57 protein-coding genes and 1 tRNA gene (1 of these 58 only partly in view) are annotated in these 55,494 nt (G+C 56.9%); 36 read left to right on the top strand and 22 right to left on the bottom strand.

Annotated elements, in window-relative coordinates; genetic code table 11:
- From accC to GS612_RS13860, 3 genes are all read right to left on the bottom strand, one after another.
- Window positions 1-1,295, bottom strand: the 5' portion of a protein-coding gene (gene accC, locus GS612_RS13870; protein ID WP_152457350.1) for an acetyl-CoA carboxylase biotin carboxylase subunit. 55 nt of this gene lie to the left of the window's left edge; the window shows 1,295 of its 1,350 coding nt (coding positions 1-1,295); its start codon is at window positions 1,293-1,295; the stop codon falls past the left edge of the window.
- A gap of 9 nt (window positions 1,296-1,304) precedes the next feature.
- Window positions 1,305-1,799: an acetyl-CoA carboxylase biotin carboxyl carrier protein gene (gene accB, locus GS612_RS13865; protein ID WP_171641122.1), complete on the bottom strand. Its 495-nt coding sequence runs from the start codon at window positions 1,797-1,799 to the stop codon at window positions 1,305-1,307.
- Between the two features lie 151 nt (window positions 1,800-1,950).
- The gene (locus tag GS612_RS13860; protein ID WP_152457352.1) at window positions 1,951-2,487 is read right to left on the bottom strand and encodes a LuxR C-terminal-related transcriptional regulator; all 537 of its coding nucleotides are present in this window, start codon (window positions 2,485-2,487) and stop codon (window positions 1,951-1,953) included.
- Window positions 2,488-2,676: 189 nt separating this feature from the next.
- Between GS612_RS13860 and GS612_RS13855 the strand changes: the two genes are divergently transcribed.
- The 5 genes from GS612_RS13855 to GS612_RS13835 all read left to right on the top strand — a co-directional run bounded on the left by GS612_RS13855 (window position 2,677) and on the right by GS612_RS13835 (window position 8,593).
- Window positions 2,677-3,969: a helix-turn-helix domain-containing protein gene (locus tag GS612_RS13855; protein ID WP_171641120.1), complete on the top strand. Its 1,293-nt coding sequence runs from the start codon at window positions 2,677-2,679 to the stop codon at window positions 3,967-3,969.
- A gap of 78 nt (window positions 3,970-4,047) precedes the next feature.
- Window positions 4,048-4,428, top strand: a complete 381-nt coding sequence (locus tag GS612_RS13850) for a response regulator transcription factor (RefSeq protein ID WP_152457354.1) — start codon at window positions 4,048-4,050, stop codon at window positions 4,426-4,428.
- Window positions 4,425-4,733 (top strand): hypothetical protein, encoded by a 309-nt coding sequence (locus GS612_RS13845; RefSeq protein WP_253286186.1) that lies wholly within the window; start codon window positions 4,425-4,427, stop codon window positions 4,731-4,733. Before GS612_RS13850 ends, GS612_RS13845 begins: the two co-directional genes overlap by 4 nt.
- Complete coding sequence (locus GS612_RS13840) at window positions 4,733-7,411, top strand: sensor histidine kinase (RefSeq protein WP_171641118.1); 2,679 nt, start codon at window positions 4,733-4,735, stop codon at window positions 7,409-7,411. The genes GS612_RS13845 and GS612_RS13840 overlap by 1 nt, the downstream gene beginning before the upstream one ends.
- A gap of 78 nt (window positions 7,412-7,489) precedes the next feature.
- Entirely contained in the window at window positions 7,490-8,593 is a 1,104-nt protein-coding gene (locus GS612_RS13835; RefSeq protein ID WP_171641117.1) for a FliM/FliN family flagellar motor C-terminal domain-containing protein, read from the top strand.
- Window positions 8,594-8,596: 3 nt separating this feature from the next.
- On the opposite strand, the gene GS612_RS13830 is transcribed toward GS612_RS13835, so the two are convergent.
- From GS612_RS13830 to GS612_RS13815, 4 genes are read right to left on the bottom strand one after another with little or no spacing between them, the layout of a single operon-like run.
- Window positions 8,597-9,028 (bottom strand): TIGR01244 family sulfur transferase, encoded by a 432-nt coding sequence (locus GS612_RS13830; protein ID WP_171641115.1) that lies wholly within the window; start codon window positions 9,026-9,028, stop codon window positions 8,597-8,599.
- Between the two features lie 9 nt (window positions 9,029-9,037).
- Window positions 9,038-9,469, bottom strand: coding sequence for a DUF6691 family protein (locus GS612_RS13825; protein WP_171641112.1), 432 nt, complete (start codon window positions 9,467-9,469; stop codon window positions 9,038-9,040).
- Complete coding sequence (locus GS612_RS13820; RefSeq protein ID WP_152457359.1) at window positions 9,469-9,897, bottom strand: YeeE/YedE family protein; 429 nt, start codon at window positions 9,895-9,897, stop codon at window positions 9,469-9,471. Before GS612_RS13820 ends, GS612_RS13825 begins: the two co-directional genes overlap by 1 nt.
- A 35-nt stretch (window positions 9,898-9,932) precedes the next feature.
- Complete coding sequence (locus tag GS612_RS13815; protein WP_152457360.1) at window positions 9,933-10,796, bottom strand: MBL fold metallo-hydrolase; 864 nt, start codon at window positions 10,794-10,796, stop codon at window positions 9,933-9,935.
- A 243-nt stretch (window positions 10,797-11,039) separates the two neighbouring features.
- Between GS612_RS13815 and GS612_RS13810 the strand changes: the two genes are divergently transcribed.
- Window positions 11,040-11,255 (top strand): hypothetical protein, encoded by a 216-nt coding sequence (locus tag GS612_RS13810; protein WP_152457361.1) that lies wholly within the window; start codon window positions 11,040-11,042, stop codon window positions 11,253-11,255.
- A gap of 9 nt (window positions 11,256-11,264) precedes the next feature.
- On the opposite strand, the gene GS612_RS13805 is transcribed toward GS612_RS13810, so the two are convergent.
- Entirely contained in the window at window positions 11,265-11,483 is a 219-nt protein-coding gene (locus GS612_RS13805) for a hypothetical protein (RefSeq protein WP_152457362.1), read from the bottom strand.
- 428 nt (window positions 11,484-11,911) lie between these two features.
- Here GS612_RS13805 and GS612_RS13800 point away from each other — a divergent pair, with 428 nt between their 5' ends.
- Window positions 11,912-12,175, top strand: a complete 264-nt coding sequence (locus GS612_RS13800) for a DUF2312 domain-containing protein (protein WP_152457363.1) — start codon at window positions 11,912-11,914, stop codon at window positions 12,173-12,175.
- A gap of 579 nt (window positions 12,176-12,754) precedes the next feature.
- Here GS612_RS13800 and GS612_RS13790 read toward each other — a convergent pair.
- From GS612_RS13790 to GS612_RS13780, 3 genes are all read right to left on the bottom strand, one after another.
- Entirely contained in the window at window positions 12,755-13,816 is a 1,062-nt protein-coding gene (locus tag GS612_RS13790; RefSeq protein ID WP_171641108.1) for a YeeE/YedE family protein, read from the bottom strand.
- A 41-nt stretch (window positions 13,817-13,857) separates the two neighbouring features.
- The gene (locus GS612_RS13785; RefSeq protein WP_152459831.1) at window positions 13,858-14,166 is read right to left on the bottom strand and encodes a metalloregulator ArsR/SmtB family transcription factor; all 309 of its coding nucleotides are present in this window, start codon (window positions 14,164-14,166) and stop codon (window positions 13,858-13,860) included.
- A 100-nt stretch (window positions 14,167-14,266) separates the two neighbouring features.
- Window positions 14,267-14,641, bottom strand: a complete 375-nt coding sequence (locus tag GS612_RS13780; RefSeq protein WP_171641106.1) for a hypothetical protein — start codon at window positions 14,639-14,641, stop codon at window positions 14,267-14,269.
- Between the two features lie 80 nt (window positions 14,642-14,721).
- On the opposite strand from GS612_RS13780, the gene GS612_RS13775 reads away from it, so the two are divergent.
- The 14 genes from GS612_RS13775 (at window position 14,722) to GS612_RS13710 (ending at window position 27,645) form a co-directional block, all read left to right on the top strand.
- Complete coding sequence (locus tag GS612_RS13775) at window positions 14,722-15,462, top strand: cytochrome c biogenesis CcdA family protein (RefSeq protein WP_171641104.1); 741 nt, start codon at window positions 14,722-14,724, stop codon at window positions 15,460-15,462.
- A 14-nt stretch (window positions 15,463-15,476) separates the two neighbouring features.
- Entirely contained in the window at window positions 15,477-16,055 is a 579-nt protein-coding gene (locus GS612_RS13770) for a thioredoxin family protein (RefSeq protein WP_171641102.1), read from the top strand.
- Window positions 16,056-16,186: 131 nt separating this feature from the next.
- Window positions 16,187-16,663: a sulfur oxidation c-type cytochrome SoxX gene (gene soxX, locus GS612_RS13765; protein WP_171641100.1), complete on the top strand. Its 477-nt coding sequence runs from the start codon at window positions 16,187-16,189 to the stop codon at window positions 16,661-16,663.
- A 47-nt stretch (window positions 16,664-16,710) separates the two neighbouring features.
- A complete protein-coding gene (gene soxY / locus GS612_RS13760) occupies window positions 16,711-17,127 on the top strand; it encodes a thiosulfate oxidation carrier protein SoxY (RefSeq protein ID WP_152457370.1) in 417 nt (138 codons plus the stop codon).
- A gap of 36 nt (window positions 17,128-17,163) precedes the next feature.
- Window positions 17,164-17,493: a thiosulfate oxidation carrier complex protein SoxZ gene (soxZ, locus tag GS612_RS13755; protein ID WP_152457371.1), complete on the top strand. Its 330-nt coding sequence runs from the start codon at window positions 17,164-17,166 to the stop codon at window positions 17,491-17,493.
- A gap of 70 nt (window positions 17,494-17,563) precedes the next feature.
- Window positions 17,564-18,409, top strand: a complete 846-nt coding sequence (soxA, locus tag GS612_RS13750) for a sulfur oxidation c-type cytochrome SoxA (protein WP_171120744.1) — start codon at window positions 17,564-17,566, stop codon at window positions 18,407-18,409.
- 87 nt (window positions 18,410-18,496) lie between these two features.
- Window positions 18,497-20,194 carry a thiosulfohydrolase SoxB gene (gene soxB, locus GS612_RS13745; protein ID WP_171641099.1) on the top strand — a complete coding sequence of 566 codons (1,698 nt, stop codon included), beginning with the start codon at window positions 18,497-18,499 and terminating at the stop codon, window positions 20,192-20,194.
- A gap of 24 nt (window positions 20,195-20,218) precedes the next feature.
- Window positions 20,219-21,481, top strand: coding sequence for a sulfite dehydrogenase (gene soxC, locus GS612_RS13740; protein ID WP_171641097.1), 1,263 nt, complete (start codon window positions 20,219-20,221; stop codon window positions 21,479-21,481).
- A complete protein-coding gene (locus GS612_RS13735; RefSeq protein WP_171641095.1) occupies window positions 21,465-22,790 on the top strand; it encodes a c-type cytochrome in 1,326 nt (441 codons plus the stop codon). The genes soxC and GS612_RS13735 overlap by 17 nt, the downstream gene beginning before the upstream one ends.
- A gap of 2 nt (window positions 22,791-22,792) precedes the next feature.
- Window positions 22,793-23,500 (top strand): c-type cytochrome, encoded by a 708-nt coding sequence (locus tag GS612_RS13730; RefSeq protein WP_371809349.1) that lies wholly within the window; start codon window positions 22,793-22,795, stop codon window positions 23,498-23,500.
- 24 nt (window positions 23,501-23,524) lie between these two features.
- Window positions 23,525-24,787 (top strand): NAD(P)/FAD-dependent oxidoreductase, encoded by a 1,263-nt coding sequence (locus GS612_RS13725; protein WP_171641093.1) that lies wholly within the window; start codon window positions 23,525-23,527, stop codon window positions 24,785-24,787.
- 81 nt (window positions 24,788-24,868) lie between these two features.
- On the top strand, window positions 24,869-25,303 hold the full coding sequence (locus tag GS612_RS13720) for a DUF302 domain-containing protein (protein ID WP_171641091.1): 435 nt from the start codon (window positions 24,869-24,871) through the stop codon (window positions 25,301-25,303).
- 1 nt (window position 25,304) lies between these two features.
- The gene (hemA, locus tag GS612_RS13715; RefSeq protein WP_171641089.1) at window positions 25,305-26,528 is read left to right on the top strand and encodes a 5-aminolevulinate synthase; all 1,224 of its coding nucleotides are present in this window, start codon (window positions 25,305-25,307) and stop codon (window positions 26,526-26,528) included.
- Between the two features lie 58 nt (window positions 26,529-26,586).
- The gene (locus tag GS612_RS13710) at window positions 26,587-27,645 is read left to right on the top strand and encodes a YeeE/YedE family protein (RefSeq protein WP_171641087.1); all 1,059 of its coding nucleotides are present in this window, start codon (window positions 26,587-26,589) and stop codon (window positions 27,643-27,645) included.
- Between the two features lies 1 nt (window position 27,646).
- On the opposite strand, the gene GS612_RS13705 is transcribed toward GS612_RS13710, so the two are convergent.
- Together GS612_RS13705 and GS612_RS13700 are read right to left on the bottom strand one after the other, a co-directional pair.
- Window positions 27,647-28,591: an MBL fold metallo-hydrolase gene (locus GS612_RS13705; RefSeq protein WP_171641085.1), complete on the bottom strand. Its 945-nt coding sequence runs from the start codon at window positions 28,589-28,591 to the stop codon at window positions 27,647-27,649.
- Window positions 28,588-29,514, bottom strand: coding sequence for an MBL fold metallo-hydrolase (locus GS612_RS13700; RefSeq protein WP_171641082.1), 927 nt, complete (start codon window positions 29,512-29,514; stop codon window positions 28,588-28,590). Before GS612_RS13700 ends, GS612_RS13705 begins: the two co-directional genes overlap by 4 nt.
- Before the next feature lie 386 nt (window positions 29,515-29,900).
- On the opposite strand from GS612_RS13700, the gene GS612_RS13695 reads away from it, so the two are divergent.
- Both GS612_RS13695 and GS612_RS13690 read left to right on the top strand, forming a co-directional pair.
- Window positions 29,901-29,986 (top strand) — tRNA-Leu (locus GS612_RS13695).
- A gap of 350 nt (window positions 29,987-30,336) precedes the next feature.
- A complete protein-coding gene (locus GS612_RS13690; RefSeq protein ID WP_171641080.1) occupies window positions 30,337-31,128 on the top strand; it encodes an inositol monophosphatase family protein in 792 nt (263 codons plus the stop codon).
- Window positions 31,129-31,131: 3 nt separating this feature from the next.
- Here the strand turns inward: GS612_RS13690 and GS612_RS13685 are convergent, their stop codons facing one another.
- Genes GS612_RS13685 through GS612_RS13665 form a run of 5 tightly spaced genes read right to left on the bottom strand, consistent with a single transcriptional unit; the run spans window position 31,132 to window position 36,489 of the window.
- Window positions 31,132-31,698: a histidine phosphatase family protein gene (locus tag GS612_RS13685; protein ID WP_171641078.1), complete on the bottom strand. Its 567-nt coding sequence runs from the start codon at window positions 31,696-31,698 to the stop codon at window positions 31,132-31,134.
- Window positions 31,699-32,769, bottom strand: a complete 1,071-nt coding sequence (locus tag GS612_RS13680; protein ID WP_171641076.1) for an ABC transporter ATP-binding protein — start codon at window positions 32,767-32,769, stop codon at window positions 31,699-31,701.
- Window positions 32,766-34,982: an iron ABC transporter permease gene (locus tag GS612_RS13675; protein ID WP_171636063.1), complete on the bottom strand. Its 2,217-nt coding sequence runs from the start codon at window positions 34,980-34,982 to the stop codon at window positions 32,766-32,768. The genes GS612_RS13680 and GS612_RS13675 overlap by 4 nt, the downstream gene beginning before the upstream one ends.
- Complete coding sequence (locus GS612_RS13670) at window positions 34,983-36,008, bottom strand: ABC transporter substrate-binding protein (RefSeq protein WP_171207080.1); 1,026 nt, start codon at window positions 36,006-36,008, stop codon at window positions 34,983-34,985.
- 58 nt (window positions 36,009-36,066) lie between these two features.
- A complete protein-coding gene (locus tag GS612_RS13665; protein WP_253286185.1) occupies window positions 36,067-36,489 on the bottom strand; it encodes an NUDIX hydrolase in 423 nt (140 codons plus the stop codon).
- Between the two features lie 286 nt (window positions 36,490-36,775).
- Here GS612_RS13665 and GS612_RS13660 point away from each other — a divergent pair, with 286 nt between their 5' ends.
- From GS612_RS13660 to GS612_RS13635, 6 genes are read left to right on the top strand one after another with little or no spacing between them, the layout of a single operon-like run.
- Window positions 36,776-37,585 carry a DeoR/GlpR family DNA-binding transcription regulator gene (locus GS612_RS13660; RefSeq protein ID WP_171641074.1) on the top strand — a complete coding sequence of 270 codons (810 nt, stop codon included), beginning with the start codon at window positions 36,776-36,778 and terminating at the stop codon, window positions 37,583-37,585.
- 58 nt (window positions 37,586-37,643) lie between these two features.
- The gene (phnD, locus tag GS612_RS13655) at window positions 37,644-38,618 is read left to right on the top strand and encodes a phosphate/phosphite/phosphonate ABC transporter substrate-binding protein (RefSeq protein WP_171172652.1); all 975 of its coding nucleotides are present in this window, start codon (window positions 37,644-37,646) and stop codon (window positions 38,616-38,618) included.
- A 60-nt stretch (window positions 38,619-38,678) separates the two neighbouring features.
- Window positions 38,679-39,473, top strand: a complete 795-nt coding sequence (phnC, locus tag GS612_RS13650) for a phosphonate ABC transporter ATP-binding protein (protein ID WP_171641072.1) — start codon at window positions 38,679-38,681, stop codon at window positions 39,471-39,473.
- Entirely contained in the window at window positions 39,470-40,285 is an 816-nt protein-coding gene (gene phnE, locus GS612_RS13645; protein ID WP_171641070.1) for a phosphonate ABC transporter, permease protein PhnE, read from the top strand. The genes phnC and phnE (GS612_RS13645) overlap by 4 nt, the downstream gene beginning before the upstream one ends.
- Window positions 40,285-41,100, top strand: a complete 816-nt coding sequence (gene phnE, locus GS612_RS13640) for a phosphonate ABC transporter, permease protein PhnE (protein ID WP_152457393.1) — start codon at window positions 40,285-40,287, stop codon at window positions 41,098-41,100. Before phnE (GS612_RS13645) ends, phnE (GS612_RS13640) begins: the two co-directional genes overlap by 1 nt.
- The gene (locus tag GS612_RS13635; RefSeq protein ID WP_171641068.1) at window positions 41,064-42,002 is read left to right on the top strand and encodes an HAD family hydrolase; all 939 of its coding nucleotides are present in this window, start codon (window positions 41,064-41,066) and stop codon (window positions 42,000-42,002) included. The genes phnE (GS612_RS13640) and GS612_RS13635 overlap by 37 nt, the downstream gene beginning before the upstream one ends.
- Before the next feature lie 379 nt (window positions 42,003-42,381).
- Here GS612_RS13635 and GS612_RS20705 read toward each other — a convergent pair whose 3' ends face one another.
- From GS612_RS20705 to GS612_RS13620, 3 genes are all read right to left on the bottom strand, one after another.
- Complete coding sequence (locus GS612_RS20705) at window positions 42,382-42,786, bottom strand: hypothetical protein (RefSeq protein ID WP_371809348.1); 405 nt, start codon at window positions 42,784-42,786, stop codon at window positions 42,382-42,384.
- Between the two features lie 549 nt (window positions 42,787-43,335).
- The gene (locus tag GS612_RS13625) at window positions 43,336-43,833 is read right to left on the bottom strand and encodes a hypothetical protein (protein ID WP_152457395.1); all 498 of its coding nucleotides are present in this window, start codon (window positions 43,831-43,833) and stop codon (window positions 43,336-43,338) included.
- Entirely contained in the window at window positions 43,826-44,416 is a 591-nt protein-coding gene (locus GS612_RS13620) for a response regulator transcription factor (RefSeq protein ID WP_171641066.1), read from the bottom strand. Before GS612_RS13620 ends, GS612_RS13625 begins: the two co-directional genes overlap by 8 nt.
- 763 nt (window positions 44,417-45,179) lie before the next feature.
- On the opposite strand from GS612_RS13620, the gene GS612_RS13615 reads away from it, so the two are divergent.
- The 6 genes from GS612_RS13615 to GS612_RS13590 all read left to right on the top strand — a co-directional run bounded on the left by GS612_RS13615 (window position 45,180) and on the right by GS612_RS13590 (window position 53,880).
- Entirely contained in the window at window positions 45,180-47,462 is a 2,283-nt protein-coding gene (locus GS612_RS13615; protein WP_171641063.1) for a hypothetical protein, read from the top strand.
- Between the two features lie 131 nt (window positions 47,463-47,593).
- Window positions 47,594-49,534 carry a type I secretion protein gene (locus tag GS612_RS13610; protein ID WP_171641062.1) on the top strand — a complete coding sequence of 647 codons (1,941 nt, stop codon included), beginning with the start codon at window positions 47,594-47,596 and terminating at the stop codon, window positions 49,532-49,534.
- Window positions 49,535-49,725: 191 nt separating this feature from the next.
- Window positions 49,726-51,789 (top strand): type I secretion system permease/ATPase, encoded by a 2,064-nt coding sequence (locus tag GS612_RS13605; protein ID WP_371809347.1) that lies wholly within the window; start codon window positions 49,726-49,728, stop codon window positions 51,787-51,789.
- Between the two features lie 2 nt (window positions 51,790-51,791).
- Entirely contained in the window at window positions 51,792-53,144 is a 1,353-nt protein-coding gene (locus GS612_RS13600) for an HlyD family type I secretion periplasmic adaptor subunit (RefSeq protein WP_152457399.1), read from the top strand.
- A gap of 79 nt (window positions 53,145-53,223) precedes the next feature.
- Window positions 53,224-53,601, top strand: a complete 378-nt coding sequence (locus tag GS612_RS13595; RefSeq protein ID WP_171641060.1) for a rhodanese-like domain-containing protein — start codon at window positions 53,224-53,226, stop codon at window positions 53,599-53,601.
- A gap of 93 nt (window positions 53,602-53,694) precedes the next feature.
- Window positions 53,695-53,880, top strand: coding sequence for a hypothetical protein (locus GS612_RS13590; RefSeq protein ID WP_152457401.1), 186 nt, complete (start codon window positions 53,695-53,697; stop codon window positions 53,878-53,880).
- On the opposite strand, the gene GS612_RS13585 is transcribed toward GS612_RS13590, so the two are convergent.
- On the bottom strand, window positions 53,881-54,639 hold the full coding sequence (locus GS612_RS13585) for an alpha/beta fold hydrolase (RefSeq protein ID WP_171641058.1): 759 nt from the start codon (window positions 54,637-54,639) through the stop codon (window positions 53,881-53,883).
- Window positions 54,640-54,730: 91 nt separating this feature from the next.
- Between GS612_RS13585 and GS612_RS13580 the strand changes: the two genes are divergently transcribed.
- Window positions 54,731-55,105 (top strand): hypothetical protein, encoded by a 375-nt coding sequence (locus GS612_RS13580; RefSeq protein ID WP_152457403.1) that lies wholly within the window; start codon window positions 54,731-54,733, stop codon window positions 55,103-55,105.
- Window positions 55,106-55,494 lie beyond the last annotated feature (389 nt).

Below are 55,494 nucleotides of genomic sequence, written 5' to 3'. Positions count from 1 at the left end.
CCGCTGCGCAGATCGGGTTCCTGCAACAGTGCGTGGAACAGAGGGACCGTGGTATCGATACCGTCGACAATCAATTCCCCCAGCGCGCGTTCCAGTCGGGCCAGCGCTTCGGCCCGGTCACGGCCCTGCACGATCAGCTTGGCGATCAGAGAGTCATAATAGGGTGGAATCGAATACCCGTCATACAGAGCCGAGTCCATTCGAACGCCAAGGCCCCCCGGCGCGTGGTACGCGGTGATCTTGCCGGGGCAGGGCGAGAAATTTGGCAGCTTTTCGGCGTTGATCCGAACCTCGATGGCGTGGCCGTTGATTTCCAGATCGTCCTGATCGAACGACATCGGTTCACCCGCTGCGACAAGGATTTGTTCGCGCACCAGATCGACGCCAAAGATACCTTCGGTGACTGGGTGTTCCACCTGAAGTCGAGTGTTCATTTCGATGAAATAGAACTCGCCATTTTCGTAGAGGAACTCGATGGTGCCGGCACCGATATAGTTGATTTTCGCGACCGCATCCGCGCAGATCTTGCCGATCCTGGCGCGTTCTTCGGGTGTGATGCAGGGGCCGGGGGCCTCTTCGAACACCTTCTGGTGGCGCCGCTGAAGCGAACAATCCCGTTCGCCCAGATGAACAGCCTTGCCTTTACCGTCGCCAAACACCTGAATTTCGATGTGGCGCGGCGTGGTCAGGTATTTCTCGATATAGACTTCGTCGTTGCCAAAGGCGGCCTTGCCCTCGGCCCGTGCAGTCATGAAGGCGCTTTCCATTTCGTCAGCGTTCATCGCAACCTTCATGCCGCGACCGCCACCGCCTGCGGTAGCCTTGATGATGACCGGATAGCCGAATTCCTCACCGATCTTCTTGGCCGTCGCAAGATCAGGCACGCCGCCGTCTGATCCCGGCACGCAAGGCACGCCCAGAGCCTTCATCGTGTCCTTGGCCGTAATCTTGTCGCCCATGACGCGGATGTGTTCCGCGGTGGGGCCGATGAACGTGATGCCGTGATCTTCGACGATCTGCACGAACTCGGCATTCTCGGACAGGAAGCCATAGCCGGGGTGGATCGCCTGCGCACCGGTGATTTCACAGGCCGAAATGATCGCTGGCACGGACAGGTAACTCTGGGGGCTGGGCGGGGGGCCGATGCAGACCGATTCGTCCGCCATGCGCACATGCATTGCGTCGCTATCCGCGGTGGAGTGGACGGCTACCGTCTTAATCCCCATCTCGCGGGCGGCGCGGATGACGCGCAGGGCGATCTCGCCTCGGTTGGCAATCAGGATCTTGTCGAACATGGGCCCGCCTTACTCGATGATGACCAGAGGTGTGCCGAATTCCACAGCGTCGCCATCGCCGACCAGAACACGCTTGACGGTACCCGACTTGGGCGCGTGGATGTGGTTCATGGTCTTCATCGCTTCGACGATCAGCAGCGTGTCGCCTTCGGAAACGGAAGCGCCGACCGAGATAAATGCGGGCGCGCCGGGCTCGGGCTGCATGTAGACGGTTCCAACCATGGGAGAGGTCACGGCACCAGGGTGGCTGGCCGGATCTTCCTGAGCGGCAGGGGCTTCGGCCACGGCAGCCGCAGCAGCAGCGGCAGGAGCTGGTGCTGCCGCAGGGACGGCAACCTGAACTGGTGCGGCTGCGGCCTGTGTCATGCGGCTTACGCGCACGTTCAGGCTGTCCTCCTCGCCATATTCGCGCTTGACCTGCAATTCGGTCAGGTCATTGTCACGCAGCAACTCGGCCAGAGCCTTGATGAATGCCACATCCGCTTCGTGTTTGGTGTCTGTCATGAGTGTCCTCGACGGTTCCCCTTTGGCCCGTCTGTTTCTTGCGGGCTCTGATCAAATTACGCAGGGTTATAGGCTAAGCGGCGGTGCATGAAAAGCGCCGACTCGCACCATCACAGGCGGGAATCCCGTATAATTTAAAGGGGCGGACAGGTTACAGAGGCATCCCTGACAATTTGGCGACAAGCTCAGACAGTTTGCGGGCGCCGAATTTCTCAAGCAGTCGGGCGCGATAGGCTTCGATTGTGCGGTAACTCAGGCCCAGTTCGGCACCGATTTCCTTGGCGGACAGGCCACGGCAGGACAGGATCGCCACTTCGCGTTCTCGAACGGTCAATTCGACAAGGGGACGTTCTTCCGAGATGTCGGAAAAGCTCCAGATTCCATGGCGGAACGGATCATCGGGCGTCAAAGAGCGGCCACGTGCGCGGCACCAGAACAGATCGCCATTGCGCCGCCGCATGACGCGCTCATCCGTATAATACCCGGTGTCTCGCATCACTTGCAGGCTGCGTTCCCCGATCCTCTCCCAATCCGCGACCGAAGGATAGAGATGCAACAGCGGCATGTTGCGGTAATCGGCCTCTTCCCCGCCGAAAGTGCGGGCGAATTGCAGATTGCAGCGTCTGATGATCCGGTTTTCCAGTTCAACAAGCCCGATCGGTGCGTATTCAAAGGCGGGGTCACTCATCCGCTTATCGTGCCGGGAAACCACGCGGAATTGAAGGGGAGATGCGGTTTCTTGTGGCCAGTGATGCGCATTGGCGGCTGCCACTTTTGTCAAGATTGTAAATATGGTTTGAAAATCCCTCGGTAAACCAAAGAAACACATGATATGTTCTGAAAAAAGAGGCTGAATCCTGGTCAGGAGAATACGATCATGCGTGATATGTTGACGGGAAGCCGTATTCGGGAAAGACGGCAGATTGCCGGGCTTCGGCAGGCAGAACTTGCCCGCCTTGCCGGGATATCCGCGTCCTACTTGAATCTGATCGAACATAACCGCCGCCGGATCGGTGGCAAATTGCTGGTGGATATTGCGTCTGCGCTTTCCGTCGAACCCTCTGTCCTGACACAGGGGATCGAGGCAACCCTTGTGTCGGCCCTGCGAGAGGCGGCGGATGACGCCGTCGGGCAGCAGGCCGAAGTGGACGGGCTGGAGGAATTTGCCGGGCGCTTTCCCGGATGGGCCGGAGTTCTTGCGCAGATGCACCGCCGGGTTGTTTCGCTTGAGCGGAATGTCGAGATATTGTCGGACCGGCTGACTCATGACCCGCATCTTGCGGCATCAATGCACGAAGTGCTGTCAACGGCGGCGGCGATTCGTTCAACAGCGGCAATTCTTGCAGACACAGAGGACATCGAGGCAGAGTGGCGAGAGCGGTTTCACAAAAACCTGCACCAGGATGCAGAGCGGCTGGCCGGCAGTTCAAAGGCACTTGTAACCTTTCTGGACGAAAGCGACTCGTCAATTGATCCGCGCGGTGTTCCGCTTGAAGAGGTCGAAGCGTTCTTCGAAACCCGCAGGTACAGTTTTCCGGAATTGGAACAGGGCGAGGACGTGGATGCCGTTGATCTGAGCGGTCTCAACACGTCGGCTGCCCGAACTGTGGCGCGTGAAGTTCTGAAGATGTATCGCGATGATGCAATCGCTTTGCCGCTGGATGCGCTTCGATCGAGCCTGCAAAAAGGCGACACGGATCCCATCGCGTTGGCTTATCGCTTTTCCGTGGACGTCGCCACCGTTCTGCGTCGATTGGCGTTCATACCCGATGACGTGTTGCCGCAGCCGGTTGGCATGGTGCTGTGCGATGCATCCGGCAGCGTATTGTTCATCAAGCCGATTCCGGGCTTTGCTTTGGCGCGGCATGGTGAGGTTTGCCCGCTGTGGCCGTTGTTCACGGCTTTGAGCCGCCCACTTGTTCCGGTGCGCAAGCAGGTTGTCCAGATGGGGCGGACCCCGGCTGAATTCGAATGTTTCGCCTATGCTTGGCCTTATGCGGTGTTGGGGTATGATCAGGATCCCGTTTATCGCTCGGTTATGCTGGTCCGTTCGGGCAACGAGGCGGCAGATGCCGCTACGGTCACGCAAGTCGGGCCGAACTGCCGCGTCTGTCCCAGCAATGCTTGCAAGGCCCGCCGCGAACCGTCGATTTTGAGCGAAGGCTTTTGACACTTTCCCGACAGAAGGCTTAATCTGGCGGGGACCGATCTGAGGATGGAGGAACGGTCTTGGGGAGGAACTGAAAATATGAGCCGTAAGGTTCTGTTGATCGAGGACGAGCCGAACATTGCCGAAGCAATCCGGTTTCTGCTGACCCGCGAGGGTTGGCAGGTGGACACGCATGGCGATGGCACGGATGCGGTTCAGGTGATTCAGAGGGCACAGCCCGATCTGGTCATTCTGGACGTCATGCTGCCGGGCAAGAGCGGCATGGATATCCTGCGGGACATCCGAGAGATGGAAGAGCTGGCAGGTTTGCCGGTTTTGATGCTGACGGCGCGCGGTCAATCGCGCGACAGGGAAATGGCGGAAAACGCTGGTGTCAGCCGTTTCATGACCAAACCGTTTTCCAATGCCGAAGTTCTGACGGCCGTGCGTGATCTTCACGCGCAGGCGACGCGAATATGATGTCTGGCGAGGGCAAAAAGGGCGCACCACAGGGCGCACGCCCCTCGCTTTTTCTCGAACGTCAAAGCTATCGCCGACGTAGGCTGGCGGATGCGGCGCGGCTGCTGCCGTTCTTGGGGGCGGCTCTGCTGGCGCTTCCGTTGCTGTGGCCCGATCAGCCCGGCAAGGGCGAGGCTGTCCCCTTGTCTTCGGCAATGTATTACATCTTTGTCTGCTGGGGCGCTCTGATCGTGGTTGGGTTGTTTTTTGGAATTGCCGCCCGCCGTTTGGGCGTGCGCGAGGATCAAGACGCGGACGCTGAGTGATGGCAACCATTAACACGCTGATCCTGGTCTGCCTTGGCTATGTCATCTTCTTGTTCGCCGTGGCTTTCGCTGCTGACCGGATGGCTGCGGCAGGGCGGGGCAAGTGGCTGCGCTCGCCCCTGATCTATACCTTGTCGCTGTCGATCTATTGCACGGCATGGACGTTCTATGGTGCGGTGGGCAATGCCGCGCGGTCCGGGTTGGAGTTTGTAACGATTTACCTTGGCCCAACCCTGGTGATGGTCAGTTGGTGGTGGGGACTGCGCAAACTGGTGAGGGTCGGGCGCAGTCAGCGGGTGACCTCGATCGCGGATCTGTTGTCATCGCGCTATGGCAAGTCGAACACGCTTGCCGTGTGTGTGACCGTTCTTGCCGTGCTTGGTGGGACACCCTACATCGCGCTCCAGTTGCAATCGATCACTCTGTCCTTTTCGATTTTCGCCGAAGCCGATCCATCGGGTCTGTATCGCGAAGGGTCCAGCGTATTCTGGATGGCAGCGGGGCTTGCCGTGTTCGCAATTCTTTTCGGCACGCGCAATCTGGACGTAAACGAGCGCCACCACGGTGTGGTCACCGCCATCGCCGTGGAGGCCGTTGTCAAACTGTTTGCTCTTATCGCCGTGGGCGTTTTCGTGGTGTGGGGCATTGCCGGTGGCGTTGGCCCGATGATGGAAAGGATAGATGCCTCGGAAATCGGACAGTGGAACGTCGACGCCGGGCGCTGGACGACTTTCATATTCCTGTCCGCCGCGGCCTTTATCTGCCTGCCGCGCATGTTTCAGGTTATGGTGGTCGAAAATGATGACGAAAGCCATCTGCGAACCGCCGCCTGGGCGTTTCCGCTCTATCTGCTTTTGATGAGCCTTTTTGTCGTGCCAATTGCCGTCGTTGGTCTGGATCTGTTGCCAGAGGGGGCCAATCCCGACCTGTTCGTGCTGACGGTGCCGCTGTCGCAGGGCAATGACTGGTTGGCCATGCTGTCCTTTATCGGCGGGTTTTCGTCCGCAACGTCAATGGTCATCGTCAGCGCAATGGCCTTGTCGACGATGGTTTCGAACCATGTGGTCATGCCCATTTGGTTGAACACGCATGAGGGTACGGGCTCGGTCTCGGGCGATGTGCGCAGCATCGTTCTGGTTGCGCGCCGCGTGTCCATCGCCGTGATCATGGCGTTGGGTTACTTTTATTATCGGTTGTCCGGTGGGGGTGCGGCGCTGGCCTCGATCGGATTGATTGCCTTTGCCGGAATCTCGCAGATTCTGCCTGCTTTGGTCGGGGGCTTGTTCTGGCGCGGAGCAACCCGGACAGGGGCGCTGGTCGGGTTGAGCGTCGGTTTCGCACTTTGGATATATACGCTGTTGTTGCCAGGTATGGGCGCGCCGTGGATGCCGGAGGCCGTCATGCAGAACGGGCTGTTCGGCCTTGCCTGGTTGCGTCCTCATGCCCTGTTCGGGATCGAAGGGATCGATCCGATGGTCCATACCGTGATGTGGTCCCTGTCCCTGAACACCATTGCCTTTTGCATAGCGTCCCTTCTGAGCTTTCCCAGCCCCCTGGAACGTTTGCAGGGGGCGCAGTTCGTCAATGTTTTCGATCACTCGGTTTCACCCGGTGGCTGGTCCGGCTCGGTGGCGCAAAGCGAAGACCTGATGATCATGACACAGCGTATTCTGGGTGCCGCCCCGGCGCAGGAGTTCTTTCAGGCAGAGGCTGAAAAACAGGGCGGCCGGTCGCATATGCCGGAACCGACCCCGGGTTTCCTGAACCGGCTGGAGCGAGAGTTGAGCGGGTCGGTCGGCACTGCCACGGCGCATGCGATGATTGCGCAAATCGTCGGTGGGTCTTCGGTTTCCGTAGAAGATCTGCTGGCGGTGGCGGATGAATCGGCGCAGCTTCTGGAGTATTCGGGGAAGTTGGAAGAGAAGTCGTCGGAATTGTCCCGTACGGCGCGCCAATTGCGCGAAGCAAACACCAAGCTTACGCAGATTTCCGAACAAAAAGACAGCTTCCTGAGCCAGGTCAGTCACGAGTTGCGCACGCCGATGACTTCGATCCGGGCGTTTTCCGAAATCATGCGGGATACAGAGGGTCTGAGCCGCGAGGAACAGACCCGTTATGCCGCAATCATTCACGATGAGGCCTTGCGCCTGACTCGGCTTCTCGACGATCTGCTGGACCTGAGCGTGCTGGAAAACGGGCAGGTCAATCTGAACCTCAGCGATGACAGTCTGCGTTCGGTTCTGGATCGGGCGGTATCCAGCGCGCTGGCCGGGGCCGAGCGTAAAATCACGGTTCGCCGAACTCTTACGGCCGAGCGAATGTCCCTGCATACGGATCTGGACCGGTTGGGGCAGGTGTTCATCAATCTGATCTCGAACGCGCAGAAATACTGTGACGCGGAAGATCCGGTATTGGTCATTTCAGCCCACGACGTCGGCGGCAGGGTCATCATCGATTTCATCGACAACGGCAGCGGCATTCCACCCGGCGCGCGTTCGATGGTGTTCGAGAAATTTGCCCGTGTCGGGGTCGACAAGGCAGGGGGCGCAGGTCTGGGCTTGGCCATTTGCCGTGAGATCATGCAACGGTTGGGCGGTGAGATCACATATTTGCCCGGGCAGGGCGGTGCGGCGTTCCGGGTCAGCTTGCCTTTGGCTTTCCAGCAGGCCGCGCAATGACACGGCCATAAAGAACTTCGTAACGCTCGGCAGGGTAAACCAATAGCCAGTTATTGAAGCAACTGGTGATCGGGCGCCATGTCACAAACCGTCAGCGCCGCTTTGGCGCGCAAACTGTCTGTTGGACGAAAAGATCTGGGCGATCGCCCGCGTTCGGTTCTGCGGGCGCTGCGCTTGGGGTTTGCGCGGGCGGCAAGTGATCGATTGAACCTTCCCTTGGCTGTCATCGGGGCAAAACAGGCCAGCCGCACGCAGGATGACATGGTGGAATCAGTCGCTCAGGATTGGCTTATGCTGGTGTTTGACGGGCCGGAGGCGCGTGCAGGGATTTGCCTGAGCCCGCATGTGGTGACCGCCATTGTGCAAACCCAGACCATCGGTGAAGTACTGCCCGGTGATCCCGACCCAAGGGCCTTTACGGATACGGACGCCGCCATGGTGGCGCCATTTATCGAAACCGCTCTGACCTTGACCGCCGGCTCAATAGACGCCGCGGCCGAGCAGGTCTGCCTGACGGGATACGAATTCGCGGCACGTACGAAAGATTCGCGCGGCTTGTCGTTGGCCATGACTGAAGATGAATACCGCGTCTTCGATCTGACGGTTGATCTGGCCGGCGGGGCGCAGCAGGGACAGATCTCGATCTTTCTTCCAGAGCATCCTGCCACGCCGGAAAAGGCAGAGGAGGTCACGGACCCGGCCGGTCCCCGGCTTGAGCAGGCATCGGGTGTTGTTCGCGCGGAACTGAACGCCGTCTTGTGCCGGATGTCGCTGCCACTGTCCGATCTGTCAGAAATTCAACCTGGATGTGTTTTGCCATTGCGCGGGGCGCGCCTGGACAGAACTGAGATATTGACCATCGATCGCAAGCCAGCGGGCATTGGCCGCCTTGGTCAATGTGGTGGGTCGCGCGCCGTTCGGTTGAACGAACATTCGACCCTGCCCGCCTTGTCGGGGGACGACGCGCAGGAGTTCATCGAAAGCCGAGGGAGAATGCAGCCGCACGATGACCTGGTCGAACCGGTTTCCAGCGCGGTGGATGTCATGCCTCCGGCAATAGAGGACGCGGGTTTGGACCTGACGGACAACGATCTGTCACTGAACGATTCCGAACGCATGGTCGCAGAGATTTCGCAACTGGCTGGCCTTGACGCGGCCGACACGAATCCCAGCGCGGAATAGGGGCTAGTCTGCCTTGCTGCGGAAGTGTTCCAGGGCAGGGCGCAGGTTTTCCAGTTGATACCCGGCATTTGTCGTGGCGGCCAGAATGTCGTCCGTGCTCATGCGGTCGCATTGACCAAGGGCCCAGACCACCGAACACCGAGTGCCCGAGGCGCAATAAGCCAGAACCGGGCCATCGCAGTTTTCTGCCAGGTCACGCTGCTGCTTTGCAATCTCGGGCGTCATGGTCTGGTGGGTCAGCTCCAACACCTCGTATTCCATGCCTGCCGCACGGACGGCTTCACCGATCGCGTCAGATTGCATGATCGCGGGAACCTCAACATCGGGCCGGTTGCAGATCACCTTGACGAAGCCTGCCTCGGCAATTGCCGGGACGTCTTCCACCGTGATCTGCGGTGAGACAGCATAGCGGGGCGTGATCGGTCGAATCTCCATGCCAAATCCTTAGGCCGCGTTTGCGGCTCTGTCCAGTTGCGCCCCCAGCGTTGGCGCGATGAACATGCCTGCAACCATCGCGATCAGGAAGACCAGGCCACCCAAACCACCATATGTCAGCGAGGCCATCGCCGGTCCCGGGCAAAGCCCGGCCAAGCCCCAGCCCATTCCGAACAGGACGGAACCGATGATGAGCCTGCGATCAACCTCGGACCTCGGAGGAGGTGGAAAATCGCCTCCGGTCAAGGCCTTGCGCCCAGAGGTCAGCCTCCAGGCCACAAGCATCGGCAGGATGGCGCCGCCCATCACAAAGGCCAGGGTCGGGTCCCAGTTTCCGAAAACATCCAGCCAACCCTGAACCTTGGTCGTGTCCGTCATGCCCGAAACCAACAATCCGGCACCGAACAGGGATCCTGCGAGCAAAGCAATCAAAAGGCGCATCAGATCAACCCCCAAACATGGCGCAGCAGGACGAGGGTCATTCCGCCGGCAAGGATATAGAATACGGTGGCCACGATGCCGCGCAGAGAAAATCGCGAGATGCCACAGACCCCGTGACCCGACGTGCAGCCATTGGCGATACGCGTTCCCACACCGACCAGAAGCCCGGCCACAACAACAAGGCCCAGATTGCTGGTGAGATGCGTTTGGGCCTCGGGGGCGATCAGTGGCCGCAGCAGAAGCGGCATACCGATCAACCCGGCGATGAAGGCCAGGCGTTCGGCTTTGGTGTCGCGGGCCTCACCGTCGACAAGGCCACCCAAAATGCCGCTTGCCCCCATGATCCTGCCATTTCCAAGCAGGTAAACGGCTCCGCCCAGGCCAATCAGCAGGCCACCGCACAGCCCCCAGATCCACTCGATGTTCATGTGGGATTATCCTTTTTAGAGTGACTTGACTTGCGTCAGATTTTGTTCACCGGCAGCTTCAGGAATACATCGCCTTGCTCATCGGCGGGCGGCATTTGCCCCGCCCGCATATTGACCTGCAAAGAGGGCAGGATCAGGCGCGGCATGGCAAGGGTGGCGTCCCTTGCGTCACGCATTTCCACGAATTCTTCGATGCTGCGTCCTTGTCCGATATGGACGTTCAGCGCTTTCTGTTCACCTACCGTCGTCTCCCAAGCGTATTCATCTCGGCCCGGCGCTTTGTAGTCGTGCCCGACAAAGATGCGCGTTTCGTCCGGCAGCGACAGGATTTTCTGGATCGATTCAAACAATGTGGCTGAGGAGCCTCCGGGAAAATCGCAGCGGGCCGTGCCGAAATCCGGCATGAACAGCGTGTCGCCTACAAAGGCGGCGTCGCCTATTACATAGGTCAAGCAGGCCGGGGTATGGCCCGGGGTATGAAGTACATCGCCGCGCATCTGCCCAATGTGAAAACTGTCCCCCTCCGAGAACAAGGCGTCGAACTGGCTGCCATCGCGCTGGAACTCGGTTCCTTCATTGAAGACTTTGCCGAACGTGTCCTGCACTGTGACGATCTGAGCGCCAATTCCGATTTTGCCACCCAGTTCCTGTTGCAGGTAGGGGGCCGCAGACAGGTGATCGGCGTGAACGTGGCTTTCCAGAATCCATTCGACCTTTAGGTCGTGCGCGCGCACAAAGTCGATGATTGCGTCAGCCGATTTTGTCTCTGTGCGCCCCGAAGCATGATCGAAATCCAGAACACTGTCGATGATGGCGCAGGCACGCCCTTGCGGTTCATGAACAACGTAGGACACCGTGAAGGTTTGATCGTCAAAAAACGCTTTCACTGCGGGTGTCATGATTTCCTCCGTATCGGTTGTCATTATCATATATGTAAAATGGAATGTGATGCAACATCGAACCTGTGTTTGATGCGCGTCAAGGCATTCACGATTAAATCAGCTTAAACTTTAGCCCATCCGCGCCGGATTGCCGAAAACGCGAATGTGTTGGGCAATATCCCGCACAATTTCAGGTTAATATCAGCGGGTCTTATTCCCGTTACCTATATCTGGGATACTGGCGACACTTGGGAGGGTATTATGACATCGACAAGTCTTTATTCCGAAGCAGAACGGCTTGAACAAGAGCTCAGAAATGCGTGCCTTGATACGCGTTTGGCGCTTCAGCCGAGTGTGAGCAAGGTTGTCGACCGTATGCGACAGCAGGGGATGCAGGTGCCGTCCCGCCTGCGGCGTCTGGATGCAGCCCTGTGCGAAGACGCTATGGAAGCGCAGTTCGACAACTTGCCGATTTGAAAAAAGTGGTCATCCAAAGGATATCCCGAGGATGACCAGCATCAATCCAAGGACGGACAGGAACAAAGACGCCAAGTTCCAGGGCAAAACGCCCTGAACGGTCGCGCGCAGTTCGTCGTCTGACAGACCCGCCTTGCGCGCTTTCATCACGCGAAGAATACACCAGATCAGGCCGGCGAGGCCGGTCATAGAAAGGGCTGCGCCGCCCCAAGTGATGAATTCGAACATGGTGCCCTACATCTCTTCGTGAACTACCCCCGCGCTTACCGGATCGGATCACGCCGTACAAGTGTGCTCGGGGATTGGGTGGGATTGGGTGCTTGCGACCCGGGCGGCGGCATTGTATCCGGCTTCCTGCATCAGATTTCAGCCCTTGGGACGGACGCGTATGGAAGGCATATTCAAAGATCAGGCTGCCCCCAACTGTCGCGTGACTGCCGATGAGCGGTGCCAGTTCATCGAACGGTTTGAGGGGCTGGATACGGTGAATACAAGCCGGTGGAACAACGGAAAAAAGCCATGGCTGCGGCTCGGGCACGTCGTTGCTTCTGCCTCTCGAGAACTGTTTTGTGTGTAGCAACCAAAGCTTGAGGCGAATACAGGTGGTATGAACTGTATTCTCTTAGCGGTGACGATCCAGAATTGGGAAGAATTGGATGAGCATGTCGGAAGAAGCAGAAGCAAGTTACAAGGTCACCTCTGGGGAGTTGCGCCAATTTGTTGAGCGTATCGAGCGCTTGGAGTTGGAAAAGAAAGACATCGCGGATCAAATAAAGGAAGTGTACGCAGAGAGTAAATCGCGCGGCTACGACGTGAAGGCTCTTCGCAGCATCATTTCTCTCAGAAAAAGAGATAAGGATGATATTGCCGAGCAAGAGGCTGTCATCGAGATGTACAAAGAAGCCTTGGGCATGAACTAAGGCCGGTTCTTGGCAAAAGCGCTAATTCATTCGGGCTGACGAAAGCTTCAGCCCGAACAGCGTGTCACTGGCCAAGACTGCAACATGTACAGCCAGACAGGGCAGAGATTTCAAAAATCGCAGACTTGGCTGGCTGTCCGGTGATAACTTTTGCCTCAGTTGCCTTGTGGGTTTGCAGGTTCCTTGTCGACGACCAGATCTGTTTTACACAGGCAGATATTCAATGTGTCAGAAAGCCGAAGCTGCGGTTGCTGAAGACCTTGTTGCCTTTTTTGATGGTTTATCCGAGGCAAGACCTGCCTCGTGATTGCCCGAAGGCTTGCGGCTCAAAGGCTGGGTTCTTTTGGCATTGAAGATCGTTGAAGATTCCTGTTCCGCCTTTTGCGGAGTGACGCATGCGATTGGGCTGTGCAGAATTCTCGACCGACCCTGGGACATTGCGGGTGCGAGCGCCGCAAACCATTCTTTAGATCAACCAAAAGACCGGTCATGCACCAACCAACAAAGCCTGACCACTCAAGTGGGGCTGATCAGCGCGACCGACACCTTTTTGGCATAAGGTATGGTGGTGTTAAGAACTCAGCGCTCGGTAATGAAGTACAGTCCGGACACGAGCTGTCTCAGTCCAAGCGCCGCGCCCGCAAAGATCGCGGCGAATGTCACGGGCGCGCTGTATGCCAGAAGTGAGAAGGCAGACATGCCTTGTCCGACGCTGCAACCGACTGCGATGATCGCTCCGGGGCCCATGATCGCCGCGCCCAGCATCTGCCGTTTCAGTTCGCGCGGATCTTCGCAGGCTTCCCAGCGAAAATGACCCTTTGACCAGGACCCCAAAAACGCGCCGATCAGAACGCCCGAGACTGATCCGACGGCAAAAGACAAAGTGTTTCCGGACGCTGTCATCAAGTAGAATATCGTGTCACCCAAGGGTGCCGCGAAGGTATGCGTTTGCACCGGCTCACCGTCAAAGCCGTGGGTTGCTACCCAATTCGTGCCAAGCCAGCCCGAAACGATCGCCAGTCCAACCACAGATCCCCAGAACACCTGCGCTGGCGTACGGCGGAACTGCGGGTTCGCCAAAGCGAAGACCACCAAAACGACACCGACGGCAGTACCGACGAGCCACGCCGGAACAGAGGTCAACCGTTCAGCTAGAAAGCTGACGCTTTGGGGCGCGCTGATATCCATTTCTACTGGAAACAGCCAAACCCGCAGATATGCTAGGGGGCCGGACATTACGACATACGCCGAAAGGCCCATGATCAGGACGATGACGAAGGATCGAAGGTCGCCACCTCCCAGCCTTGCCAGCGCCCCATAGCCGCAGTTCCCGCTGATGGCCATTCCATAACCGAACATGAGGCCGCCCACGATCGAACCGATCGGGTTCCAGGTCTGGGCAAGGTAGCGTGTTCCGACCGGGTCAAGCCACCCGAACGCCATGGCGGCATGGCTTCCAACAATCGCTACGCCAATCGCAACCGCCCACATGCGAAGTCGCCGGTCATCGCCTGCGTAAAGGAAGTCTTCGATGGCACCCAACGTGCAAAAGCGACCGATGCGTGCAGCCAGCCCCAGAGCGATGCCCCCAATCAAACCGATCAGAGCAACGGCATTTGCGTCTCCCAATGCTTCGAACATTGCCAGTCTCCTCCCAAAGCTGGCGGCGTCTTGACCGGCTTCTACGTCTCCCGGCAGAAAAGATCGTAAACGACTTCCAGAATTTGCGTCGAACGATCATCAGCCAATCTGTAATAGATTGTCTTACCCTCGCGCCGTGTTTTGACCAAGCCTTCAAAGCGCAGTCGGGATAATTGTTGGGATACGGCCGCCTGTCTCGCCGACAGCATCTCTTCCATCTGGGTGACGGACTTTTCACCCGATGACAGATAGCACAAGATCATCAGACGCCCCTCGTGGCTGATGGCCTTCAGGAAGTTTGATGCCGTCTGGGCATTCTCCATCATTCGGTCCAGATCTTCTGCACACATGTCCTTTGTGAACACCGGCAGTTTCGATGGTTTGTCCAAAAGGATCGCCTCGCTTTCTCAGCTTCACGCATTCAAAACAGTTTATGTAATTTGCCGCCGATTAGCCAGAGGTCTCAACCTGTACCCCTGCGTCACGCAGCATCACGCCCAACAACCCCCAGAAAAAGTCTTCGCCGGGGTAGCCTTCGATCCGGCCGACTTCTTGGCCGTTGTCCAGCAAAACAAAGGTCGGAGTGTAGTAGAGAGGTCGTTTTAGGGTGATCCCATCCGGCAGGGATTCATGGATGTCGACACGCCGAAGCGGGGCGGCAACTCCTTCTTGTGTTTTCGGGTAGATCCCCGAGATTTCGGAATCCCATCGGGCACACCACATGCACCCATCTTCTTCGGCCATCAAAAGCGTCATTTCCGCCCGTAAAGCCAGGGGCGAAACAAGCAACGTGACCGCAAGCACAAGCAGGAAAAGGTGGCGCATCTCAAGCTCCGATTGACCGCAGCGTTATATCTTTATTACTTTGAATGTATGAATGATAGCGCGCCAGGACGGGTTTGACCATGCTCGACATCACTTTTGCAGGGGCTTTGGTCGCAGGGCTGTTGTCATTTCTGTCCCCGTGCATCCTGCCGATTGTGCCGTTTTACCTCAGCTACCTGGCGGGTGTCGGGATGGAGCAGATTTCTGCCAGTTCAGTCATTTCCGGCAACGTTCGCCGCAGGGCAACGCTGTCTGCAATCGCTTTTGCAGCAGGGATCATAACGATTTTTATGGCCCTTGGAGCCACGGCTTCGATATTCGGTCAAATGATCCGCGAATACTTCGATATCCTTCGATGGATCGCCGCGGCCATCATCATGGCGATGGGCTTGCATTTCCTGGGGCTGATTCGCATCGGGTTCCTGTATCGCCAGTTTCGGGCAGATGTCGGTGAAACATCGAACCAGAGCCTGATTGGTGCGTATGTTCTGGGGCTCGCATTTGCTTTTGGCTGGACGCCCTGTGTCGGGCCCGTGCTTGCTGCAATCCTGTTTACGGCGGCCGGAACCGAGACGGCTTGGCGCGGTGCGATGCTTCTATTCGTTTACGGGGCGGGAATGACTGCCCCCTTTGTTCTGGCGGCCTTTTTGGTGCGCCCCTTCATGCAGTGGATGGCGCGGTTCAGAAAGCATTTGCCCCTGATCGAGAAGGTCATGGGCTGTCTGTTGATTCTGTTCGGCGCTCTGATCGCAACCAACTCGATCAATCGCGTGGCCCAATGGATGCTGGACCATATGCCCTGGCTTGCGGCCATCGGATAATACGGGAGGACAACATGAAGCGAACACTGTCGGTTTTGATGGCGTGCTTGTTGGGCGTGGCGGTTTCCGCCGCCGAGCTTGGCGACGACGGGTTGCATAAAACACCGTGGATGCGCGACACGTTCAAAGACCTTCGCGAGGATCTTGAAGAGGCGTCAGATGAAGGCAAGCGCCTAGTTTTGTTTATCGAGCAACAGGGCTGCATCTATTGCAAGAAAATGCACGAAGAGGTTTTCCCCCAGCCCGACCTGGCGGCGTACATCGAAGAGAACTTCTTTGTCGTCCAACTGGATCTGCACGGAAGCACCATGGCCACCGACTTTGACGGGGAGGAGAGCGAGCAACGAGCGCTGATGCGCAAATGGGGGATTCTGTTTACGCCGACCCTTGTATTTCTGCCGGAAGAGGTTCCCGAGGACGCCACCGCCATCGATGCAGCGGTTGCAGTCATGCCGGGGGCGTTTTCGAAAGGAACAACTTTGGATCTGTTCACCTGGGTCTTCGAAAAGCGGTACGAACTTGAAAATGGTGAAGATTTTCAGCGCTACCACGCACGGCGCATTCAGGAGCGAAACAATGTTTCGCAAGACTGAGGTCGGGGGATATAAATAAAAAAATTCATTGTAATGAATTTAATGTTGCGACAAACCGCCCTCGTCGACTACGGTACACAAATGCTTTGGGTCGCAAAGCGCCGTCGGCGTGTTAGCAAATGGGAGGGATCATGAAGCTGAGACTCTTAACATTGGTCTGCGCAATGACAGGGGGTGCCGCGTTTGCTGCGGATACCGACCCGAAAAACGTAACCTTTGGTGAATATGGTGCCGTAGAGGTTTCGTTGACCGGCGCGGCCGGTGACGCGGCAAATGGCGCGCTGATCGTTGGCGACAAGTCAAAAGGCAATTGCGTGGCGTGCCATGCGGTCTCGGCTTTGGCCGATATTCCGTTCCATGGCGAGGTTGGCCCGGCGCTGGATGGTGCCGGTGATCGTTGGTCCGAGGCCGAGCTTCGCGGATTGGTTGCAAACGCGAAAATGACGTTCGAAGGCACGGTGATGCCGGCATTCTACAAGGATGACGGCTATATCCGCCCGGGCGACGCCTATACCGGCAAAGCCCCGACCGAGCCTCTGACGTCGATCCTGACAGCGCAGGAAATCGAAGACGTGGTCGCGTTTCTTGCAACCCTGAAAGAGGAATAGTCGCGCTTGTCCAGCGTGATTTTTCGAAGATTCAAAGGAGATTGAAAATGGAACTCTCTCGCCGCGAAACTCTGGCCCTTGGGCTGGGCGCCGCGTTCCTGACAATGATGCCGTTTCGTGCAAATGCGGCCGCTGAGGATGCGATTGCCGCGTTTACCGGTGGGGCGGATGTGGCCGACGGCGGTGTTACACTGACGGCACCTGAAATCGCCGAAAACGGAAACACCGTACCGATCGAAGTAAGCGCCCCAGGTGCAGCATCGATTCTGATCGTTGCAGCAGGCAACCCCGAACCGGGCGTCGCAACGTTCAACTTTGGCCCACTGGCCGCTGAACAGGCCGCTTCAACCCGTATCCGCCTTGCCGGAACGCAGGATGTCATTGCCGTGGCGAAGATGGCAGATGGCAGCTTTGCCAAGGCATCCGCGACCGTAAAAGTGACAATCGGCGGCTGCGGCGGCTGATAGCCACGCGCGCCTCGAAGAACAGGAGACTAACCAATGGCATCCGGTGTGAAACCCCGCGTCAAGGTTCCGAAGAAAGCCGCAGCTGGCGAAACCGTCACGATCAAGACATTGATCAGCCACAAGATGGAAAGCGGACAGCGCAAGGACAAAGAAGGCAACGTCATACCTCGGTCGATCATCAACCGTTTCACCTGTGAGTTTAACGGCGAAATGGTGATCGATGTGACGATGGAGCCGGCAATCTCAACCAACCCGTATTTCCAGTTTGAGGCAACCGTGCCCGAGGCAGGTGAGTTCGTGTTCACCTGGTACGATGACGACGGCTCTGTCTACGACGAGAAGAAATCGATCGAGATCGCCTGACGGCTCGACCACTAAGGCAGATCAGCGCCGGGCATGACGTTTGGCGCTGGTCCACCAAGGGAGGAACGTAATGAATACAAAGGCATTAACGGCGATCGCGGCAGTTCTGGTTTTCCCAGTGGCAGCAATGGCCGGACCTGACGAAGACAATCTTGTGATCAATGACGAGCTGGACATGACCTCGGTCACCGAAGCGCCGGCGCATTTGGAAAACCTGGACACGATCTATTCCGGTTGGCATTTCCGTACGGATGAAACCCAGGCCCTTCAGATTGATGATTTCGACAATCCGGCGATGATCTTCGTCGACCAGGCTGCCGACCTTTTTGAGACGGTCGATGGGGCTGCCGGCAAAAGCTGTGCCTCGTGCCACGACGGGGTGGAAAGCTTCAAGGGATTGCAGGCTTCCATGCCGAAAGTTGATGCCGAAACCGGCAAGCTGGTGGTCATGGAAGATTTGATCAACGCGTGCCGGACCGAGCACATGGAGGCCGATGCCTGGAAATGGTCCGGCGGCGACATGCAGGGCATGGTCGCTTTGATCGGACTACAGTCACGCGGGATGCCCATGAACGTTGCCATCGACGGTGATGCCGCCCCGTATTGGGAACAGGGCAAGGAAATGTACTATACGCGCTATGGCCAGCTGGAGCTGAGCTGTGCCAACTGTCATGAAGACAATTGGGGCAACATGATCCGGGCAGATCACCTGAGCCAGGGAATGATCAATGGGTTCCCGACGTATCGCTTGAAACAGGCCAAGCTGATTTCGCGACACAATCGTTTCCGCGGTTGTATTCGTGATACGCGGGCGGAAACCTTTGCCGAAGGTTCAGACGAATTCCGTGCGCTGGAGCTTTATGTTGCCTCGCGTGGCAACGGGCTTTCAGTCGAAACCCCGGCCGTGCGCCAATAACGAACGACCCGCGCCGGCGATGTCCGACGCGGGTTTTTCAAGAATATAACATTCACACATTAATATGTGTAATAGGAAAGCCGAAAGATGATTTCTCGACGTGACTTCTTACAGGTTTCAATGGCGGCATCGGCTCTGTACGGAGCGTCCGGGTTTGGCAATTGGGCCAGGCTTTCCGCGCAGCAAAGTCTGACGCAGGATCAGCTGCTGGAGTTTCAGACCTTTGGCAATATCAGCCTGATCCATGTAACTGACATCCACGCGCAACTCAAACCGATTTACTTCCGTGAACCCGAGATAAACCTGGGTATCGGCGAGGCGAAAGGGCAGATGCCGCACGTCACGGGGGCCGCATTCCGCAAGGCCTACGGGATCGAGGATGGCAGCCCGTCCGCCTATGCGCTGACATACGACGACTTTGCGGCCCTGGCAAAGACCTACGGTCGGGTCGGTGGTTTGGACCGGGTCTCGACGGTGATCAATGCCATCCGTGCGGACCGGCCCGATGCCCTGCTTTTGGATGGCGGCGATACCTGGCACGGGTCTTACACCTGTTACCAGACGGGCGGTCAGGACATGGTCAATGTCATGAACGCGCTGAAACCTGATGCAATGACCTTTCATTGGGAGTTCACGCTGGGCAGCGACAGAGTTAACGAAATCGTCGAAGGGCTGCCCTTTGCCGCTTTGGGTCAGAACATTTTTGATGCCGAATGGGATGAACCTGCGGAATTGTTCAAGCCCTACAAGTTCTTTGACCGAGGCGGTGCAAAGGTTGCCGTGATCGGGCAGGCGTTCCCTTACATGCCAATTGCGAATCCGGGTTGGATGTTCCCTGAATACTCTTTCGGCATTCGGGATGAGAACATGCAGGCAATGGTCGACGAGGTTCGCGATGCCGGTGCCGATGTCGTCGTCGTCCTCAGCCATAACGGCTTTGACGTGGACAAGAAAATGGCCGGCCGGGTGCAGGGGATCGACGTGATCCTCAGTGGCCACACCCACGATGCGCTGCCCGAGCCGGTTCTGGTGGGCAAAACGCATATCATCGCGTCAGGCTCGAACGGCAAATTCGTCAGCCGCGTGGATCTGGATGTGCGGGATGGGCAGTTGATGGGGTTGAAGCACAAGCTGATCCCGATCTTCTCTGATGTTATCGCTCCGGATCCTGCGATCACCGCCCTGATAGATGAGCAGCGCGCGCCCTATGAGGCGACGCTCAGCGAAGTGATCGGCAGAACGGACTCGTTGCTCTATCGTCGCGGCAATTTCAACGGAACCTGGGATGACCTGATCTGTGATGCCCTGCTTAAGGAGCGGGAGGCAGACATTGCCATGTCCCCCGGTGTTCGTTGGGGGCCGTCGATCCTGCCGGGGCAGGAGATCACGCGCGAGGACATCTGGAACGTCACTTCGATGTCATATCCGAATGCCTATCGCACGGAAATGACGGGTGAGTTCATCCATGTGATCCTCGAGGATGTTGGCGACAACCTGTTCAACCCTGATCCCTACTACCAGCAGGGCGGCGACATGGTCCGTGTCGGTGGGCTGGGCTACCGCATCGACGTGACCAAGCCGCAAGGGCAGCGGATCAGCGAGATGACCCTGCTCAAGACGGGTGAAGCGATTGATCCGTCGAAAACCTATGTCGTGGCCGGCTGGGCCAGCGTCAACGAAGGCACCGAGGGTCCGCCGATCTGGGATGTCGTCGAAAACCACATTCGCAACCTTGGAACCGTAACGGTGCAAGAGAACACCAGCGTCGATGTCGTCGGCGCCTAAGAAACAGATGGAGACCTAAGAGATATGGATGACGCGTTCAAACCGTCCCGCCGGGCCTTCCTGAAAGGCAGTGCCGCGGTCGCCGCGGGGTCAGTTGCAGGTGCGGCAGTGGCAGAAACGCCCGACCCCCTGATAACAGAGCTTCAGGATTGGGCATCGTACACGGGTGCAGGCGTTGACGAGACACCCTATGGCATGCCGATCAGCTATGAATCCCATGTCGTGCGCCGCAATGTGGAATGGCTGACCGCCTCTCCGATTTCGTCGATCAACTTCACGCCGATCCACGCGCTTGATGGTACTATCACACCCCAGGGCTGCGCCTTTGAACGGCACCACTCGGGCGCAATCGAGCTGCGCAAGGAAGACTATCGGCTGATGATCAACGGTCTGGTCGATCGCCCGCTTGTCTTTACGTATGATGACATCGAACGTTTCCCGCGCGAAAACCACGTGTATTTCTGCGAATGCGCCGCGAATACCGGGATGGAGTGGGCAGGCGCGCAGCTCAACGGTGTGCAATTCACCCATGGTATGATCCACAACATGGAATACACTGGTGTTCCGCTGCGCACGCTGTTGCAAGAGGCCGGCGCCGATATCTCGCCCGACAAATGGGTCTATGTCGAGGGCGCGGACGCGTCGTCCAATGGCCGCTCCATACCGATGGAAAAAGCGCTGGATGATGTGTTGGTGGCCTTCAAGGCAAATGGCGAGGCCCTGCGGATGGAACATGGCTATCCTGTGCGCCTGGTCGTGCCAGGCTGGGAAGGCAACATGTGGGTCAAATGGCTGCGCCGGATCGAGGTCGTCGACAGGGCGGTCGAAAGCCGCGAAGAAACGTCGAAATACACCGATGTCTATGCCGATGGCACGGCCCAGAAATGGACTTGGGTGATGGATGCGAAATCCGTCATAACCTCGCCCAGCCCGCAAATGCCGATCAAACATGGGCCCGGACCGCTGGTGATTTCAGGGCTTGCATGGTCAGGCCACGGACAGATTACCCGTGTCGATGTATCCAAGGACGGCGGCATCACGTGGGAAACGGCACGCTTTGGCAAGCAGGGCGACACCAAGGCTTTGACACGTTTCTATCTCGACACGAATTGGGACGGGGCACCCATGCTCCTACAGGCCCGAGCAATGGATGAGACCGGCTATGTACAGCCAACCAAAGACCAGCTGCGCGAAAAGCGCGGCGAAAACTCGGTCTATCACAACAACTGTATCCAGACGTGGTACGTAAGCGCAGAGGGGATCGCCGAGAATGTCGAAGTCTCTTAGTCATGTTTTCCTGCCCGTATTCGGCGGCACGGCGTTGGTGCTTGCGGGGGCGTTGGTGTTCGCCAACCGAAACTTCGGCCAATCGAAGATCGAAACTTTGGAAACCCGGATTGGTCAGGTTGAGGCCCACGCTGCAGCCGCACAGGAAAAAGCAAAGACAGAAGCCGAACGAGCAGCCCAGCTTGAGCTCAAACTCCAGGAAATTCAGGCCGCCGCAGCGGAACGGGTCGCGAATGGCGCGAACCTGACCGCACCTGCGCCCAGCCACGAGGGCACCTATGGGCTTGGACGGCCTGCGCTGGAGGAAGAGATCGCGGCCTGGGACGTTGACGTTTTGCCGGACGGGCGGGGCTTGCCTGTCGGATCGGGCGACGTTTGGACCGGGGAAGAAGTGTTTGCCGACCGCTGCGCGTCCTGTCACGGAGAGTTTGCCGAAGGTGTGGACAACTGGCCCGTTCTTGCCGGTGGGTTCGATACGCTTGCAAACGAAGATCCCGTCAAGACCGTCGGGTCCTACTGGCCGCATTTGTCTACTGCCTGGGATTACATTTCCCGATCCATGCCATTTGGCGAGGCGGGCACTTTGACCGCGGATGAGACCTATGCGATTGTTGCCTACATCCTGTATTCAAATGATTTGGTGGATGACGATTTCGAACTGAGCAACGAAAACTTCGCCGAATTCGAGATGTACAACAAGGACGGTTTTGTCGTCGATACACGACCCGAGACCGAGTACGCTGAATGGCGCAAAGAGCCTTGCATGGAAAACTGCAAGGCAGAGTCCGCTGTCAGGATGCGTTCCGTTTTTCTGGTCGAGACGCCGCCCGAAGGTGGGTCGAACTCGGTGATGAATGATGCCACCGTTGAGGGGTTGCCGACATTCACTGCGGACGGCCCGTCGTTCATTCCGGCAGCGGCACCCAAGCCCGAGGAAGAAGCCGCTGCGGAGCCAGCCGTTCAAGAGGCCGAAGAGACCGACGAAGCAACGGAACTGGTTGCCGCCGGAGCGAAAGTCTTCAAGAAGTGTAAAGCCTGCCATCAGGTGGGTGAAGGTGCAAAGCACGGTACCGGGCCGGCGTTGAACGGAATAGTCGGGGCCAATGCAGGATCGGTCGAGGGGTTCAAATACTCCAAGGCGATGAAAGCCGCATCCGAAGCCGGCCTTGTTTGGACGGATGAGGAAATGGCGGCCTTCCTGACGAAACCCAAGGATTACATGAAGGGCACGCGAATGTCTTTTGCGGGGCTCAGGAAGCCAGACGACGTTGAGGCCGTGATTGTCTACCTCAAATCGTTCGGAAGCTGATCGTGCGGTGGTCGGGCATAGTGGCGTGTGCGGCGGTTGTGGCGGCTTTCGCCACATCGACCTACGCAACCGAAGACCTTGGTGATGCCGAGGCCGGGAAAACAGTGTTCGCCAAATGCAAAGGCTGCCATCAGGTTGGCGAAGGCGCGGAAAACAAAATCGGGCCGCATCTGAATGGTGTCTTTGGGCGCAAGGCCGCAGGTCTTGATGGTTTCAATTATTCCAAGAGCCTCGTGCGCGCGGGGAATTCGGGTTTGGAATGGCACGCTGACACCTTGTCAGCTTATATCGAAAATCCTCGTGCATATGCGTCGGGCACAAGGATGAGCTTTCGCGGTCTGAAAGACCCGGAAGACCGGGCCAATGTGATTGCCTATTTGCGAGGGTTTTCAGACAACCCTCGGGACATTCCCGAAGCGGACCCAACCGCGAAAGGCACGGACCACTCCGTCGATCCAGCGATCTTGGCGATTCAGGGAGACCCCGAATACGGCGCATATCTCAGTAGCGAATGCACGACGTGCCATCAGATCGAAGGAAGTGACGAAGGTATCCCGTCGATCGTGTATTGGCCCGACGAGGATTTTGTCGTCGCCATGCACGCATACAAGGACAAAAAGCGGCCACACCCGGTTATGCAAATGATCGCCGGAAGGCTGAGCAATGACGAGATTGCGGCGTTGGCCGCATATTTCAATAACCCAGAGTAATTGTGCCTAAGGGGAGGAAACGCGATGACACTCAATAGACGTACATTTCTAGGAGCCGCCGGGGTGGCGGCAGCCGGATTATCTGCACCGATGGTTCTGGCTCAGGGCAGGCCCCGGGTCGTTGTTGTCGGCGGCGGTGCAGGCGGCGCTACGGCTGCCCGTTATATTGCGAAGGACAGCAAAGGTGAGATCGACGTGACGCTGATCGAGCCGTCGCGGACTTACTACACCTGCTTCTTCTCGAACCTGTATCTTGGAGGGTTCCAGGAACTTTCGGATATCGCGCACAGCTATGGAACGCTTGCTGCCGATTATGGGATAAACGTGGTCCACGATTGGGCCATCGGTGTTGACCGCGATGCCAAGACTGTATCCTTGGCCGGGGGTGGCTCGGTCCCGTATGACAAGCTGATCCTCAGCCCGGGTATCGATTTTGTTGACGGGGCTGTTGAAGGCTGGGACGTCTCGGCGCAAAACAAGATGCCGCATGCGTACAAGGCCGGCTCGCAGACAGAGCTTCTGAAAGCTCAGATCATGGCGATGCCCGAAGGCGGTACCTTTGCGATGGTTGCACCACCAAACCCGTACCGCTGCCCGCCCGGACCCTATGAGCGGGTCTCGATGGTTGCGCATGTTCTTAAAGTAAACAATCCCACCGCGAAAATCATCGTGGCGGATCCGAAGCCGAAGTTTTCGAAGATGGCATTGTTCCAGGAAGGCTGGGCAAACCATTACGAAGGCATGGTCGACTGGATCGGTGAAGACTTTGGTGGTGGAAATGTCTCGGTAAACCCGGACGCGATGACGGTGACCATCGACGGAGAAGAGACCAAAGTCGACGTCTGCAACGTGATCCCGGCGATGAAAGCCGGACGCATTGCCGAAATGGCCGGAGTGACCGAAGGCAACTGGGCGCCGGTGAACGCCGCGGACATGTCCTCCAAGGCGGATCCGGACATCTATGTCCTGGGCGATGCCAGCCAGCAGGGTGACATGCCGAAATCGGGTTTCTCGGCCAACAGTCAGGCGAAAGTGTGCGCGAATGCCGTGCGGGGTGCGTTGACCGGATCCAAGGTGTTCCCGGCCAAGTTCTCCAACACCTGCTGGTCGCTGATCGACACGGATGATGGCGTGAAGGTTGGCGCAACCTACGAGGCGACGCCGGAAAAAATCGCCAAGGTGGACGGCTTCATCAGCCAGACCGGCGAAGATGCCGATCTGAGAAAAGCAACGTATGAAGAGTCGCTGGGTTGGTATGCCGGTATCACCTCGGACATGTTTGGATAGAAGTTCTCGGGGGTTTTGACACGGGTCAAAGCCCCCGAAGCTCAATCTGAGAAACTGCGGCTCAGGAGGAGGATCAAGATCATGAAGCACTTAATCATCACGGCCGCGTTTTTTGCAGTCTCTGCCAGTCAAGGGCTTGCCGAGGATATCATCACGACCCCCTTTAACGGAAGTTTTGATGATGCCACCTTCGCGGTCGAATCCGCCATTGTCGGGCAGGGGTTGGTCATCGACTATGTGAGCCACGTTGGCGAAATGTTGAACCGAACGGGCGCTGATGTCGGCAGCGACAAACAGATATTCGCGGCGGCGGACATCTTTATTTTTTGCTCGGCAAAGATTTCGCGTGAGGTGATGGAAGCAGATCCGATGAATATCGGCTATTGCCCATACGGGATATTCGTGACCGAGGACGATGACGGGGTGAAGGTAGGATACCGAAGCTATCCGGACGGCCCAATGCAAAAAGTCCAGACCTTGTTGTCCGGAATCGTTGAAGAGGCTGTTGGGGATTGAAATGAACTACCAGCAGTATTTTCGTGATCAACTTGGTCTACTGAAAGACGAAGGAAACTACCGGGTTTTCGCGGACCTCGAACGTCAGTGCGGCGCGTTTCCAAAGGCGCGCAGTTACACGGGGAATGGTCCCGAAAAAGTCACTGTCTGGTGCTCGAACGACTATCTTGGAATGGGACAGCATCCCAAGGTTCTTGCGGCCATGCACGAGGCGATCGACAAATGCGGTGCAGGTGCCGGTGGGACGCGGAATATCTCGGGGACCACGCACGAACATGTGCTGTTGGAGCACGAACTTGCGGACCTTCACGGCAAGGACGCAGCGTTGTTGTTCACGTCCGGCTATGTATCCAATTGGGCGGCCTTGGGAACCTTGGCATCCCGCATCCCCGGCATCACGGTACTGTCCGACGAATTGAACCATGCCTCGATGATCGAGGGGATTCGTCACAGCCGGTGTCAAAAGCGGATCTGGAAGCACAACGATCTTGAAGACCTTGAAAGACATCTTGCGGACCTGCCTGCAAATGCGCCCAAGCTGATCGCGTTTGAAAGCGTCTATTCCATGGATGGCGATATTGCACCGATTGCCGCGATCTGTGATCTGGCGGACCGATATGGCGCGATGACCTATCTGGATGAGGTTCACGCGGTCGGGTTGTACGGTCCGCGCGGCGGGGGCATCGCCGAGCGCGAGGGCCTGATGGACCGTCTGACCGTGATTGAAGGGACTTTGGGCAAGGCGTTCGGCGTGGTCGGTGGGTACATCGCGGCGTCGAAGGAGCTTGTCGACTTTGTCCGATCCTTTGCCAGCGGATTTATCTTCACCACTGCTTTGCCTCCGGCCGTGGCAGCAGGTGCTGCGGCTTCGGTGAAACACCTGAAGCAAAGCAATGCAGAGCGGCAACGGCACAAAAAGCGCGTGCGCGAAGTCCGGGACAGGCTGGACGATCTGGGTATTCCCCATACACCGAACCCAAGCCATATCATTCCGGTCATGGTCGGCGATCCGATCAAGTGCCGCTTCATATCGGATGTGCTGATGCGTGACTATGGGATCTACATCCAGCCCATCAACTATCCAACTGTTCCCAAAGGAACGGAACGTCTGCGGATTACGCCGTCGCCGGTGCACAGCTGTGAAGACGTGGACCGGCTGGTATCTGCATTGGGCGAGTTGTGGACGCAATGCCAATTGGCGCGCAGGCCAATGGCAGCGCAATGACGCTGACGAATTGACCAAAGACAAGGACGCACACGCAACGAAGTGAGAGTTTCTGTCCATGGAGAGGCTCATCGATTTGCTGGGAGACCCGGGCACCTTGGCATTTGCCGGAGTGCTGGTCGGTATCTTGTTCGGCGTGACGGCTCAGAAGTCCCATTTTTGTTTGCGCGCATCGACTGTGGAAGTCGCCGAAGGTAAGTTTGGCCCCCGCTTGGCGGTTTGGCTGATCGCCTTTACCGCAGCACTGACGCTGGTACAGGCGCTTGTCTCGCTTGAATTGCTGGACCTTTCCGAGGCACGCGCGATCGCGTCAACCGGCAGCCTTAGCGGTGCGATTATTGGTGGGGCGATGTTTGGCATCGGCATGGTTCTTGCGCGTGGATGTGCCTCTCGCCTGCTGGTGTTGGCATCATGCGGCAATCTGCGAGCACTTGTGACAGGATTGATTTTGACCTTGGTGGCTCAGGCCGCTTACACAGGCGTTCTCAGCCCCGCCCGTGAAGCGATTTCCGGTCTGTGGACCATCTCGGGAGGCGCAGAGCGCGATCTTGCAGAAATAATGGGGTTCCCCCCATCGGTCTATTCGGCCGTTGCCGCAATTGGATTTGTCCTGTCGATCGTGTTTGCCCTTCACAGGAAAGTCGCGCCTGCAAAGATCGTGACAGCCGCCGGAGTTGGCGGGGCAGTGGCGCTTGGATGGTTCATGACGTTTTCCATCGCGCTGGCATCCTTTGAGGTCGTCCCCGTGTCTTCGGTGACGTTTACCGGCCCGGCCACAGACACGCTGATGGCGTTGGTTGCAGAGCGAAATGTGGTGCTGTCTTTCGGTATCGGTCTTGTGCCGGGCGTGGCCATTGGCGCAGCAGGATCTGCCATCATTTCCGGTGAGTGGAGGATCGAGCGTTTTGGCTCGGACACTCCGATGGAACGGTACCTCGTCGGAGCTGTCCTCATGGGGTTCGGGGCGATGCTGGCCGGAGGTTGCGCCGTGGGCGCCGGACTTTCAGGCGGGTCCGCCCTGTCATTGACAGCCTGGCTTGCCGTTTTCTTCATGTGGGTTGGGGCGATAGGAACGCACAGGTTTTTGATGCGGCTGCCGGTATTGCAGCATTCCTGACTTACTCGAACTCCATCTGTTCGAAAACGCGTCCGGCGTTCTTGGTTGCCAGCTCCTCGAACGCGTCCAGATGGGCATAGGGGGATTGATCGACATAATAGGCTTCGGTCAGATCGCCGCCCGCATCCATATGTTCTTGAATCCTGGTTCGCAGATACAGCAGGTAATCGTGCGTATAGCGGCGCACCTGATCCATATTCGTGGGATGACCGTGCCCGGGTATGACATATGTGGCATTCAAAGCCTCGAACTCGTTGTCCCAGGTTTCCAGCCAATCCGCGGTATAGGTATCCTGAAAGATCGGCAGCATGCGCTCGTGGAATGCCATGTCACCTGCGATGACAAGGCTTTGGTTCGGCAACCAAATCGAGATATCGCCGGGGCTGTGGGCCGGTCCGAGGTATTTGGCCTCGATCCGGAAGTCGCCCATCTCAATCACGTATTCATCATCGAATGTCTCGGTTGGGCCTGCCAGAAACGTGCCCTCTGCCTTGTCCTGATTGTATCGTTTCATGCCCTCCAGAATCTGAGGGCCATATTCCTCGAACTCAGCTGCTGCATCCGAATGGGCGACGATTGGAACCCCGATTTCCGACCAGTAGGCATTGCCAAGCATCGCGTGCCCCTGACCGTTCTCGTTGAAGACAAGCGTGACCGGCTGATCCGTAATCGCCTGAATTTCCTTGTGAAGGGCCTCGGCAAGGACATAGGCGGCACCGCCGTTGACAACGACCACGCCCTCACCTGTTACGATGAAGCTCAGGTTGTTGTTGTGACCAGAGTTTTCGTAGGTCGGCGGAGCGGTTGCGCCAATGGCGGAATAGACGCCAGGGATGAATTCGACCGGCTTGGAATACAGAACGCTTTGCGGATACTGGTCTGCAATATCCTCGCTTGCCCAAGCTGGTGCGACGAAAGCAACCGCAATCACGAATGATCGTATCATGACGCCTCTCCAATGAATCTGTAGGCCGAACCGGTCTTTTCGACGCGGCCAATTCCACCGTTCGGCAAATGGAAGCCGATTATTCTCATTTCCTCTTCGGAAACCTGATCCAGCAGAGAGTAACGCGCAGCTGCGGCGACCTGGGGATCCTGATCCGTTCCACTGTGCCAATCGGGGTGTTCAAAGGCCACGTGCGGATTTCCCAGCGCGTCGCCGACGACCATCACGGACTCATTCCCATTTCGAAGCTCAAAAGCCATGTGACCGGGCGTGTGCCCAAAGCTTGCCCGTGCCGCAATGCCCGGAAGTATCTCTTGCCCATCCTCGAAGAACGCGACCTGATCCTCGATTGCTTCCAATCGTCGCTTGGCACCGGCCGCGAACGCGGTGCGATCTTCGCCTATCGTGTCCACCGTTGAGGGGTTCCACCAGTAATCCCATTCTTTGCGTCCAATGAGGTGCGTCGCATTAGGGAAAAGCAGGTCGTCGAAATCATCCAGAACACCCCAGATATGATCCGGGTGCGCGTGGGTGAAAACCACATGCGTGACACTTTCGGGCGACAAGCCGATTGCTTCAAAAGTTTCCATCAGTTTGCCCGATGTGGGCATGAAGTCCGGCCCCGCTCCAGCATCGAACAGCACGGTGTTTTCATCATCTCGATAAAGCGTGACGTTGCACTCTGGCTCGTACTTGGTCGCGTCCGCTTGAGTGCGGGTCAGGATTTGCTCGACCTCCTCTTTGGGCATGGCTCCGAAAACAACATCAGGTGGCAATAACAGGTGTCCGTCTGACACGGTCGTAATTCGGGCTGAAGGTCCGAGCCGCAGCTCTGCCTGCACGATCCTGGCTTGAGCTCCAAGTGCCGCAAGACACGTGGCATTGAACAGGAAGCTGCGTCGGGACAAAGAAATTCCATTCATACGCAATCATTAAAATGAATATTATTATTTGTAAACGATGGAAGTACCTACAAAGGATCATTCCTAGACGTTGGAAAACCGGCCGGGTCTTCTTTGTAAATGGGCGAAGAACGGTTTTCAGCGGTGGTAAATGGAGACGACACCAAGGTCATGCGCAAAGTGAACGTGCAGCGCAATCCGCGCCATGATGGTTTGCCGAGGAAGAGATGACGTCGGAAAGGTGATTGTTACGTGACCTCGAAACAGGGGAGGGGCCCAGCCGCAGAACGACTGCGATGGCAGAACCAGCTTTCCACCGAAAAATCACGGTTCATCTGCGTCAAAGCGCATTGTTCTCATCCCGCTGTGCTTGTAAGGAAATTGCACGGCCTTAGGGGCTGCGCCGTGCGGGCGTGATGGAATGGTAGACATATCAGACTTAAAATCTGAAGGGCGTATGCCCGTGTGGGTTCGAGTCCCACCGCCCGCACCAAAAAAACGTATAAGCGTTTTTGAGAAAACAAATAAAATATGGCAACTTTCGTGCCCCACATTCTGCGCCACACTTGTTGAGGTATGCTTGCCAATCAGGCGGCCTTTTCTTCGATTAGACTTTCCAGTTCAGCAACCTTCGCCAGATTGACGCCTGTGCCCTAGTGAATCATCAATTTGCGGTCTTTCTTGGTGCACAAGAACGATTGATCCGATTGAAATGGCGTGTAGACCATTCACTAGTGATCCAGGGAGGAACGCATAGGCTCTGAAACTCGATCAGTCTGGAGCCTGGTCTTCGCTTGGCCTACAGTGTTGCTGGGCAACTCTCCAACCGAAAAAGGAGCACCTATGTCCCGACTTTCAGAACGCAGAGACTTTGCCACCGAAATCTGCAAGCAGGCTGGGGTAATGGCCAAAAAGTTCTTTGCAGATCGGGTCAATCTTGTCGTTGATCAAAAAGGCGCTCAGGACTGGGTCAGCGAAGCGGACAGGAGCGTTGAGACTTTCATTCGTCAAAAGATCGCGGAAACTTGGCCCAAAGATGGCGTTTACGGTGAAGAACATGGCGCGGTAGCGGGAGAGAGTGGCTTTGACTGGGTTATTGATCCAATTGATGGAACCACGAATTTCGTGAACGGTATTCCAGCATGGACCATTGTTCTGGCTGGTGTCACCAACGGCCAAACGGAGATTGGCGTGATCCATGATCCAAACGTGGATGAAACATTTGTCGCAACGCGCGGAGAAACAGCGACACTTAACGGATCACCGATACGCGTCGCTTCAGGAGTGCCGTTGCGCGACGGAACTGTGGCCGTAGGATACTCGAACCGGATTGAAAGCCGTCATGTTTTACCCGTGATCGAGGATCTGATCGAGCACGGGGCGATGTTTCACAGAAATGCCAGCGGAGCGCTTTCGTTGGCCTACGTCGCTGCCGGACGCCTTTTGGGTTACGTCGAGGAACACATGAATGCTTGGGATTGTCTGGCTGGGCAATTGCTGGTCGCGGAAGCGGGCGGCGTTGTCGAGGATCAGAACGCCGATGCGATGATCCGAGACGGCGGACGCGTAATCGCAGGCACACCAGATGTGTTCGAGACGTTGCGTGAGATCGCAGAAAACGCTTGGAGCGCTTAACGTCTAGGTAAAAGAGACCCAACCTGATTCAGGTTTGAGCGTCGCTAGATCAGCCTGCCAGAAATGGCCTTGCGAGGGCTGGTCATACTTGCGGTCTATCAAACAATCCGAAAGTGCGCACCAAAGCAATGTGCCTACTGCCCCGTGGGTCGCGATTGCAAGATCCCCGGCATCATGCGTCTGGATTACCTCTGTTACTGCGCGATGAATGCGTCTCTGCGCCTCGACAGCAGTTTCCCAACCGCAATAGCTTGCATCCGGCTGCGCAAAGAAAGCATCGGCCGCGGCCTCGAAATCGTCCCGAGGCAAGTAACCGGTTGCGCTGCGGTCGTTCTCACCAAGACTCAAGTTGCAATTCACGGGTAGCGCTCGTGGTGCAGCAAGAATCTCAGCTGTTTCGCGGGCCTTCCGCTCGCCACTGGTCCAGATCTGCGTCAAGTTGGACAAGACTTCACTGGATGCAAACTCAGTAGCGCGTTTGCGGCCCACAGCATTCAAGCCCCACTCAGTTATCGGGACGGCCGGATCGACAGAGACCTCGGGGTGCGAGATGATAATGAGTTTCGGCATTTAATCCGGCAAAAGAACGGGGCCTTTGTCAGCAAAGCCCATTTTGATTTCGGTGCCGGGATCAAGCGGCGCATCGACGTCATCGTGTACGGCAAAAACCTGACCGAATTCACCGGTCAGCGTATATTCCATCCGAACGCCAACATAGGTCGCCTTGGCCACCGTGGCTGGGATGCCTTGGTCTGAACCGATGACCAGACGTGAGGGTCGCACGGCGATGGTTGCAGGTCCTTCGGACAATCCGCGACGTGGTAGCGTGTGGCGGTAGCCTTCTATTTCTATCGTTGCCGCGTCGCCATTGATTTCGACGATTTGGCACTCCAAAAGATTTGCCTCGCCTATGAAATCGGCAACAAATCGGTCGTTCGGGGCGTCGTAAAGCTGGCGTGGGGTGCCCATTTGGGCGATTGCTGCGTTACGCATGACGACAATCTCATCCGAGACCGCCAATGCCTCCTCCTGATCGTGGGTCACGTAGACAACTGTCAAACCAAGATCTTGCTGGATTGCCCGAATATCCTCTCGCACCTGACGGCGAAGCTTGGCATCGAGGTTGGACAGCGGCTCGTCGAACAGCAGAACCTGCGGCTCAAGAACCAGCGCGCGGGCGACTGCAACACGCTGTTGTTGACCCCCTGACAGTTCAGAGGGAAGACGGCTGTCGAACCCCTGAAGACCAACCAGTTCCAGTCCATTCAGAGCGCGGCTGCGGGCTTCATCCTTTGCAAAACCCGAGAATGTGAGGCCATACATCACGTTTTCCAGCACGCTCATGTGAGGGAAAAGCGCGTATGACTGGAACACCATGGATACGTCACGGTCGGTGGCAGGCAATTTGGTCACGTCCCGATCTCCGATCAGGATCTTGCCCGAGCTTGCCATTTCCAACCCGGCAATCATGCGCAGAGTCGTTGTTTTCCCACAGCCTGACGGGCCAAGCAGTGTGACGAGCTTTCCCGCCTCGACGTTCAGGTTGATGTTGTCGACGGCAACGACATCCTTGCCGAACACTTTCGACACGTTCTCAAAGCGTACCGGGGCGGCCTTGGAACCGATTTTGGTGTCGGTCATGGCGATGTCTCCGTTCCGTGCTGCGTGCGTCGGCCAATCTGGACCCGACCGACGAGAAGTTGCAATAAGCCGACCGCCGCGAGCATCACGAAGATCAGCGTCGTCGAATAGGCAATCGCAAGGCCATAGTCGTTGTTCTCGACCCGACCGATGATGTAGCTGGTCGCCATGTCATATTCTGCACTGACCAGAAAGATGACGGCCGAGATCGCCGTCATGGCGCGCACAAAGCTGTATACAAGCGCGGCAAGTATCGCAGGGCGCAACAGCGGCAGAATGATGTTTCGGAACGTCTGCCACGAGTTTGCACCAAGGGTCAGCGAGGATTCATCAAGGCTGCGGTCAAGCTGCGACATGCTCGCGATCCCCGCACGAACGCCGACCGGCATATTGCGGAAGATGAAGCTGACAACGAGAATGACACCCGTACCCGTGATTTCAATCGGCGGAACGTTGAAGGCCAGGATGTAGCTGACGCCGATCACTGTCCCGGGGATGGCGAAGGACAGCATTGTTCCAAATTCGAAAGCGTTCTTGCCTGCAAAACTTTGTCTTGTCAGCAGATAGGCGGTCACCAGGCCAACGGCGGCAGTCAATGGCGCAGCAATGGCCGCGATGGTTATGGTGGTCCAGAAACTGTCCCAAGCTGCCCCGGTCCAGCGAATACCCTCTTCTTCGAAGCGGACCGAGAATGCAGTGATATAGTGTTTGATCGTCAGCGAGTTATCGACGCCCCACAGCTCGACAACACTGCCGTAAATGATCATCGCGTAGACAACAATTGTGAACAGCGCCCAGCCCAGAGCGACGAGCAGTACCGGAACAGAAAGGCCAGTGGGCATCAGCGGATGAACGCCGGCATCCCCTTTGCCAGTGACGGTTGTATAGCTTTTCTTCCCCAGCCAGACACGCTGCGCGTAAAAGGCGGAAAGAGTGAAGAACAGAAGCACCATGGCCAGAACCGCAGCCCTGCCTTGATCGTACTGAGCGCCGACGATGGCAAAGAATATCTCGGTCGAAAGCACGTCGAAATTCCCGCCCAATACAAGCGGATTTCCGAAATCGGCCATGCTTTCGATGAAGCCCAGAAGAAATGCGTTCGCAAGACCAGGCCGCATCAGGGGCAAGGAAACCGTCTTGAATGTCTGCCATCTGCTGGCGCGGAGCGTTTGCGCCGCTTCTTCCATCGACGGAGAGACACCTTCAACCACACCGATCAGAACAAGAAACGCAATTGGCGTAAACGCGAGTGTCTGCGCGATCAGGATGCCCGGCATTCCGTAAAGCCAGCGTGTCGGTTGCGTGCCGAACAGTTCGGCAAAGAACCGGGTGACGGACCCGGACAGGCCAAAAAGCAGGATCAGCGCCAGGCCGATCACGAATGGCGGGGTGATTATTGGCAGAACGGTCAGAGCGCGCAACGCGCGCTTGTAGCGGAAACCCGAACGCGTCACGACCAACGCGAAACATAGGCCGAGGATCGTTGTGATGAAGCCAACGAGGATGGCAAGGAAAAGTGAGTTCCAGGCCGCACCGCATCGGGCACCATGAAAACACCCCAGGCCCCACAGTCGATCATCGAAAAACTTTGAGAAGAAAACTGCGATGGAATACGCGCCGTCTTCGGTGATGAAGGCAGCGAAAAGCATCTTGGCGATGGGGAAAAAGACAAACGCAGTAACGATTGTAATCACGCCGCCGATGGCGCTTACGACAAAGACGTCACCATTAATGGCACCCCTTGCCGCGATCCCCTGAGTCAGCAGGAACAGAAAGCTCGAGGCGCATATCATCGCGCCATAGCCCATGCCGAACTGACGGTCGCCCAGTTCGCCAAACATCGCCTCCAACCAGTTGAAGTTGAAACCTCTGATGCCAATGCTGAACCCCTGAGCGATCAGCCAGCCAAAGCCAAGCGCCCCTGACAGGATCAGTATGCGGGCGTAAACTGGATCAGATTTGGTGCGCTTCAACACCAGAAGCGGCAGGGCCAGTGCGATCAGGAGCGGCGCGAGCCAAAGTTTTTCGCCCTGCCCGATCAAAAATGCAGCGGGGGCGTAATCCTCATCGAATGGATAGCCGTCCAAAAGCCACTCGAACGACCAAAGGCCGCCGTCGACCATATACCAGGGCAACAGGCAGAATCCGACCCACCCGGCCGTGATCCAGAAGATCAGGACCGGATGGGTCGTTTTTGAAGTCCGGTCAGTCATTTACTGCGGCAGAGTCGAAACCTCTTCGTCCCATTTCTGCAACAGACGCTTCCGTTCGTCCGAGGACCCATACTTTTTGAAGTCATAATCAATCAGCTTGATCTGGCTCATGTCTGGCGCGCTCTCGGAAGTTTTTGCGTTCTTGTTCGACGGTACCTGAAACGCGTTGACCTGAAGAGCAAGATTCTGAGCTTCTGGAGACAGCGCCCAGTCATAGAACTTTTTCGCCTCTTCTACGTTGCGCGCCCCTTCAATAATCGACATCGAGCCGATTTCGTATCCTGTGCCCTCGCATGGCGCGACGACCTTAATCGGGAATCCTGAAACCGCCTGCTTTACAGCATCATGCATGAAGACGATACCAATGGTGTTCTCACCACGACCGGCCGCCTTGATCGGCGCGGACCCGGACTTGGTATATTGGTTGATGTTCGAATGCAGGCCCTTCATGAACTCAAAGCCTTCGTCCTCGCCGAAGATCTGAACCATCGACGCCAGCGTGGTATAGGCCGTACCTGATGAGTTCGGATTCGCCATCTGAACGTGGCCTTTGTATTCGGGCTTCAGCAGGTCTTTCCAACAGGCCGGTTCGGGCAGGTTGTTTGCAGCGATAAGATCGGAATTGTAGCCGTAGCCGAGTGCGCCTGAATAGATGCCGATCGTCTTGTTGCCCGCGCTTTCTGCCTGGGATATCGCCCAATCATGAAGCTGGTCGCGCATCGGCGAAATGTATTCCATCGTCAGGCCCTCTTCGGCGGCCTGCAAATGCGGATCACCCGTACCGCCCCACCAAACGTCCCCTTTCGGATTCGAGCTTTCGGCGCGTATTTGTGCAAAGGTTTCCCCTGACGACTTCCGGGTCATGTTGACGTCGATGCCTGTTGCATCTTCAAAGCTGCGCGCCATCAGTTGGCACCAGTCTTCTTGCGCCGAACAATAAAGTGTCAGCTTGTCGGCCTGTGCCGCCGACAGTGACGCAGCCAGGGCGATCACCGATCCAACCGTTGTGGATATCAATTTCCTCATTTTCTTCCTCCCTTTGAGCTTGATGCGTCCGGGTTTCCCGGTTCTTTCATGCCCTTCCTCATGCAGCCTGTCGAAGTTTCTTTATGACAATTTTGACTTCTGGATTGTCTGTCAGATTGTTCAGCAAATCTGACAGGTCGCTTTCTTGAACCAACTTTGCGGCCTTTGCCGGTGAAAACCAGTGACGCGTACGTTCACCTTTTTCCTTCCAGCGTCGCTTCAGCTTTTCGACGACCATCGGATAAAGGGTGACGCGGCAGCGAACGCTGCTTCGCCCCTCGTATCGTTTATCATAGAAAAAATGACCGATTGGCCGTTTCGATATGGTGCCGACGGCGCCTGCTTCTTCTTGCGCTTCGATTTCAGCAGCTTGCCATGGCTTTTTGCCGGCCATCAGCCATCCCTTCGGGATAACCCACCGGCCGGTATCTCGCGAAGTGACCATAAGAACGCGCAACTTGCCAGTCTTGTCCCAGCGCATCGGAAGCGCCGCAATCTGATCTGCCGTTTCTGTGTCGCTCATGCCGCCTCTCAATGCCACACGATCAAAAACGAACAGGAAGCTGTCTTGTTGGCAAGTTGGCCGGTCAACGCTTTGCCTTGGCTCGTATTCTGAATTTGATCAGCCTGTGCATCTTTGCTTTACGCTTCGAAATACTTGTGTTCGCTCGAATTCTCACAACCTTCCGAGGGTTATGCAACAAAAAATATTGCATTATGACCGAAAGCCCACAAAAGTGGGTTTCGAAACCTAGTTGGGTCGTCGGATGTCCAAAACCAAAACGCGTGGCAAAATGTCTGAAAAGAACCACAGCCGGGTTAAGAAATCCGACCGGCGCCAGCAGATATTGCTGGAACTGAAGCTGCGCCCGCATGTTCGCATCAACGAACTGGCGCAGCGGTTCAACGTCTCCACCGAGACAGTACGCAGAGATTTCGATGCCCTGTCGAATGATGGCTTGATCGCGCGGGCACACGGGGGGGCATCGGCCGCCGCGCAAGGGCACTATCCGGGTTTGGATGAAAGAACAAACGCACAGGTTGAGGAACGCGAACGGATAGGTGCAACAGCGGCAGAACTGATCCAGGGCGGCGAAACGGTCATGATCGATTCCGGCTCGACCACAATCGAAATGGCACGTGCGCTGGCTTATATTGGCACATCTTGCACCGTAATCACCAATTCCATTCCCGTAGCCATGACCCTTGGCCATGGGGCTGCACAAGTGCTGTTATGCCCGGGGGAATACTTGGCAACCGAGTCTGCAACGATCGGAACCGAGACGCTGGAGTTTCTGTCCCGCTTCAACGTCGACAGGTGCATGATCGGTTCCTCGGGGTTTTCGACCGAAGGCCCTTCAGAAACGGTGCGCGGCTTTGCGGCAATAAAGAGAGCAATGCTGTCGCGAGCCGAGAAACGGCACCTTCTTGTTGATTCCGGGAAATTCGGCCGGAAAGGCCTGTCTCAAGTGGGGGGCCTTGACGACCTGGATTCAATAGTCACCGACAAAAAACCGACAGGAGAATTGCATAACGCCATTGAAAGCGCCCGGGTCGACGTTCTCGTCGCCGGGTAGATATGAGATGACTGATTAACGGCGGACAAAAAGCACCGCACTTGACTGGGAGGAAAACATGAAGATCGATATCAAACTATTGCTTGGGGCATCTGCAATCGCGCTCATGTCGATAAGTGGAACGGCGTCGGCGCAGGATTGTCCGCGCGGTGACTTGGACGAGCGTTTTTGTGATGCCGACGGAGATTTGATCGCGGATATCCCCACGGATCCTTCCGAGCAGATAGATCCCGACACTTTGATTTTTGCCTATACGCCGGTTGAAGATCCCGCCGTATACAAAACCGCGTGGTCAGATTTTCTTGACCATTTGAAAGCAGAAACTGGCAAGGACGTCGTCTTTTTTCCAGTCCAGAACAACGCGGCCCAGATCGAGGCGATGCGTTCGGGCCGTTTGCACATTGCAGGTTTCAATACCGGTTCCAACCCACTGGCGGTAAACTGCGCCGGGTTCCGTCCGTTCACGATCATGGCTTCGAAGGACGGAAATTTTGGTTACGAGATGGAGATCATCACCTATCCGGGCTCGGGCATCGAAAAGGTCGAAGACATCAAGGGAAAGCAACTGGCTTTCACATCGCCTACATCCAACTCGGGATTCAAAGCGCCCTCGGCGATCTTGAAAAGCGATTTTGATCTTCTGCCCGAACGCGATTTCGAACCTGTCTACTCGGGCAAGCACGACAACTCGATCCTGGGTGTAGCCAACAAGGATTACCTAGCGGCTTCGATCGCGAATTCGGTAAAATCCCGGATGATCTCGCGCGATGTGATCAAGGAAGATGATGTCGTTACGATCTACAAGTCGCAGACTTTCCCGACCACTGGGTTTGGCACCGTCTACAACCTGACACCCGAGCTGCAGGAAAAGATCCGCAATGCCTTCTTCAATTTCGATTGGGAGGGGACGACACTTGAAGCTGAGTTCTCAAAATCAAACGAAGGCCAATTCCTCGAGATGACTTATCAGGAATTCTGGGACGTCATTCGTAAAATTGACGCAGCAAATGGCGTTTCCTACGCCTGCCAATAACCTTTCACTAATCCGGCGGGCCTGAAAGGGCCCGCTGTTCACCCTAATCTGGGGCATTTCATGCTGCGTCTTCAAAAGCTGACGAAAACATACAAGACCGGAGATCAGGCGCTGAAGGCGATTGATCTTGACGTTCCAAAAGGACAGGTTCTTGCATTGATCGGGCCTTCGGGCGCGGGCAAATCGACCATGATCCGCTGTGTCAACCGGTTGGTTGAACCGACAAGCGGCGGTGTCCTTCTGGATGACGTTGACGTGACCAAACTCGGCTCGGGAGCGTTGCGGAAAGCACGCCGCGAAATGGGTATGATCTTTCAGGAATATGCTTTGGTCGAACGCCTCACGGTGATGGAAAACGTATTGTCCGGCAGGCTGGGATACGTGGGATTCTGGCGCAGTTTCCTGCGGCGGTATCCGCAGTCGGATGTGGATGAGGCCTTTCGCCTGCTTGATCGGGTCGGGTTGTTACACATGGCTGACAAGCGGGCAGATGAGCTATCTGGTGGTCAACGCCAAAGGGTCGGCATTTGTCGAGCATTGATTCAAAACCCGAAACTGTTGCTGGTTGATGAGCCAACTGCGTCGCTGGACCCAAAGACCAGCCGTCAGATAATGCGGCTAATCACCGAGTTATGTCAGGAACGCGGATTGGCAGCCATTATCAATATCCATGATGTGGCGCTCGCTCAGATGTTTGTTCCGCGCGTCGTGGGGCTCCGATTTGGCGAAATTGTGTATGATGGGCTTCCCACCGGCCTTACTCCTGAGAAGCTGACCGAGATCTATGGGGAAGAGGATTGGGAAGCAACCATCGAAAATGTGGACGAAGATGAAGATGTCGAGGCCGCAGAATGAGCCATCGAGAACTGGACGACATGCTGGGAAAAGGCTGGCGTAAGCCTGCCTTTGTCAAGAACCCAGTGCTCCGCTGGGCATTGCTCTTTGGATTTTTCGCCTACCTGATCGCAGCCTTTTTGACCATCGAAGTCGATTGGGGTCGTGTCTATGAAGGGCTGGATCGCGGCTGGGCGTTTGTGCTTGCATTCACCAGCCCAGACTTCATTTCACGGTGGTCAGATATTTGGAGCGGCCTTCTGGAAAGTATCGTGATGACCGTGGCCGCGTCTGTCGTGGGTATCCTGATATCGATCCCGATTGGGCTGGGGGCTGCACGCAACATCGCGCCATTGCCAGTCTATGTGATTTGCCGAGGCATTGTTGCGATAAGCCGGGCATTGCAAGAGATCATCGTTGCTATATTGCTTGTGGCGATCTTCGGCTTTGGTCCGCTCGCCGGATTTCTGACGCTTTCCTTCGCCACCATCGGGTTTCTTTCGAAACTTCTGGCCGAAGATATCGAAGCCATGGACAAGGTTCAGGCCGAGGCGATCAAGGCCTCTGGAGCGCGTTGGCCACAATGGATCAACTATGGAGTTCAGCCGCAAGTGATGCCGCGACTTGTGGGCCTTTCCATGTATCGGATCGACATCAACTTCCGGGAAAGCGCGATCCTCGGGCTTGTGGGGGCTGGCGGAATTGGTGCGACTTTGAACACCGCATTCGACCGCTATGAATACGACACCGCGGCGGCCATTCTCATTCTGATCATCGGCATCGTGATGGCTCTGGAATACCTTTCGGGAATTATTCGAGCGAGGGTTCAGTAATGCCGATACTTGAACGCGACGATGCGCAAATCTGGCGTCGCCGGACAACAGGTCAGAGCTTGGTTCGTTGGTTCGGCTGGCTGTTGGGCGTGGCGATCTTTGTTTACTGCTGGCAGTTGATCTCGGCATCGACCACTTGGTTTTTCGTCTGGGACGCGCCCCGCATCGCCAATGATATCTGGACCCGGGCAACGCCTCCCAAATGGGAGTACATCACCCAACTGGGCCGCCCGATTTGGGACACTCTGAACATTGCCACCTTGGGAACAATCATCGCCCTATGCATGGCAGTGCCCGTCGCCTTTTTGGCGGCCCGCAACACCACGCCATCGGCTTTGTTCATACGGCCGATTGCCCTGTTGGTCATTGTCTCGACTCGCTCTATCAACTCGTTGATCTGGGCGCTTCTTCTGATCGCGATTATTGGTCCCGGAGTGTTCGCCGGTGTCATAGCAATCGCCATTCGTTCAATAGGGTTTTGCGCAAAGCTTCTTTACGAAGCGATTGAGGAGATTGATCACACGCAGGTCGAAGCAATAACGGCAACCGGTGCTTCACGCTGGCAGGTCATGGCTTATGGGATCGTACCGCAAATCCTGCCCGCGTTTGCAGGCATTGCCGTTTTTCGATGGGATATCAACATCCGCGAATCCACGGTGCTCGGGCTGGTTGGTGCTGGTGGCATTGGGTTGCAATTGTCGGCTTCGCTCAACGTTCTGGCTTGGCCACAAGTCAGCCTGATCCTGATTGTCATTCTCGTCGCGGTTATGATCAGCGAATGGGTTTCGGCGAAAGTACGAGGGGCCATCATTTGACCGGTTTCTCTGTGCAAGATGCTTTTGACGCCTACGAAGCTGTGCGACATCGCCTGCCGCAAACCAGATCTACTGAATTGAGCTATCGCCAGGCGGACACGCTGGAGGACATAGCTCATGAGTTTGACGTGTTCCTCCTCGATGCTTTCGGGGTTCTCAATATTGGTGATACGGCGATCCCCGATACGCCAGATCGGGTCAGGTCGCTGACAGCCGCCGGCAAACGTGTTCTGGTCGTGTCGAATGCCGCCGGGTTTCCCCACGCAACTCTTATGGAGAAGTACAATGGGCTTGGTTACGATTTTGCACCTCAAGACGTGATCACCAGCCGGGCCACGTTGTTGTCTGAACTGAACGGCCAAAGTGATTTGCATTGGGGATTGATGGCGGCCCCCAGTGCCGGCCTTCGCGATCTGGAGGGGCTGAAACTGTCCTATCTGGAGGATGACCCGAAGCCCTACGAAACCGTCGACGGGTTCTTGTTGATCGGGTCAGCGGTTTGGAATGAAGCGCGACAAGCCATGTTGGAGGCCACTTTGCAAGAGCGTCCCCGCCCGGTATTGGTCGGCAACCCTGACATTGTCGCTCCGCGCGAGTACGGTTTTTCCAAGGAACCCGGTCTTTACGCGCACCGGCTGGCAGACCGGACAGGCGTCGCCCCTCAGTTCTTTGGAAAGCCTTTCGCCAATATCTATGATCTTGCTTTCCAATGTCTCGGGCACATCGACAAGTCTCGGGTTCTGATGGTGGGCGACAGCCTGCACACCGACATACTGGGCGCACGAGAAGCAGGCATAGCTTCCGCCCTCATCTCGGGATACGGTTTCTTCGCAGGGCATGATGTTGAAGCAGCGATCATAAAGGCAGGGATAGTCCCAAACTTTGTCGTAAGCCGGCCTTGATTCTAAGGCGTCACCCTTAGATGCGTTTTCCTGTTAACGCTTACTCGTATGTCGGCTGACACCGCGTGGCATACATGCCGACCATATACATGCAGTGCCACGTGTGAGCGGCGGCTTTGGAAAACTCCTCCGCAACCACAGAACTCTGAACTCATGTCTGGATAGGACTGTTATCACACATTCCAACAAACTGACGTATCGGCCGCTTTGACCGCAGTTCGCAGCATATCTCAATCAGGTTCACGGCCTCAGTCCACAGCGGGTTTCAGAAACCGTGTACTTTTTCCACTAGCTTTTTATGGGTTCTTTCGGGACCGTTCACAAGTCGCCGTCTATCTCATCGAATCAAGTCCCCGAACCGGCGTACTGCGCGACGCTGTCAGGATCGTGAGGCAAAGTGCCAGGAGTAAGGGGTGACGTTGATCCAGCTGCGAGTAGAAATCCGGAATCTCCCACCATGGATTGCGGTCAAGGGTGTTGAAACCTGTTCGACATGTCCAAGCATATGGCGGGCCTTGTCACATATGAACGGTACCGCGTTGTAATCCAATGGTTTCGCCCGCCGAAGCACCTTGCGCCTCCTATACAGGGTTTTGTCTGCGGTTTCGTGTTGGGCGCGCCAGATCGGCTTAAGCCCGTCGTGAACGTCACACCCGGTCGGGGTGCGGATGAGGCGGTTTCCAATCTTGGGTATGATGTGAATCCTTAGTGTAGAGAACCAGCGACCGCGCGCACCGTCGCCGCGCAGCCGTTTCTTGAACCGATCAAACGCGATGAGCGCCATGTCCTCAAATGTCGGGTCGTTCGGGTTGTTTTCTGCATCAAGACGCCGGAGCTCAAGTTCCGCAATCGGATCTTCGTCGCGTTCCGTATTAGAGGGCCATTTTTTCGTTCTGTGCGCGCATCAAACAGGGACATATCAGGGAAAGATCCAATCCCCCATCCTGGCGCTTGCCGTTGTCTTAGAACCGATAGAACCAGCGACTGCCGTTCTGCGACTTCTTGAGAAAGAGCCCGCCACCGTATTGAACAACGATACAAAGCGCGGCACTTATTACCTGCGCTGCTGATAGTCGGTTTACGTCTCTTGCTTTAACTGCCCCACACTTGCGGCGCGGTGCTTTCCCAAATTTTGTTGCAGTGTCCTGCAGGTGACGGACTAATTTAATAATAATATTAATGTTTTAGGGTCTATATGCAGCATGTTGTACAAGCCGCATCGTGCTCACCGCCCGTACCAAAAAGAATAAGAAAAATGCCGTGACTTATGTGTGCGTGGCAGAACGCACGGGAGCTGCAAAGCCCCCCATAAAACTCTGCCGTGCAACTATGCTTAAACCGGAAACCCCAATTGTCGGATCAGTTTCCAAATGTCCCTGTTCGCGGCTGACAGCTGATCAACGACTGCTTCGATCTGGAGCAGCGCGTTGTCGTCCACGGTATCTTCGCGGCCCAGTTTTATGTCGGTTTTGCGGTCAGCGATCCGCATAAGGATCGTTTTCGGGTTTCCGCTTTCAGGGTCGAAGGAATAGATGCAATGGTTGTACTTGTTGCGGATGCCAGAAAGCTTGGCCAGCCTTTGCGTATGTTCAAGGATCGGATCTCGGAGCTGGGCAGGGCGCCCTTCCATTTTTGCAAGTCTTTCAACCAGATCTATTCGCGCGCGGGTGGTGTTCAAAGTCAGAAAGATGATTACGGCCACGTCCTTGGACGTTCCAGTCAGGCCAGCGATCAGATGGATCAGCAGGCTCTCGGTGTTCGTCCACATGTAGTTCAGCCTGCCGACCAAAAGGATCAGGCGGTCGAACCGAGCTTCAAAGGGATCAGTCAAGGGCGGTCTGCTGCGCCTCATGAGGCGCAACCTCGAAATAGAAATGAGCAGCCGCCGTCCGGTTGCTGACGCCAATCTTTCCGACAACGTTATGCATGTGCAGCTTGACCGTGTGTTCCGTGATGCCCAACTTGGCCGCAATCAATTTGTTGCTTTTGCCTTCTGAGACCAGTTGCAAAACCTGTTTTTCGCGGCGTGTCAGCTTGGAGTACTGTGCGTGCCGATCCGCGCCGTTGGATGTAATTGTCTCCCGTTGCCGTGGTCTCTCGGGCGCGCGCTGACAGGGGGTTGAAACACAGTCAGCCAGAAAGCTGGGAAGATAAAGTTCCTCGTGCATCAGCAGTCTGAGGATGGCGCGCCACGCGTCCGGTGCCACGTTCATCGGTAGAAAGCCAACATCTCCAAACTGCGCGCGGTTCCAGCCTTCGAACAGGTGCCGGGCCGATTCCTCTTTGCGATAGGCGAAGGCAAGACAGCCGGAACCTGCACTTTTGGTGTATGCATCTGGGCGCGCCAACAGGTCTTCGATCAACATCTGATCCACGACGACGATCTTGCCGCTGTCCGGAACACTTGCACGCATCGCCTCGAGTGTTTCGAAGCGAAAAGCGCGGACACCAAACTCGGTTTGAACGCTTCTTAGGGTTTGATTTGAATAGAATAGTTCTTTCCCGAGGAAGACAATTGAAAAATCTTCTGAATAAAAACTCTGATTGCCAGATTCATTGTTCAAAGACTCACTCATTATATTCCCTCACAAAACGGGGTTAACCGGAAATGGCTTTATCGAAATGGAATTACCGGTGTAAAAGTAGTTAACTAATCAAAGAATTACGTGAGGTTTATTGTAGCTGAAAACGTGATTTTCTACAACCAGACGGTATAGTTCAAGTGCCCGAGATATAGAACTATTGTTTAGGTTTTTCGGCTTGTCATTGTGTAACTGGCGGAAACAATTGCATTATTTTTTGTTGTTTTTCTTGTTTAGAACTTTTTGATCCAGCCCGACGAAAGTTCCGCAATGCTCTCAAAATAAACATAAAAAACAATAGTTTATCCTCATAAGAACTTTCGGTTAGCTAGTCGCAAGCGTGCGTCGCTGCAAACATGGTCAGGCTTTAATTGTGAAAGCGTCTGTCCCTGCCGCGCCCGTTCCTTGCGTATTTCAGCATCGATTGTGAACGGCCGCGAATTCGGCTTAGCCGGGAAAGGAGGTGGCCTCAGGAAAACGATCGTGGACCGCATTCAGCGTGCTTGAACGCTGTGCGGGTATTTCAGTTTCAATCACGCCCGTTGCCGCTTTGTAGATGAATGGCGGTCAGGCGTTCCAGTAATGGGAATTTGTTATGAGACGCAATGTTAATAATACAAACGTAACGACCGTTGACGAAATCGTTGTCGAAAACCTCGAAGCTCCGGTGGATGTCGAAATTCAGGTTGATGAGGCCCTTGTCGAAGCCGACGTGACTGCGCAGCAACAGCAGCAGGACCAAAATGTAGAAAACGCCAACGAGCAAGGCCAGGATCAGGGTCAGGACCAGGGTCAGGATCAAGACCAGGGTCAGGATCAGGACCAGGGTCAGGATCAGGACCAGGGTCAGGATCAGGACCAGACGCTTAATGCCGGCGACAACACCAACGACAACTCCAACAGCAACTCAATCAACATCGATTTCGGCGGCGGTGAGTGGATTCCGCGCGACGATGATCAGGTTGATCTGGACCTCGGCGACTCGGCGACAGTGGGTGACGTGATCACTGCTGGTCGCGATCTGACCTATGATCCAGGCGATGACATGAATCTGGATGTCTCGATGGATGGTGCCGGAACAGCGATGTCATCCGTGAACAGCCAGGTGGCCAGTCTGAGTGATGATGACACGTTGGACTCACCAAGCGTATCCAACAATGCCGACTTCTACCAGAACGGTGATGCCAATGGTGGTACTGCTACTGCGGCTGAAGGTATCAGCTCGGATGCCGGCGGTGGAAAATCGGGCGACGGTGGAACCAGTTACGGCGGCGCGGCCGATTCATCGACGCTGGGCAGCCACGCGTGGGCTGACGGCGGCGATACCGGCAGTGCCGATGCCGATTCCAGCGGCGGCCGGGGCGGATCGACCGGTGACGCAAGCAATGCCAGCAACGGTGTTGGTATGGCGGGCGCAGGATCCGACGGTGACAGTGCCGGCGGAGATGGCGGTGCCGCGGATGGTTCCGCGTCATCTGACAACGATGGCAGCACAAGTGCCGATGGCAGCGGAACCGGCGGAGCCGGCGGCAGCGCGGATTCGTTTGGTCTGGGCCTGGGCCTGGGTCTGTCCGGTTCGAATGCATCCGGTAACGCAAACGGCGGCGACAGCGACTCTGACTCGACGGGAACGGGTACTGGAACGGCAGATAACGCCGCGGACGCGTCCGGCGCAGACGGTGGCGACGGTAATGCTGCGGCAGATGGTTCGGCTTCGAACACCAGCGACAGCAACACCGATGCAAATGATGCCACTGCGGGTGACAACACTGCGGATGGCTCTGCTGACAGCGGCGCGGACAGTTCGGCTGACGGCTCTGGCGGAACCGGAACCGGTGGTGACGGATCCGGCGGTGACGGCTCTGGCGGTGACGGCACCGGTGGCGACGGCACCGGCGGCGACGGCGAAGGTGGATTCGGCGCGATGGTCGAAGCTGCAATCATGGCTCTTCAGGAAGAGTTGGGCATGATTGACGCCGAAGCAGGCGAAGGCGGCGACGGAACCGGCGGTGACGGCACCGGTGGCGACGGCACGGCCGGCGACGGTTCGGGTGGCGACGGCTCGGGCGGCGACGGTTCCGGTGGGACCGCTGACGCGGATTCCGATGCTCAGGGTGTTGGCGATCAGTCGGCAAGCGGGCCGGACATCGACCAGAGCCCAGGCGACGTGAACGGTGCGGCCAGCAACTCGCAGGACACCGACGGCAGCGGCGGTGACGGCGGGTCGAACGCAGCAGATGGCGCAGCGGATGCGGCCGGTACCGGAACATCGGCTGCCGACGGCGACGGCGGCGCGGGCGGCAGCACGACGCCGACATCATCGTCTACCGGCAACGGAGCCGGGTCTGCCGACGCGGCCAATACCGCGGGTGGCGGCGGAGCTGCCGACATCTTCGGAGATGCCGACACAAACGGTGCGGCTGACAGCCTGGCCGAAGCAATTGCCGGATACGGTGGCGAAGGCAGTTCCGACAATGATGCCACATCGACTGGCTCTGGCGATGCAACTGGTGCGGCCGACTCGGGCAACGGTGGTGCCGGTGGCGCATCCGCCGCGGACGGCGGAACCAGCGGAGCTTCGATGGGCACTGCAACGTCAGGCGATACCATGGGTGGCATGATCACCGGTGGTAACGGTGGCGGCGCCTATTCAGGTGACGGTGGTGCCGGCGGCAATGGAGGTGCCTGGGGCGCGAACAATGGTGGCGATGGTATCGTAACCGGCGAGTCCTATGCATCGGCTGCGGCTGTCGTTGATACGTCTGCGTTCAACCAGTCGATCATCATGGGCGCCAACGTTCTGGGCAACACGGTCGATACGACCATGGTGGGTGGTTCGATGACCATGTCCCACGCCAGCGACGACACGGACGTTTAAGTCAAAAGGCGGGGCTCGCATTTTCGGGCCTTGCTACCTTTCAAAAATGCCGGGGCCGCAAAACGCGGCCCCGGCCCAACTGAACCCAAAGCGGTAATTACGAGCCGCCGCGGGCAAAAAGGATAACCGACATGGCACTTGACGGTATTACGGAAACGATAGCGCATTTTGTTGGAACTTTTGAGCTTACGATAGAACAAGCCCGCCTGAGGGATCAGTACGAAGAATTCAGCGCCCTGAGGCGTAAAGCCGAAATAGACGGGCTTGACGAGCCTACCTCGATCAACATCAAAGCTGATCTGGATGTCCCGGCGGGCGAATACAAAGCCCTGCCATTCAATTTTCTTCCCTCTCAACCAGAACTTCCGTTGCCGAAGGCTCCTGTCGGGCCGGTGCATGAGTCGGTCATCATCCTCAATGGTGACAGCGCGGAATCCACGCGATTTGTTCCAGACAGCGTATCCGGCCCGTCTTCTGCACCGGAACTGATTATTCTGCGACCGGATACGGTGCCGCTGGGTTCGGCAATGACGTTCACCGTGCAAAAGGTGGTCATGCGCGACAACGACACGGTGGGGGAAGGGGACTTTCGCGATACCGAGACGCTGATCGCCCAGGGCGAAGAGATGCTGGACATGGCGCTGTCGCTTCATGCCATGGCAGCCCCTTCGCTTTCGCTCGCGGATTACAAGTCGACCGAAATGCTCGAGGCGCTGGCCGACCAGATGTTGGCCCCGGCAAACGCGAATATCGACGGGGTCACGGTACATCAGTTTCATGGCAATGATGCGTTGGGGGTGATCGTAAACGGCAAGTACGTTGACGAAGCACCGGTATGGACAGACATCCTGCCTGCGTTCCATCAGCCGGATGAAGCCGGAGAGGATGAGGCAGAGGCCATGCTTCCGGCCGAGTGGGATCAGTCGAAAGATCCTGACTTTGACGACGGACACCTGGTCGTGACCGGAGGGAACCTTGCGATCAATGCTGTCTCGGCATCTGTAGGTTGGGTTGATGCCCCCTATATCGCCGTCGGAGGGCAGGCGATCAGCCTGACCGCCATCAGCCAGGTCGCGCTTGTGTCAGATTGGGATGTGGGGGCGCCGGGAACGGGCAGCGGCACAAATGTGATCCAGTCCTCGAAGATCGAAGTCGAAGGCCGAGATGCCCCCTGGCTGGACAACGGCGCCGGAACAAGCGGACAGCCTGACTTCATCGTTGTGGATTGGGTCCGCGGTGATCTGGTTGTGGGAAACTTCGTCAAACAGGTTATCGACGCCACGGATATCGACAACATACAGACCGAGATTTCGGCCGCATCGACCTTGTATGCGCTGGGCGACAACGAAATGTTCAATGTCACCGACATCGTGCAGCTGGGCAGTTTTTACGACCTGATCATGATCGACGGGAATATGATTTCCGTGGACATGTTGTACCAGACCAACGCCCTGATGGATGACGATATCATCAGCGGCGGTATGCCTGGCGCAATGGCCGGAGATGATGAAAACGTGATCATGAATGACGCGTCGGTCAAAACGGTAGGCGCAGATACACATCAGGATTTGCAGCAGAACCTGTCCGACGCCATGGCGCTTGATCAAACGGATGTGGATGCGTTGGAGAATGCGCTGCTCAACGATCCCTTGTTTGCAGGGATGGAGCAGTTGCGCGTGCTCAAGATCGACGGAGACTTGTTGCAGGTGAACATCGTTGAACAGGTCACCATGATGCTGGATCAGGATCAAATTGACCTGTCCGGTCCCAGTGCCGCCGATACTGATGTCGTCGCAGGCAGCAACGCCCTGTTGAACTCCGTCAATCTGACCAAAATGGGCGTGGATTCGACGGTAATGGCCGCTGACGGATCTTATTCTGACCTGCTGCTTCATCAGGCCAGCCTGATTGACGTGCCGGACAACCAGGAAATCACAGATATGACCAACGAGGCGATCGCCGCAATCATGGCGGACATGTCTGTGCCGCAACCGGATGCGGCCCAGGCACTGGACGCACAATCCACTGACACAACGACACCAGATGACGGCCTGCAATCCATGCTGGCCTGACCCCCCAAGTTTTTATCGAGTGACCAGAAGGTTTGTATATGTCGATTGTTTTTTCGTCGCGCCGTCCACTCTTATCCAGTCCACTGGACAGGCAGGGCGGTTTGGGCCCGAAGCGCCAGCGCGCAGACGGTGGGGCAGATCCAGCGACACAACGGGTCAAAGCCCGTTTGCACCTGACGCAGGAGATGCGCGTGTCTGAGTCAGATCCAGATTCGACGGTTGAAACCAAAGCGCCACAGCAATCCGAAGACCAAAAACACTCACGCGAACAACGGCGCGCTGACCCTCCCCATCAGCGTGCGCAGCCGCAACCCGCGCAAGATGAAGACCCGGCGGGTGGCGGCAATGGGGTGGCCGATGCCGACGGCCCGGATCCGGCATCCGCCGGGGACTCGACTGCGCGCAAGACCCCCTCTGCACGCGCATCCGGTGAGAACGGCATAGGCACCACGATCGAGGCCAAGGCAAACCAGCCACTGTTGCAAACGAATTCCGGCGGCGGTGATGGGAACGGGCCACCCCAAACCTTCCACAAGCGCACCCCGCCCGAAGATTTCCAGCGCACGTTGCGCGTTTCGATGCGGGCGATCCGGCGCAATCTTGCGTTTGTTCTGGTCCTGACCTGCGCCACGAACATCCTGATCCTGGCGATCCCGATCTATCTGTTCCAGATCAGTGACCGTGTTCTGACCAGCCGGTCGCTGGACACGCTGATCATGCTGACGGCCATCGTTGCAGGGGCGGTGATCTTCCAGTCTGCTTTTGATGCGGTGCGGCGGTTCATGCTCATGCGGACCGGGGTCGAAGTGGCGGCCCGGCTGGGCGCACCGGTTCTGAGCGCGGCGGCGCATGCGTCGCTGCACGGAAACGGGCGCGAGTATCAGACATTGGGCGATCTGCAACAGCTTCGTGGTTTTCTGGTCTCGGGCACGCTGCTTTCATTTCTGGACGTGCCGTTTGCACCGCTGTTCATTCTGATGATTTTCCTCGTGCATCCGCAACTGGGCATGATCGTGGTGGTTACTGCGTTGATTCTTATGACGATTGCACTGATCAACCAGAAAACGACTGCCAAGCCGTTTGCCGAGGCCAACAAGGCACAGTCCATGGCGAACCTGCATCTGGATTCGATGTCTCGCAACAGTCAGATTATTAATGCTCTGGCAATGATCCCCGAGGCCGTGCGGATCTGGGGGCGGGATACTGCCCAATCCCTGACCTGGCAGGTGCGGGCGCAGGACCGCAACGTGATCTTCGCTGCAATCTCGCGCGCCGTTCGCCTTTTGACGCAGATCGGAATTCTAGGTTGGGGCGCGTTTCTGGCGCTGCAAGGAGAGATCACGGGCGGTATGGTGATTGCGGCCTCGATCATCGCCGGGCGTGCCTTTGCGCCAATCGAAGGTTCGATTGAAGGATGGAACAGCTATCTGCTGACGCGCGGAGCTTATGGCCGGATCAAGGCGCTGCTGTCGACCTCGGCCCTACAATACGAAAAACTGCGCTTGCCACGGCCCGAAGGTCGTCTGGATGTCGAACGTCTGCTTTATGTACCGGGCGGAACCAAACGCGTGGTTCTGAACGGCATCACGTTCTCGCTGGTTCCCGGTGAAACTTTGGCCATCATCGGCAATTCCGGTGCCGGGAAAACCACGCTTGGGAAAACTCTGGTGGGATCCATTCTGCCCACATCGGGCAGCGTCAGGCTTGACCTGATGGACATCCGAAACTGGGACCCGCGCCAGTTTGGCGAAAGCATCGGCTACCTGCCGCAGGATGTTCAGCTGTTCCCGGGCACGATCAAGGACAATATCGGCCGGATGCGGGCGGATGCCACTGACGAACAGATCCACGATGCCGCCGTTCTAGCCGATGTTCATAACATGATTGCAACGTTGCCGCAGGGATATGAAACCGTGGTGGCCGCTGATGGTTCGCCTTTGTCCGGTGGTCAGAAGCAGCGTATCGCACTGGCACGGGCGTTCTTCGGCAACCCCAGGATGGTTGTGCTGGATGAACCGAATTCAAATCTCGACGTCGCGGGCGACAAGGCGCTGGCATGTGCGATCGAACAGGCGCGGCAAAGCAAGATCACCGTGGTCGTCATTACGCAGAAGCCGACGTTGTTGAATGTTGTCGACAAGATCATGCTGCTGACGGACGGGCGTGTGGCCCTGTTCGGTCAGCGTGATCAGGTTCTTCAGCAGATCAACGGGCCGCGCAAGCAGACTGGAATTGAAGGCCAGCAGGGGGGCTGACCATGAATGACCTCGTACCTGTGAACAACTCAGCCAATGAACCAGAAGTCTGGTATGCCGAGGTTCCGCGCTCGATCAACAGGTTAATAGTGATCGGGGTGGTCTTGCTTGTCGTGTGCTTCGGCGGTTTCGGGGTCTGGTCCTTCAGTGCCCCACTGGCCGCAGCGGTCATCGCGCAAGGCAGCTTTGTGGCCACGGGCCGCAACAAGATTGTCCAACATCTTGAAGGCGGCATCATCGAAGACATCAAGGTTGTGGAAGGTCAGGCGGTTCAGGCAGGTCAGGTGTTGATGACCCTGGACCAGACCTCGGCCCAGGCCAATGAGCGTGAATTGCATATTCGCAAGCTGCGCCTTCAGGCCATGACCGAGCGGTTGCTGGCCGAGTACGGGGAACGCGACCGCCTCGTGTTTTCGCAGGCGCTTGTCGAAGCATCCGAAGATCCTGAAATAATGGCCATTCTGGATGGTCAAAAGCTCAGCTTTGATGTGTCGCGCAAGACGCTGCTGAATGACTTGGCTTTGCTGGAGCGCAATATGGAAGCGCTGAAAATCCGATCCAGCGGATTTGAGGCGCAACTGGACAGCATGGCCCGGCGCGCCGAGATATTGCAGGAGGAATTTGAGGCCAAAAGCCAACTGTTCGAAAAGGGCCTTGTCCGCAAAGGGGAGTTGAACACGATCCGTCGTGTGCAGGCCGAAGCCGAAGGTCAGCAGGCCCGGTTGCAGGCGGAAGCCGCTGAAATCAACCAGATGCTGCTGAAATATGACGAACAGATCGCGCGTACGCGGTCCGCCTATCGTGAGGCCGCACTGGATGAACTGGGCGTGATCGAAGCCGATCTGGAAAGCGTGCGTGAAAAATCCCGACAGGCGCGCAGCGTTCTTGACCGAGCCGTTGTACGCGCGCCGGTAACCGGAACGGTGGTGCGATTGCATTATCACACGCCGGGCGGTGTGATTGAGACCGGGGAACCGATAGCCGAGATCCTGCCCGCAGATGCGCCCCTGATCATCGAGGCACAGATTCCGCGTACCGAGATTGACAGTGTCGTCACGGGGCAGACCGCCACAGTCCGCCTGATCGCGTTGAACCAACGCACGACGCCTGTTTTGTATGGCGAGGTTTTCTATATCTCGGCCGATGCGCTGCTTGAGGATTCGACCGGTGTTCCGCAGGAAGTCTATCTGGCACGAGTCTCACTGACCCCGGATGAGTTGCAGCGCGTGCGCGGCTTTGTTCCAACGCCGGGGATGCCCGCTGAAATCATGATCCAGACCGAGGAGCGCACCTTTGCGGCCTATATCGCCAAACCGGTATCAGACAGCATGTCGCGCGCGTTTCGCGAGCAGTAACACGCGCGTTTCCTTCCATGTCTACACCTTCCAAAATTCGCATGTTAACCTCTGCGCGGTGACGCAAAGGAGAACTCACATGCCGGTGACTGTGAAAGAGATGATGGAGGCGGCCAACGCGGTGGTCGAGCGTATCGATGCGGCCAAGGCAAAGGCGATGACCGAACAGGGCGCGCTACTGTTGGACATTCGCGATGCGAATGAGCTGGAACAGACGGGCCGCGCCGTCGGAGCGCATCATATACCCCGCGGCATGCTGGAGTTTCGGGCAGATGATGCATTGCAATCACATGACCCTGAACTGCGCAAGGATCGCCCCATCGTGTTGTACTGCGCATCAGGCGGGCGCGCGGCTTTGGCCGGAAAACTCCTGAAGGATATGGGATACCAGAGGGTGTACAATTTTGGTGGATTGACGGACTGGGTGAATGGGGGCGGTGAAATCGCCAAATCCTAGCTTCGGAACCGTCTGAAACTGACACAAATCAAAGTACAACACATTCGAATCGTGAAATATTTGGCCGGAAGCCATAAAAAGGAAAGCCCGGCCATGTTTCGCCTTGCCGCTATGCTGTATTCACTTATTGCAACTGCTCTGTCTGGTTCGGCCGTAATCGCCGTGCTGTCGGCCGGAATGGTGTCCGTCAGCGCAATTGTGGGCGCCGCGGCCGCGGGGGCCGTAATCGCAGCTCCGGCATCCTGGATGGTGGCCAGGCGGTTGTATCAAGGCGCTTGATCAGGCGTTCAGGAAGGTCCTGACGGCAGCTTCGAACTCGCGCGGTTTTTCGGCGTGCAGCCAGTGCCCGGCGCCGGGGATCTTGGCAAATCGCGCGCCGGGGAACAGTGCGCGGATTTTGGCCCGATGTTCCGGCAAGACGTAATCTGACTCGGCCCCCGACAGGAACAGCGCGGGGCCTTGCCACTGGGCGTCCAACTCGGGAAAGCCCATGATATTTGGCATCTGGTCCGCCAACACGTCCAGGTTCAGCAGCCAACGCTTTCCCTTGATGTCTAGCGACTGGGTGAAGAAGCTCTGCAATGCTTTTTCAACGCCTTGCTCGGCCAATTGCTGTTCGGCATCCGAGCGGCGTGCAATGCGCGAGAAGTCCACGGCACGCATGGCCTCGATGAATTGAATTTGGCTGTGCGTGTATTTCACCGGCGCAATATCTGCGACTACCAGTTTGTTCACCAGCGCGCCGTGTTGCAGCGCAAGTGTCATCGCGGCCTTACCGCCCATTGAATGCCCAAGTACGTCTGCCGTCCCGCCGATCCGTTCGATGACCTCGGCGATATCCTGCGCCAGATGGGGATAGTCATGACAAGCGTCCCACGTGCTGTAGGCGTGGTTACGCATATCGACGGCCACAACCTGCCGCTGGTCTGATAGCCGTCTGGCAATCACGCCCCAGTTTCGGGCCGATCCATACAGGCCGTGGGCAATGACAAGGGGCGGTCGGGCGGTCGGTTCGCCATGTATGATGGTGTTCAGCATGTACCGCGTGATACAAGTCACCGCCGGAAACGACCAGCCCCATTGTAGGTCATAGACGCTGCCGCTAGATTGCCTCCGCAGGAGGCCACCAATGCCGCAGGACCCAGACATTCAGACCCGGATCGCCGAAACGGTTGTGTTGCTGCGCGCAAAGCTCGGGGTGCGCGACAAGACGCTCGAGGCATCAATCCGCAAGGCCAAGCGCCGACTGCCGCGGCGCGTCTACAAGCAGGCCTTGATTCTGGCCCGGGCCGAGGCGATGGCCTCTCATCCCAAACTGAGGCTGGTTCTGGACAACCCCAAGCTGATCAAGGCGTCCGACGTGGTGCAGGAACATCTGGGGTCCATCAATCTTGCGGATCGCAGATGGGGTTGGTTCCTTGGCCTGCTGGGGGGGCTGGCCTTCAACATGCTGGCACTGACGACACTTCTGTTGGTTTTTCTGTGGTGGCGCGGCTTGATCTGAGCTTGGATTCTGGACTGCGCGCCGAGGTCTGAACATGGCGCAAACCCCTGTGTGCGGTAACATCGAAGGCACGGATTCGGTGTGAACAGCTGCGCGATAAGCTGGTCGGGGCGGAAAAAGCGCGTATTGACCAGAATGGCCTTGGCGTCCTTTGGGCCCGAGACCTTGCCCAAAACACCGGATATGCGCTGGGCGAGATCCAGAACGTTTTCAGGGATCTGACGCATAAAAACGGCGCCTCATGGCGCCGTTCCGTGTTGGAGGATGGACCAGTTACAGGTTCGGATAGATCGGGAATTTGGCGCAGAGGTCTGCGACTTCGGCCTTGACCTTGGCTTCGACGGCGCCGTTGCCGTCTTCGCCATTGGCGGCCAGGCCGTCGACCACCT

Source organism: Ruegeria sp. HKCCD6157, from assembly GCF_013110685.1.
Lineage (GTDB): Bacteria > Pseudomonadota > Alphaproteobacteria > Rhodobacterales > Rhodobacteraceae > Ruegeria.
This window is presented reverse-complemented; position numbering and strand designations above follow the sequence as displayed.

What these genes read in the sequence shown, in the direction of transcription:
- accB (WP_171641122.1), bottom strand. Translation starts at nt 1,799, where the DNA reads ATGACAGACACCAAACACGAAGCGGATGTGGCATTCATCAAGGCTCTG.
- GS612_RS13860 (WP_152457352.1), bottom strand. Translation starts at nt 2,487, where the DNA reads ATGAGTGACCCCGCCTTTGAATACGCACCGATCGGGCTTGTTGAACTG.
- GS612_RS13855 (WP_171641120.1), top strand. Translation starts at nt 2,677, where the DNA reads ATGCGTGATATGTTGACGGGAAGCCGTATTCGGGAAAGACGGCAGATT.
- GS612_RS13850 (WP_152457354.1), top strand. Translation starts at nt 4,048, where the DNA reads ATGAGCCGTAAGGTTCTGTTGATCGAGGACGAGCCGAACATTGCCGAA.
- GS612_RS13845 (WP_253286186.1), top strand. Translation starts at nt 4,425, where the DNA reads ATGATGTCTGGCGAGGGCAAAAAGGGCGCACCACAGGGCGCACGCCCC.
- GS612_RS13840 (WP_171641118.1), top strand. Translation starts at nt 4,733, where the DNA reads ATGGCAACCATTAACACGCTGATCCTGGTCTGCCTTGGCTATGTCATC.
- GS612_RS13835 (WP_171641117.1), top strand. Translation starts at nt 7,490, where the DNA reads ATGTCACAAACCGTCAGCGCCGCTTTGGCGCGCAAACTGTCTGTTGGA.
- GS612_RS13830 (WP_171641115.1), bottom strand. Translation starts at nt 9,028, where the DNA reads ATGGAGATTCGACCGATCACGCCCCGCTATGCTGTCTCACCGCAGATC.
- GS612_RS13825 (WP_171641112.1), bottom strand. Translation starts at nt 9,469, where the DNA reads ATGCGCCTTTTGATTGCTTTGCTCGCAGGATCCCTGTTCGGTGCCGGA.
- GS612_RS13820 (WP_152457359.1), bottom strand. Translation starts at nt 9,897, where the DNA reads ATGAACATCGAGTGGATCTGGGGGCTGTGCGGTGGCCTGCTGATTGGC.
- GS612_RS13815 (WP_152457360.1), bottom strand. Translation starts at nt 10,796, where the DNA reads ATGACACCCGCAGTGAAAGCGTTTTTTGACGATCAAACCTTCACGGTG.
- GS612_RS13810 (WP_152457361.1), top strand. Translation starts at nt 11,040, where the DNA reads ATGACATCGACAAGTCTTTATTCCGAAGCAGAACGGCTTGAACAAGAG.
- GS612_RS13805 (WP_152457362.1), bottom strand. Translation starts at nt 11,483, where the DNA reads ATGTTCGAATTCATCACTTGGGGCGGCGCAGCCCTTTCTATGACCGGC.
- GS612_RS13800 (WP_152457363.1), top strand. Translation starts at nt 11,912, where the DNA reads ATGAGCATGTCGGAAGAAGCAGAAGCAAGTTACAAGGTCACCTCTGGG.
- GS612_RS13790 (WP_171641108.1), bottom strand. Translation starts at nt 13,816, where the DNA reads ATGTTCGAAGCATTGGGAGACGCAAATGCCGTTGCTCTGATCGGTTTG.
- GS612_RS13785 (WP_152459831.1), bottom strand. Translation starts at nt 14,166, where the DNA reads ATGTGTGCAGAAGATCTGGACCGAATGATGGAGAATGCCCAGACGGCA.
- GS612_RS13780 (WP_171641106.1), bottom strand. Translation starts at nt 14,641, where the DNA reads ATGCGCCACCTTTTCCTGCTTGTGCTTGCGGTCACGTTGCTTGTTTCG.
- GS612_RS13775 (WP_171641104.1), top strand. Translation starts at nt 14,722, where the DNA reads ATGCTCGACATCACTTTTGCAGGGGCTTTGGTCGCAGGGCTGTTGTCA.
- GS612_RS13770 (WP_171641102.1), top strand. Translation starts at nt 15,477, where the DNA reads ATGAAGCGAACACTGTCGGTTTTGATGGCGTGCTTGTTGGGCGTGGCG.
- soxX (WP_171641100.1), top strand. Translation starts at nt 16,187, where the DNA reads ATGAAGCTGAGACTCTTAACATTGGTCTGCGCAATGACAGGGGGTGCC.
- soxY (WP_152457370.1), top strand. Translation starts at nt 16,711, where the DNA reads ATGGAACTCTCTCGCCGCGAAACTCTGGCCCTTGGGCTGGGCGCCGCG.
- soxZ (WP_152457371.1), top strand. Translation starts at nt 17,164, where the DNA reads ATGGCATCCGGTGTGAAACCCCGCGTCAAGGTTCCGAAGAAAGCCGCA.
- soxA (WP_171120744.1), top strand. Translation starts at nt 17,564, where the DNA reads ATGAATACAAAGGCATTAACGGCGATCGCGGCAGTTCTGGTTTTCCCA.
- soxB (WP_171641099.1), top strand. Translation starts at nt 18,497, where the DNA reads ATGATTTCTCGACGTGACTTCTTACAGGTTTCAATGGCGGCATCGGCT.
- soxC (WP_171641097.1), top strand. Translation starts at nt 20,219, where the DNA reads ATGGATGACGCGTTCAAACCGTCCCGCCGGGCCTTCCTGAAAGGCAGT.
- GS612_RS13735 (WP_171641095.1), top strand. Translation starts at nt 21,465, where the DNA reads ATGTCGAAGTCTCTTAGTCATGTTTTCCTGCCCGTATTCGGCGGCACG.
- GS612_RS13725 (WP_171641093.1), top strand. Translation starts at nt 23,525, where the DNA reads ATGACACTCAATAGACGTACATTTCTAGGAGCCGCCGGGGTGGCGGCA.
- GS612_RS13720 (WP_171641091.1), top strand. Translation starts at nt 24,869, where the DNA reads ATGAAGCACTTAATCATCACGGCCGCGTTTTTTGCAGTCTCTGCCAGT.
- hemA (WP_171641089.1), top strand. Translation starts at nt 25,305, where the DNA reads ATGAACTACCAGCAGTATTTTCGTGATCAACTTGGTCTACTGAAAGAC.
- GS612_RS13710 (WP_171641087.1), top strand. Translation starts at nt 26,587, where the DNA reads ATGGAGAGGCTCATCGATTTGCTGGGAGACCCGGGCACCTTGGCATTT.
- GS612_RS13705 (WP_171641085.1), bottom strand. Translation starts at nt 28,591, where the DNA reads ATGATACGATCATTCGTGATTGCGGTTGCTTTCGTCGCACCAGCTTGG.
- GS612_RS13700 (WP_171641082.1), bottom strand. Translation starts at nt 29,514, where the DNA reads ATGAATGGAATTTCTTTGTCCCGACGCAGCTTCCTGTTCAATGCCACG.
- GS612_RS13690 (WP_171641080.1), top strand. Translation starts at nt 30,337, where the DNA reads ATGTCCCGACTTTCAGAACGCAGAGACTTTGCCACCGAAATCTGCAAG.
- GS612_RS13685 (WP_171641078.1), bottom strand. Translation starts at nt 31,698, where the DNA reads ATGCCGAAACTCATTATCATCTCGCACCCCGAGGTCTCTGTCGATCCG.
- GS612_RS13680 (WP_171641076.1), bottom strand. Translation starts at nt 32,769, where the DNA reads ATGACCGACACCAAAATCGGTTCCAAGGCCGCCCCGGTACGCTTTGAG.
- GS612_RS13675 (WP_171636063.1), bottom strand. Translation starts at nt 34,982, where the DNA reads ATGACTGACCGGACTTCAAAAACGACCCATCCGGTCCTGATCTTCTGG.
- GS612_RS13670 (WP_171207080.1), bottom strand. Translation starts at nt 36,008, where the DNA reads ATGAGGAAATTGATATCCACAACGGTTGGATCGGTGATCGCCCTGGCT.
- GS612_RS13665 (WP_253286185.1), bottom strand. Translation starts at nt 36,489, where the DNA reads ATGCGCTGGGACAAGACTGGCAAGTTGCGCGTTCTTATGGTCACTTCG.
- GS612_RS13660 (WP_171641074.1), top strand. Translation starts at nt 36,776, where the DNA reads ATGTCCAAAACCAAAACGCGTGGCAAAATGTCTGAAAAGAACCACAGC.
- phnD (WP_171172652.1), top strand. Translation starts at nt 37,644, where the DNA reads ATGAAGATCGATATCAAACTATTGCTTGGGGCATCTGCAATCGCGCTC.
- phnC (WP_171641072.1), top strand. Translation starts at nt 38,679, where the DNA reads ATGCTGCGTCTTCAAAAGCTGACGAAAACATACAAGACCGGAGATCAG.
- phnE (WP_171641070.1), top strand. Translation starts at nt 39,470, where the DNA reads ATGAGCCATCGAGAACTGGACGACATGCTGGGAAAAGGCTGGCGTAAG.
- phnE (WP_152457393.1), top strand. Translation starts at nt 40,285, where the DNA reads ATGCCGATACTTGAACGCGACGATGCGCAAATCTGGCGTCGCCGGACA.
- GS612_RS13635 (WP_171641068.1), top strand. Translation starts at nt 41,064, where the DNA reads ATGGGTTTCGGCGAAAGTACGAGGGGCCATCATTTGACCGGTTTCTCT.
- GS612_RS20705 (WP_371809348.1), bottom strand. Translation starts at nt 42,786, where the DNA reads ATGGCGCTCATCGCGTTTGATCGGTTCAAGAAACGGCTGCGCGGCGAC.
- GS612_RS13620 (WP_171641066.1), bottom strand. Translation starts at nt 44,416, where the DNA reads ATGCGTGCAAGTGTTCCGGACAGCGGCAAGATCGTCGTCGTGGATCAG.
- GS612_RS13615 (WP_171641063.1), top strand. Translation starts at nt 45,180, where the DNA reads ATGAGACGCAATGTTAATAATACAAACGTAACGACCGTTGACGAAATC.
- GS612_RS13610 (WP_171641062.1), top strand. Translation starts at nt 47,594, where the DNA reads ATGGCACTTGACGGTATTACGGAAACGATAGCGCATTTTGTTGGAACT.
- GS612_RS13600 (WP_152457399.1), top strand. Translation starts at nt 51,792, where the DNA reads ATGAATGACCTCGTACCTGTGAACAACTCAGCCAATGAACCAGAAGTC.
- GS612_RS13595 (WP_171641060.1), top strand. Translation starts at nt 53,224, where the DNA reads ATGCCGGTGACTGTGAAAGAGATGATGGAGGCGGCCAACGCGGTGGTC.
- GS612_RS13590 (WP_152457401.1), top strand. Translation starts at nt 53,695, where the DNA reads ATGTTTCGCCTTGCCGCTATGCTGTATTCACTTATTGCAACTGCTCTG.
- GS612_RS13585 (WP_171641058.1), bottom strand. Translation starts at nt 54,639, where the DNA reads ATGCTGAACACCATCATACATGGCGAACCGACCGCCCGACCGCCCCTT.
- GS612_RS13580 (WP_152457403.1), top strand. Translation starts at nt 54,731, where the DNA reads ATGCCGCAGGACCCAGACATTCAGACCCGGATCGCCGAAACGGTTGTG.